At 42.2% G+C, this 57,671-nt stretch carries 52 protein-coding genes and 1 tRNA gene (2 of these 53 cut by a window edge); 21 read left to right on the top strand and 32 right to left on the bottom strand.

The genetic code is table 11. The features are described 5' to 3' along the window. From FB6_RS00830 to FB6_RS00815, 4 genes are all read right to left on the bottom strand, one after another. Positions 1 to 421 carry the beginning of a recombination directionality factor gene (locus FB6_RS00830; protein ID WP_174558184.1) on the bottom strand. The gene continues 470 nt to the left of window position 1, outside the view, so 421 of the gene's 891 nt are visible here — the first part of the coding sequence; its start codon is at positions 419 to 421; its stop codon lies beyond the left edge, outside the window. A gap of 147 nt (positions 422 to 568) precedes the next feature. Next, positions 569 to 1,648: a YqaJ viral recombinase family protein gene (locus tag FB6_RS00825; RefSeq protein WP_174558183.1), complete on the bottom strand. Its 1,080-nt coding sequence runs from the start codon at positions 1,646 to 1,648 to the stop codon at positions 569 to 571. A gap of 131 nt (positions 1,649 to 1,779) precedes the next feature. Beyond that, positions 1,780 to 2,814, bottom strand: a complete 1,035-nt coding sequence (locus FB6_RS00820) for a DUF932 domain-containing protein (RefSeq protein ID WP_174558182.1) — start codon at positions 2,812 to 2,814, stop codon at positions 1,780 to 1,782. Between the two features lie 54 nt (positions 2,815 to 2,868). After that, positions 2,869 to 3,195, bottom strand: coding sequence for a hypothetical protein (locus FB6_RS00815; protein WP_174558181.1), 327 nt, complete (start codon positions 3,193 to 3,195; stop codon positions 2,869 to 2,871). A 175-nt stretch (positions 3,196 to 3,370) separates the two neighbouring features. Between FB6_RS00815 and FB6_RS00810 the strand changes: the two genes are divergently transcribed. Next, positions 3,371 to 3,685 (top strand): hypothetical protein, encoded by a 315-nt coding sequence (locus FB6_RS00810; RefSeq protein WP_174558180.1) that lies wholly within the window; start codon positions 3,371 to 3,373, stop codon positions 3,683 to 3,685. 43 nt (positions 3,686 to 3,728) lie between these two features. Here the strand turns inward: FB6_RS00810 and FB6_RS00805 are convergent, their stop codons facing one another. The 3 genes from FB6_RS00805 to FB6_RS00795 form a co-directional block, all read right to left on the bottom strand. Next, entirely contained in the window at positions 3,729 to 4,655 is a 927-nt protein-coding gene (locus tag FB6_RS00805; RefSeq protein ID WP_174558179.1) for a hypothetical protein, read from the bottom strand. Between the two features lies 1 nt (position 4,656). Next, positions 4,657 to 6,009 (bottom strand): YagK/YfjJ domain-containing protein, encoded by a 1,353-nt coding sequence (locus FB6_RS00800; RefSeq protein WP_174558178.1) that lies wholly within the window; start codon positions 6,007 to 6,009, stop codon positions 4,657 to 4,659. 232 nt (positions 6,010 to 6,241) lie between these two features. Further along, the gene (locus FB6_RS00795) at positions 6,242 to 6,454 is read right to left on the bottom strand and encodes a helix-turn-helix transcriptional regulator (RefSeq protein WP_174558177.1); all 213 of its coding nucleotides are present in this window, start codon (positions 6,452 to 6,454) and stop codon (positions 6,242 to 6,244) included. Between the two features lie 110 nt (positions 6,455 to 6,564). Here FB6_RS00795 and FB6_RS00790 point away from each other — a divergent pair, with 110 nt between their 5' ends. Next, a complete protein-coding gene (locus tag FB6_RS00790) occupies positions 6,565 to 7,929 on the top strand; it encodes a hypothetical protein (protein WP_174558176.1) in 1,365 nt (454 codons plus the stop codon). Between the two features lie 464 nt (positions 7,930 to 8,393). Here the strand turns inward: FB6_RS00790 and FB6_RS00785 are convergent, their stop codons facing one another. Continuing rightward, positions 8,394 to 8,654: a hypothetical protein gene (locus FB6_RS00785; protein WP_174558175.1), complete on the bottom strand. Its 261-nt coding sequence runs from the start codon at positions 8,652 to 8,654 to the stop codon at positions 8,394 to 8,396. A gap of 63 nt (positions 8,655 to 8,717) precedes the next feature. Then, positions 8,718 to 8,909 (bottom strand): hypothetical protein, encoded by a 192-nt coding sequence (locus FB6_RS00780; RefSeq protein ID WP_174558174.1) that lies wholly within the window; start codon positions 8,907 to 8,909, stop codon positions 8,718 to 8,720. Positions 8,910 to 9,295: 386 nt separating this feature from the next. Between FB6_RS00780 and FB6_RS00775 the strand changes: the two genes are divergently transcribed. After that, complete coding sequence (locus FB6_RS00775; RefSeq protein ID WP_174558173.1) at positions 9,296 to 9,523, top strand: hypothetical protein; 228 nt, start codon at positions 9,296 to 9,298, stop codon at positions 9,521 to 9,523. A 138-nt stretch (positions 9,524 to 9,661) separates the two neighbouring features. Beyond that, positions 9,662 to 9,737: transfer RNA gene (locus tag FB6_RS00770), tRNA-Thr, on the top strand. Positions 9,738 to 9,828: 91 nt separating this feature from the next. On the opposite strand, the gene FB6_RS00765 is transcribed toward FB6_RS00770, so the two are convergent. The 3 genes from FB6_RS00765 to FB6_RS00755 all read right to left on the bottom strand — a co-directional run bounded on the left by FB6_RS00765 (position 9,829) and on the right by FB6_RS00755 (position 13,267). Continuing rightward, positions 9,829 to 10,650, bottom strand: coding sequence for an SAM-dependent methyltransferase (locus tag FB6_RS00765; protein ID WP_174558172.1), 822 nt, complete (start codon positions 10,648 to 10,650; stop codon positions 9,829 to 9,831). Between the two features lies 1 nt (position 10,651). Next, the gene (locus FB6_RS00760) at positions 10,652 to 11,950 is read right to left on the bottom strand and encodes an FAD-dependent oxidoreductase (RefSeq protein WP_217427313.1); all 1,299 of its coding nucleotides are present in this window, start codon (positions 11,948 to 11,950) and stop codon (positions 10,652 to 10,654) included. A gap of 429 nt (positions 11,951 to 12,379) precedes the next feature. Then, positions 12,380 to 13,267, bottom strand: a complete 888-nt coding sequence (locus FB6_RS00755) for a pirin family protein (RefSeq protein ID WP_174558171.1) — start codon at positions 13,265 to 13,267, stop codon at positions 12,380 to 12,382. A gap of 305 nt (positions 13,268 to 13,572) precedes the next feature. Here FB6_RS00755 and ycaC point away from each other — a divergent pair, with 305 nt between their 5' ends. Beyond that, on the top strand, positions 13,573 to 14,199 hold the full coding sequence (gene ycaC, locus FB6_RS00750) for an isochorismate family cysteine hydrolase YcaC (protein ID WP_174558170.1): 627 nt from the start codon (positions 13,573 to 13,575) through the stop codon (positions 14,197 to 14,199). A gap of 120 nt (positions 14,200 to 14,319) precedes the next feature. Further along, entirely contained in the window at positions 14,320 to 15,243 is a 924-nt protein-coding gene (locus tag FB6_RS00745; protein WP_174558169.1) for a LysR substrate-binding domain-containing protein, read from the top strand. A gap of 81 nt (positions 15,244 to 15,324) precedes the next feature. On the opposite strand, the gene ahpC is transcribed toward FB6_RS00745, so the two are convergent. Both ahpC and FB6_RS00735 read right to left on the bottom strand, forming a co-directional pair. Next, a complete protein-coding gene (gene ahpC, locus FB6_RS00740; RefSeq protein ID WP_174558168.1) occupies positions 15,325 to 15,888 on the bottom strand; it encodes an alkyl hydroperoxide reductase subunit C in 564 nt (187 codons plus the stop codon). 153 nt (positions 15,889 to 16,041) lie between these two features. Then, positions 16,042 to 16,680, bottom strand: coding sequence for a TetR/AcrR family transcriptional regulator (locus FB6_RS00735; protein WP_174558167.1), 639 nt, complete (start codon positions 16,678 to 16,680; stop codon positions 16,042 to 16,044). A gap of 137 nt (positions 16,681 to 16,817) precedes the next feature. Between FB6_RS00735 and FB6_RS00730 the strand changes: the two genes are divergently transcribed. After that, positions 16,818 to 17,294: a hotdog fold domain-containing protein gene (locus FB6_RS00730; protein ID WP_174558166.1), complete on the top strand. Its 477-nt coding sequence runs from the start codon at positions 16,818 to 16,820 to the stop codon at positions 17,292 to 17,294. A gap of 77 nt (positions 17,295 to 17,371) precedes the next feature. On the opposite strand, the gene ssb is transcribed toward FB6_RS00730, so the two are convergent. The 3 genes from ssb to FB6_RS00715 all read right to left on the bottom strand — a co-directional run bounded on the left by ssb (position 17,372) and on the right by FB6_RS00715 (position 20,614). Continuing rightward, positions 17,372 to 17,959, bottom strand: coding sequence for a single-stranded DNA-binding protein (gene ssb, locus FB6_RS00725; protein ID WP_174558165.1), 588 nt, complete (start codon positions 17,957 to 17,959; stop codon positions 17,372 to 17,374). A 51-nt stretch (positions 17,960 to 18,010) separates the two neighbouring features. Then, the gene (locus FB6_RS00720; protein WP_174558164.1) at positions 18,011 to 19,375 is read right to left on the bottom strand and encodes an MFS transporter; all 1,365 of its coding nucleotides are present in this window, start codon (positions 19,373 to 19,375) and stop codon (positions 18,011 to 18,013) included. A gap of 153 nt (positions 19,376 to 19,528) precedes the next feature. Further along, complete coding sequence (locus FB6_RS00715; RefSeq protein WP_174558163.1) at positions 19,529 to 20,614, bottom strand: DUF475 domain-containing protein; 1,086 nt, start codon at positions 20,612 to 20,614, stop codon at positions 19,529 to 19,531. 237 nt (positions 20,615 to 20,851) lie between these two features. Here FB6_RS00715 and tenA point away from each other — a divergent pair, with 237 nt between their 5' ends. Beyond that, positions 20,852 to 21,523 carry a thiaminase II gene (gene tenA / locus FB6_RS00710; protein WP_174558162.1) on the top strand — a complete coding sequence of 224 codons (672 nt, stop codon included), beginning with the start codon at positions 20,852 to 20,854 and terminating at the stop codon, positions 21,521 to 21,523. 317 nt (positions 21,524 to 21,840) lie between these two features. On the opposite strand, the gene FB6_RS00705 is transcribed toward tenA, so the two are convergent. Together FB6_RS00705 and FB6_RS00700 are read right to left on the bottom strand one after the other, a co-directional pair. Then, a complete protein-coding gene (locus tag FB6_RS00705) occupies positions 21,841 to 22,182 on the bottom strand; it encodes a GlpM family protein (RefSeq protein ID WP_174558161.1) in 342 nt (113 codons plus the stop codon). A 65-nt stretch (positions 22,183 to 22,247) separates the two neighbouring features. After that, positions 22,248 to 22,601, bottom strand: a complete 354-nt coding sequence (locus tag FB6_RS00700; RefSeq protein WP_174558245.1) for a DUF1304 domain-containing protein — start codon at positions 22,599 to 22,601, stop codon at positions 22,248 to 22,250. A 253-nt stretch (positions 22,602 to 22,854) separates the two neighbouring features. Between FB6_RS00700 and uvrA the strand changes: the two genes are divergently transcribed. Further along, positions 22,855 to 25,686 (top strand): excinuclease ABC subunit UvrA, encoded by a 2,832-nt coding sequence (gene uvrA / locus FB6_RS00695; protein WP_174558160.1) that lies wholly within the window; start codon positions 22,855 to 22,857, stop codon positions 25,684 to 25,686. A 136-nt stretch (positions 25,687 to 25,822) separates the two neighbouring features. Next, on the top strand, positions 25,823 to 26,665 hold the full coding sequence (locus FB6_RS00690; RefSeq protein ID WP_174558159.1) for an AbiJ-NTD4 domain-containing protein: 843 nt from the start codon (positions 25,823 to 25,825) through the stop codon (positions 26,663 to 26,665). Positions 26,666 to 26,684: 19 nt separating this feature from the next. On the opposite strand, the gene FB6_RS00685 is transcribed toward FB6_RS00690, so the two are convergent. Beyond that, positions 26,685 to 28,382 carry a GGDEF domain-containing protein gene (locus FB6_RS00685; protein ID WP_174558158.1) on the bottom strand — a complete coding sequence of 566 codons (1,698 nt, stop codon included), beginning with the start codon at positions 28,380 to 28,382 and terminating at the stop codon, positions 26,685 to 26,687. A gap of 1,298 nt (positions 28,383 to 29,680) precedes the next feature. Here FB6_RS00685 and omp33-36 point away from each other — a divergent pair. Next, entirely contained in the window at positions 29,681 to 30,625 is a 945-nt protein-coding gene (gene omp33-36, locus FB6_RS00680) for a porin Omp33-36 (protein WP_174558157.1), read from the top strand. Positions 30,626 to 30,672: 47 nt separating this feature from the next. On the opposite strand, the gene FB6_RS00675 is transcribed toward omp33-36, so the two are convergent. The 3 genes from FB6_RS00675 to FB6_RS00665 form a co-directional block, all read right to left on the bottom strand. Continuing rightward, complete coding sequence (locus FB6_RS00675; RefSeq protein WP_174558156.1) at positions 30,673 to 31,365, bottom strand: ion channel; 693 nt, start codon at positions 31,363 to 31,365, stop codon at positions 30,673 to 30,675. 292 nt (positions 31,366 to 31,657) lie between these two features. Continuing rightward, positions 31,658 to 33,373, bottom strand: coding sequence for a cation acetate symporter (locus tag FB6_RS00670; protein WP_174558155.1), 1,716 nt, complete (start codon positions 33,371 to 33,373; stop codon positions 31,658 to 31,660). Between the two features lies 1 nt (position 33,374). After that, on the bottom strand, positions 33,375 to 33,707 hold the full coding sequence (locus FB6_RS00665; RefSeq protein WP_174558154.1) for a DUF485 domain-containing protein: 333 nt from the start codon (positions 33,705 to 33,707) through the stop codon (positions 33,375 to 33,377). 183 nt (positions 33,708 to 33,890) lie between these two features. Between FB6_RS00665 and FB6_RS00660 the strand changes: the two genes are divergently transcribed. Together FB6_RS00660 and FB6_RS00655 are read left to right on the top strand one after the other, a co-directional pair. Further along, positions 33,891 to 37,382, top strand: coding sequence for a hybrid sensor histidine kinase/response regulator (locus FB6_RS00660; protein WP_174558153.1), 3,492 nt, complete (start codon positions 33,891 to 33,893; stop codon positions 37,380 to 37,382). Between the two features lie 416 nt (positions 37,383 to 37,798). After that, positions 37,799 to 38,563 (top strand): hypothetical protein, encoded by a 765-nt coding sequence (locus FB6_RS00655; RefSeq protein WP_174558152.1) that lies wholly within the window; start codon positions 37,799 to 37,801, stop codon positions 38,561 to 38,563. Between the two features lie 111 nt (positions 38,564 to 38,674). Here the strand turns inward: FB6_RS00655 and FB6_RS00650 are convergent, their stop codons facing one another. Then, positions 38,675 to 39,325 carry a response regulator gene (locus tag FB6_RS00650; RefSeq protein ID WP_174558244.1) on the bottom strand — a complete coding sequence of 217 codons (651 nt, stop codon included), beginning with the start codon at positions 39,323 to 39,325 and terminating at the stop codon, positions 38,675 to 38,677. Between the two features lie 376 nt (positions 39,326 to 39,701). On the opposite strand from FB6_RS00650, the gene msuE reads away from it, so the two are divergent. The 3 genes from msuE to FB6_RS00635 all read left to right on the top strand — a co-directional run bounded on the left by msuE (position 39,702) and on the right by FB6_RS00635 (position 43,174). Then, the gene (gene msuE / locus FB6_RS00645) at positions 39,702 to 40,433 is read left to right on the top strand and encodes an FMN reductase (protein WP_174558151.1); all 732 of its coding nucleotides are present in this window, start codon (positions 39,702 to 39,704) and stop codon (positions 40,431 to 40,433) included. A 30-nt stretch (positions 40,434 to 40,463) separates the two neighbouring features. Beyond that, positions 40,464 to 41,570, top strand: coding sequence for a dimethylsulfone monooxygenase SfnG (gene sfnG / locus FB6_RS00640; protein WP_174558150.1), 1,107 nt, complete (start codon positions 40,464 to 40,466; stop codon positions 41,568 to 41,570). 182 nt (positions 41,571 to 41,752) lie between these two features. Further along, positions 41,753 to 43,174, top strand: a complete 1,422-nt coding sequence (locus FB6_RS00635) for a cryptochrome/photolyase family protein (protein WP_174558149.1) — start codon at positions 41,753 to 41,755, stop codon at positions 43,172 to 43,174. A 393-nt stretch (positions 43,175 to 43,567) separates the two neighbouring features. Here the strand turns inward: FB6_RS00635 and FB6_RS00630 are convergent, their stop codons facing one another. Together FB6_RS00630 and acs are read right to left on the bottom strand one after the other, a co-directional pair. After that, on the bottom strand, positions 43,568 to 44,749 hold the full coding sequence (locus FB6_RS00630; protein WP_174558148.1) for an acyl-CoA dehydrogenase family protein: 1,182 nt from the start codon (positions 44,747 to 44,749) through the stop codon (positions 43,568 to 43,570). 131 nt (positions 44,750 to 44,880) lie between these two features. Then, positions 44,881 to 46,824, bottom strand: coding sequence for an acetate--CoA ligase (gene acs, locus FB6_RS00625; RefSeq protein WP_174558147.1), 1,944 nt, complete (start codon positions 46,822 to 46,824; stop codon positions 44,881 to 44,883). Positions 46,825 to 47,115: 291 nt separating this feature from the next. Between acs and FB6_RS00620 the strand changes: the two genes are divergently transcribed. After that, entirely contained in the window at positions 47,116 to 47,697 is a 582-nt protein-coding gene (locus tag FB6_RS00620) for a DUF805 domain-containing protein (protein ID WP_174558146.1), read from the top strand. A gap of 110 nt (positions 47,698 to 47,807) precedes the next feature. After that, positions 47,808 to 48,779 (top strand): mechanosensitive ion channel family protein, encoded by a 972-nt coding sequence (locus FB6_RS00615; RefSeq protein WP_174558145.1) that lies wholly within the window; start codon positions 47,808 to 47,810, stop codon positions 48,777 to 48,779. On the opposite strand, the gene FB6_RS00610 is transcribed toward FB6_RS00615, so the two are convergent. The 5 genes from FB6_RS00610 to prfB all read right to left on the bottom strand — a co-directional run bounded on the left by FB6_RS00610 (position 48,765) and on the right by prfB (position 53,901). Beyond that, on the bottom strand, positions 48,765 to 49,475 hold the full coding sequence (locus FB6_RS00610) for a 16S rRNA (uracil(1498)-N(3))-methyltransferase (protein ID WP_174558144.1): 711 nt from the start codon (positions 49,473 to 49,475) through the stop codon (positions 48,765 to 48,767). The two genes, FB6_RS00615 and FB6_RS00610, sit on opposite strands and share 15 nt — an antisense overlap. A gap of 203 nt (positions 49,476 to 49,678) precedes the next feature. Next, entirely contained in the window at positions 49,679 to 50,959 is a 1,281-nt protein-coding gene (locus FB6_RS00605) for a 3-deoxy-D-manno-octulosonic acid transferase (RefSeq protein ID WP_174558143.1), read from the bottom strand. Positions 50,960 to 51,222: 263 nt separating this feature from the next. After that, complete coding sequence (locus FB6_RS00600) at positions 51,223 to 52,305, bottom strand: alkene reductase (protein ID WP_174558142.1); 1,083 nt, start codon at positions 52,303 to 52,305, stop codon at positions 51,223 to 51,225. 44 nt (positions 52,306 to 52,349) lie between these two features. Next, the gene (locus tag FB6_RS00595; protein WP_174558141.1) at positions 52,350 to 52,649 is read right to left on the bottom strand and encodes an ArsR/SmtB family transcription factor; all 300 of its coding nucleotides are present in this window, start codon (positions 52,647 to 52,649) and stop codon (positions 52,350 to 52,352) included. Between the two features lie 156 nt (positions 52,650 to 52,805). Next, positions 52,806 to 53,901, bottom strand: a protein-coding gene (gene prfB, locus FB6_RS00590) for a peptide chain release factor 2 (protein WP_174558140.1) whose coding sequence is annotated in 2 segments (ribosomal slippage) — positions 52,806 to 53,828 and positions 53,830 to 53,901 — 1,095 coding nt in all. Because the reading frame shifts where the segments join, the coding sequence is not laid out codon by codon here. 181 nt (positions 53,902 to 54,082) lie between these two features. On the opposite strand from prfB, the gene FB6_RS16535 reads away from it, so the two are divergent. The 3 genes from FB6_RS16535 to FB6_RS00580 all read left to right on the top strand — a co-directional run bounded on the left by FB6_RS16535 (position 54,083) and on the right by FB6_RS00580 (position 56,016). After that, positions 54,083 to 54,391 (top strand): putative porin, encoded by a 309-nt coding sequence (locus tag FB6_RS16535; RefSeq protein WP_254592173.1) that lies wholly within the window; start codon positions 54,083 to 54,085, stop codon positions 54,389 to 54,391. Positions 54,392 to 54,411: 20 nt separating this feature from the next. Beyond that, on the top strand, positions 54,412 to 54,903 hold the full coding sequence (locus tag FB6_RS16530) for a porin (protein ID WP_254592172.1): 492 nt from the start codon (positions 54,412 to 54,414) through the stop codon (positions 54,901 to 54,903). Between the two features lie 324 nt (positions 54,904 to 55,227). Then, positions 55,228 to 56,016 carry a putative porin gene (locus tag FB6_RS00580; protein ID WP_174558139.1) on the top strand — a complete coding sequence of 263 codons (789 nt, stop codon included), beginning with the start codon at positions 55,228 to 55,230 and terminating at the stop codon, positions 56,014 to 56,016. Between the two features lie 73 nt (positions 56,017 to 56,089). Here the strand turns inward: FB6_RS00580 and recJ are convergent, their stop codons facing one another. Continuing rightward, on the bottom strand, positions 56,090 to 57,671 hold the 3' portion of the coding sequence (gene recJ, locus FB6_RS00575) for a single-stranded-DNA-specific exonuclease RecJ (RefSeq protein ID WP_174558138.1). 122 nt of this gene lie beyond the right edge of the window; only the last 1,582 of its 1,704 coding nucleotides appear in the window; its start codon lies off the right edge, out of view; the stop codon is at positions 56,090 to 56,092.

Below are 57,671 nucleotides of genomic sequence, written 5' to 3'. Positions count from 1 at the left end.
GATTGACATGCAAACGACCATAAGGCTTGCAATGTCCGCCTTGTGCCAATGGACATAAATCTGGGGATGGACAGGGATGCTGCTCTACCCCTTGTGAGGTGATACGCTGACAAATCTGCCCATTACCGACACAAATCGGGCGTCCGGTCTGACGGTCAAACAAGGTATATTCAGCCCGAAGACTCAGTTCAGGATCGTTAAAGATCATACGGACTGGAATGCTGCGCAGTTTCTGATTCGCTGCCTGTTGACGTAACTGTTCATCAAGTGGATGTTTCACCCAGCCTTCCTTGTTCTGGATCTGGCTGGTGATGGTGAACTGGTCATCCTTTTCTGGTAGGCGTTTGCCATTCTTTTCAATGACACGGCCAATGCTGATCCGGCCTAAAACTGGTGGTGTAATAGCGAGACCTTTAATCATGTTGTTTTCCTTCTATTAATGGATATAGCAATGTTTTGAGTGAAGAGGCATAAAAAATCCCATGCACGAAGGCACAGGATCTTTGCAATAGCTACGATCAGAGGAACTGTATGATGAGTTATCTGAAACTACTTTTCTTAGCTTAGGCTAACGAGCATCAGCATAAATCTGGAAACGCCGTGTTCCAGCTCTGGTCATGGGGAACTGCTCCAGAAATTCCGGATGCAGTTTCAACAAAGCTTTACTGTCCAGACTGACACTATCCTTGGCTTTCTTCCAGATCACTGAACCTGTCGCGAAGGTTGCACGTTCAGCATCCTTCATCAAAGCCTGAATCTGGTGTTTCAGTTCATCAAAGTTTTGCTGGTGTTGCTCAATCTGATTTTTCTCCTCAATCAATTGATCGAATAACTGATTGGCTGACTCCAGCTGGCTCAGATCAGTTACGCTCAGTGGGGTCTGTTCAGGATAAAGTTGTTGCAAGGCTTGAGCGGCTGATTCACTAGCATCTACGGCTGGTGGGATGTCATTTTCGACACACGCCCAAAATGTACGTTCTGCATGGATGATCTGTTCAATCAACTGTTCATTACGGCTAACCTTGAAGATCTTGGTTTCCTGTCCACAGAGCAAGACACAGATATGCGCAGCCTGTTTTCCGGTCACCGCCAACTGATGCTGTACCTGACAGAGCACATATAAAGGAACGCCATCACGCCACAGCTTGGCACCATATTCCCCTGCGGTTTTACATTCCAGTATCTGCACTTCATCACTGCCGATCACGGCATAATCCAGATTGGCCAGCATAAAGGCCTTGTCTAGATCGGGATGCTGCAATACCGCATTGACTCGTCTGACTTTGTTGTTAGTCTGCATGCTGTAGTATTCAGCAACTAAAGGTTCAAGGTGCGTACCCCAATATAAAGGTGCATGTCCTGTGCTTTCGTCTTGAATGTTTTGCTGTACTCGACCGGTCTTTATCATCCACAGTTCCAGCATCGACATATACGGGTTGAGACCACAGGCAGCGGCAGCATCGCTACTACCAATGCCCTGCTTGCGCACTTCCAGCCATTGCTGATAATTCAGTTCTTTGGTGTTTGCCAGACGTTTCGCCGTATTAGAACGCAGTGGTTTAGTCGGCTGAGATCCTGATGCTAATGGCGGTTGTACTGGAAAAGTTGATGGCTGAGATGGGCTGGCTGATGTTGCTAGGCTATTCATGGTAAATCTCCAGATAAGTTGAATGCTGATTTTTGGGCATAAAAAAGCCACACCCCGCAGGATGTAGCTTTAATAGAGTGGTCTGGTTGTTCGGGTTGCGGTGATTAAAAGGGTTATGGGATAAGAGGTCTTCATGCAACCAAACGTAAGGCCTGCTCCAGTCCACGTTGCTTTAGACCAGCTCCTGCACCAAACCATGCAGAGTCCAGACGGTGATCCGTACTCATGGCGCGACGTTCATGATCGGCAAACTCGGTCATGGCACAGAGCAAACCATAAGCGGTGCCTTTGGCTGAAGACAGTTCTGCACCGCGTCCCTGACCATTAAACATGTCCATGACTTTATTCATGGCTCGTCCATTCGGTTCAGTTTTATTGCTAGCTTGATTCTGACTGGCCACGTTACGGTAGAACTGAATAATATTTTCTTCCTGATCCTGTACGGACATCGTGGTATTGTTAAACACGGCACCGAAGAATGCAGTGGCTTCACCTTGGGTCACTTTGCGCTGACTGAGCTGTTTCATTTCATACATGTGTTCATCCCATGCACGCACGGAAATGCCGAGTTGCTGTTTGACTTTTTCCGCATCGAATTTAGTACTGTGCGGGACTTTGACCACACCTGCACTACTGCTCTGTCCACGTAAGGCAATCGCCAGCGTGTTGTTACATACCACACGGATACTGGTGAACTGTGCTGTGGTTGCCAGGGTGCCATCACAGGCAGTTGCCAATAAGATGTAACCATTACTGACATCCTTGCCTTTCAGTGCTGTACTTTGTCCGGTACGTGCCAGAGCCCAGAATTTCTTGCCGCCTTTCAGTACTCCAGCTGTTTCCAGTTCAAAGCCGGATTGCTCGGTGAGATCCCGATAAAACTCCAGAATCTCTTTCGGCTGAACTTCCTGATAACGCTGACTAACCACGGATAAAGGGGCATGAGTATCGGAACGATACAGTACCCGTTGTTCTTCATAGGGCAGGATGATGCTTTGCCCACGTTCATTCTGTGCCATGTAGCTGACATCGGAAGATTCGATACGCCAGTCCATACCGGCTTGTTGCGCCCAGATTTCAATCGGTTGATTTGGGGTCAGTTGATTACCGAGTCCATGCCAAGGGGTATCACCGACATAGGCCATTTGTTCAAGTTGATGTGCCATAGTTGATTTCCTGTAAGAATTTGAATGTACTGGGGTAATGGATATTGCGGTTAATCAGTTGCGCATATTCGGGCTAAAGCTACGATCACAGTCGTTACAGTAGTATTCAGTTCGATAGACGATATGCGGTCTGGGTTGTGATTGCGGTTCATCATCCACCAGCAACATCCAGATTCCGCCGATCACTACACCTGCCAGTGCTCCAGCAATCGGTGGAATATTCAGAGTTTTCGACACACTGACGCCTAAAGCAGCCAACGCTGCCGGGGACATTAGGGATGCCGTTTGTGAGGTAGAGGTTTGCGTACTGGGTAAATGTCGTGGTGATTCGATCACACTGATGTCATTGGATTGACAGTAAGGGCATCGCAGCAGAGACATATGACTGCTCCTAGAAATAAAAAGGCCTGTTGGGGAAAGCAGGCCAAAGATACATACGGGTTATGCATGCACATGATGGGATCAAGCATGCTTCTCACACTGTTAATATGTATTTGTTTTTATTTAGTTTTAGGTATAATTCAAATATTATTTTAACTCAACGAAAAAACTTGATATGGCAAATTTATCTATTGCAATCAATCATTATTTCCAAACCCTGCCTCGGTCTACACAAGAGATAACTTATTTTTTAAACCTTTTTACACCTGCTGTACAATTACAATTCATCAGCGCAATTTATCATGGCCGCGATCATTTACACTCTTCTCACTTAAGAACCGATCAACCAATAACGAGAGAAAATGCATCACATATTTTATTAAATGAATATGTTGCAATCATTTTTGACAAAGGTACAAACATTGAGTCCTACTTAAAGAAATTTACTGAATGTGCTCAAAATTCAAGCTTTGATATCAATTTTCTATAAAAATACTTGGTCGAGATGCACTAAGAATCTCGACCAAAATTATTTAAATGTTACCGGTATAGGTCTTCCATCGATATGAAATACTTTTACTTTCATACCGATAAATCTTCAGCGGCTCATTGAAAAGTTCAATCTGCTTTCGCCAAAAACTACGCATGTCATTATAGGCAAAATAACAATGCACATCTAAAGGCTGATGTTGAACTTCATTGGTATATCCGTTTGCTAAACATGCTCCTTTCCATTCACCCACAATAAAATCTGAATATTTAAGTTCATTACCAATGACATAAATTAATGCTTGCACAGAATAAATTCCATTCAGGGACTTAACAATGCGCCAGTCGACATCATAAAGCTTGCTCGCCAATTCAGTTGATTGATGTAAACGCTCCAACCATTTACGAGCCATTTTTATCAACTTTAATTCATAATCAGAAATTGATAAAACTTGTGCTGGATGTACAAAGATGCAGGGTAAATCCACAAATATGCAGTTCATCTGCTTATGTTTATCCAAACAACGTTTAAACACTGCCTTTTGAGTTTTTATACTTTCTGAAATTGGTTCAATAAAAGTCGAATACTCCAGTGCAATACGTCGTTTCAGAAATTTACATTTAAATTGGTCATGAATAGCATCAGCATTTACCAGACAGTAATTTAAATTACTGTAATGAGAAAATCCTACCGAATCACATATCTCATTCCAATAAGGATTTAATTGAAATGCAGCTAAAGTTATACGATGATGATGTAGCCACGGCAAGAAACCTAAGAAAGCTAGATACTCATGATCCAAACACTTTGGCGCACGTTTATCCCTTACCAATATCTGACCCTTTTCAATTCGGCTGGCACTTTTTACATTTTTAGCAAAATTAAAATTTGCTTGGGTATCCAACATGAACGGAAGTACCGGTGCCTGCTGTATAGCTTGGGCTTGAGGAATTGCAGCATAATGTGTCATTTTATACGCCCTCCTGCTTAGCATTCACGACAGGTCTACCCATTTTTTTAGAAAAATCGTCAGCGACATTTGTACCAAATACACGAGTAAAATAGGCTTTTTTACTGCTTAATTGCCGTTCTTTTTCCTCATCTTCCATCACTCGCTTATGTACAATAAACTGATCTCTTTTAGTAATATATCGAATGGTTTCAATTAGAATTCGATATTTGTCTTGATCATTACGCTGTAGTGTACCAATACCAATCTCTGCATATTTTCCATTATGCGCATCAAGATTGCAGTTATGATAAGCACCCTCACTACCAACCACTTTTTTCCAAATTTCACCAATCTGCTGTGCCAACTTAATATCCTGTGAATGCTCACGACCATCCAGAAAGAAAAAACAGTGGTAGTGATAACCTGTTTTTTCAGCAAACTCTAATTTCCAGATGTACCCCAATACATGCAAATTTTGGGTACGCTTTATATAACGAAGGCATGTACGTAAATCTTCTTTAACTTGGGCAAGGCTCGGATCTTGTATTTTCCCATAGCGAAAATCGACACGTATAACCACGATTCTTGAATGGTTAGCAAGTACTGCATCTACACATTTCATCGCCATTTTTTGCTGATATCGTGAACGATCACTACGTTTCTTTTGCTGATACTTAAATGCTTGTTCTTGAGTGAGCTGATACACACGCTCAATAACTTGATTCATCAATTCAGCAAAGATAATAAATATCTGTGTTCCATCTGAACTTTTCACAGCAAAAAGATCATTTGGAGAGTTAAAAAATGAATGCAAATCTCTATGATCACATTGGCCTAGAATTTCATTAAAGGCCTGCACAACAATTTTATTATGCTCACAATCGTATTTTTCTAGTGGCCCAAAGCCTTGTCCAATCACATTCTTTAGTAATGCAATTAGGGTCTTATCAACTACGCCATAATTATTCCCAGCTTTTCGGAGAATATTGTTTGGATGTAATTCTTTATAAGCCTGTACCAGTTGCTTCTCTATTATTCTTTTAACTAACGCTATCCGAGCAAATATTTTCTCAGCTTCAGGATTTTTTCGAATCACATAATGCTCATATTCTTCATCGAATTCTGTTAAATAATCCAAAACCAACGAACTTGTATGCTGATCATCTGTTGCTTTTAAACATTCATCATACATCGGATTGAGCAATGACAATTGCTGTTCTGGTGTTGCTGTAATCTGAATTGATCGATCTGCTGGATCAGTGTCAACTATTTCAGTAGTTGGATTGAGAAATGGTTCAGGTACTAGTGTTAAGTACTCACTGGGTAAAGTATTGATATGGTTATTACTCATAACATAGGGTGATTGATTCATGATAATGGACTCATCAGTAATGCATCACATTCAAGCTCGTGCCTACTTGTCATATTAAATATCTATATAATTTAATTAGTTATGATTAATATCTAACATATTAATCGTATAAGTTACACAAATAGCCGAATGCAGATCACACCATAAACCCATAGTATAGAAACACGGGACTTACGGTGTAATCGTGGTAATAGGTTAGTTTTGGGTGTGTCAAGTTATCGCGCTGATCGCATCAACTTTTTCTGGAATTTAACCAGTCAATAATGTCCTGCTCGAACCAACCAATAGCCGATAAACTCAGCTTTATAGGTCGAGGAAATGAAGCATCATAACGGTTCGATTTGGGGTTGATTTTCTCGTAGATGGTTGATCGACCTATACCGCATAACTCAAGTACTTGCTTGAGGCGAAGGATCTGATTTGTTTTGATTTCTGTAGTCTGCATTGTTTACTCCGATTTAAAACATGTGTGGATGTCTTTGAATGTAAATGTGCAGTAAAATCGCCAGAAACTTCAGAAAAACAAGTTTCCGAATTGTTAAGTAGTGTAATCAAATGAGTAAAACCGTAGTCTTTGACCATGTCATATATCGAATTGCCCACCCTGTTATGCAAAAACTAGTCAATCAAGCTAGACAAGCTAAAGAATTTCAGGCGGATTTTCCTCATCTCTACGAGTATATAAAACAAGTCAAAATACAAATATATATGAGATTAATTGAACAGCTCACAATCAAATATCAAGAAAAGACCAATCTTTCTGCAGAAAATATAAGGAGAAATGTTGAAAAAATTATTATTGATCGGAAATTACTCAATCATATCTTAGGGTACTGTCAAACTCATGGGCTTTATTTAGCAGATGAATACTTAATTCATGATCTATTACAACACTATGAGGTAAAGAAAATTTTTGACGATTCTTATAATTTTTTCTGGGAACAAATCCATGAGTACAAACAACTAACTGATGACCAATTTTTACTATCTGATTTTTTACCTGTTTATTTAAAAAAAAATAATTATTACTTACCTAATCTTTTCCCTAACTGGGACGTTGAAGAACTTTTTTTAGATTATTTAAAAATTTTGCTTCACTATAAAAAATTTAACAATGAAATAATCGAGGATAATCATCCAACATATGAAGATGCCCAACAAACCTTATGTAGCTTATTTAAATACGACTCACCGTTACCTGCATACAACAAATCTTTTATTGATGCTTCATCTTATGACCTACAAGCAACCTCGCCAGAGTACCTAAATTTAAATATTCACTTAGATGAAGACCCAAACAATTTACCATCACTCATAAGTGACTTCTTACATCATTTGAATGCCAGAAAAGTCGATCGCCAACGAAAAGGCTTTAATACCTCAATGCCTATTAATGAAGATCAATTTAAAAAAATATATCATTTACAAACTCAAATTGATGTAGTTGTGAATGCATCATCATACCTAAAAAGACCTGATACTATTCTAACGGCTCTTATCAGCTTAATTTATTATGACCAAATTTTTAAACGTAAAATTTTGGAAGGCGATCCATTACGATATCAACGCTTTAATTATTTAAAAGCAATCATTGATAATACAGAGGTAGAAATTCCAAACTGGGTAAAAGAAACAGTTAATTTTGATGCTATTCAAGACATGCCTAACTGGATTAATAGAAAGAATGATTTCAATCTGTCTCATCTCATGGAAAAGTTACGAGAGTTAGTTCAAACCCGTGATGATTTCAAAATTAGTACTATCCCCCAAAATACCGCCACGGAAAAAATTGAAAGCATTTTTTGCTCTTACGATGGTATTGCCGAGCACCACAAAATTAGTAAAGATAGCTTAAAAAAAATTATTCCAGATACCCTGAAGGCACTTTCATCAAAATTGGAAACAATCATATCACTCTAAGGCTGCAAACATCTTAACAGACGGTGTTGATACGCCAATGCAGCAAGTTTATGGTTTTAAATCGCCTGTTAGCTTCTAAAGCATATGGACAAATTTATTTTTTTACAGTCTGCTAATAATTGTGAGCAAAGCGAACAAAGCAATTAGTAAAATATATACTTAAGAAGATAGCAATCTTTTCTAACTGATTTAAAAACTGTGTATATCCATGAAACCTACCGAATAGTTTTTTTACCAAGAAACCTACTGAATAATTTTTGCCAATTTTCTATAAAATAGAGTTGCGGGGGATGATTGGGGGATCGATCAAAAAAATATAAAATTTATTTATTTATTATCAATATCTTGAGTGAAAAATATGATTCCCTCTTTCGCCAAATTTTCAAGAACTGCAATCCAAAGCAGTGCATAAAAACAATTTGGCTTCAAATTCATAATGAAACCTTGTTAAAAAAACAGATTTTTTATTTCTCTTCAAAATATTTTTTACAACCTTCAAAAAACTGTTCATTGAAATTCATGGATGGATCATCTTTATCATCATCACATTGGTCTACAGACTTTAAGTGATCATGTGCATAGCGATAACCATAATATTGTTCGGTACCCTCCTGAAAACCACCAAATGCTGGAGTTTTCATGGACTGATAATACATCCATCCAGCAATCACGATAATGATCAGCACCACCACAACACCAATCATTTTGACCTGTTTGGTTAGCATCTTATTCACCTCCTCTACTCTGCTGACCATTCCCTCAGACAAACACCTAGATCGACATACTTGCTATTTCTGTTGTCGCAATGGGTTTTCAGGTTGCTCATGAGGTTTCTTTTGTGGGTTGCCTGCGTCAATATGCTGATTAGGTTGATCCGGCTGGGGATTGGGTGGATTGGGATGTTTCTGCTGATCAGGCTGTTGAATGACTGGAACGGGTTGTTTTTGCTGGTCTGGCTGTTGATTATCTGATTCAGTCATGTTCATGTGTATCCTATGCATTACCCTGAATGACTTGTTCTACCACATCGTTAATCTACGCCTTAAATCCCATCATCCAACTACAGCTGTGTTTCAATTTCCATCATTGTAACTGTGAATTTTCTAGATAATTGATCTGCCATGCCCCTCATGTCCGCCACTTCACATTAGTTACCAAAAACCTTCAAAGGCCGATCTTTCATTAACATACGGTATAAATGGCACAATTACTGCACATTCTTCTTTAGAGTTCTGGGGCTAAAAAAACTATTGAAATATGATCATATAAATGCAATATTTCCATGATAACAATCATATAACAGAGCCTTGAATCGAACGAAAAAAAGCACATTGAACACATAGAAAACTGCTATTCGGGAGTGAATATGAATACCAGCAATAATTATGTCAAACAAATCAAGAATGCTAAACGTGGCGGTTATACTCCAACACTTGCGAAGGATATTAATAAACATAAAATTCAAAAGGCAATTCGACTTATTGAACAATGGCGAAAGCTCGCCAACGAACTGAAACCGCAAATGCAAATTGATATGGCTCTCACCTTGGAAGAATGTGCTCAAGATCTGGATCACATTTTAAGGAGTAAATAATTTTCTAAATTGAAAAGCATTTATTTAATTGACCAGATGGCCTGGAAAAATTAACGTCTCAAAATCAGGTCATCGCTTTCAATCGGTCATTTTTTGGCTTGCGTTTTCAATAAAATTCGCTATTATTCTCTGCACGTTGCCGGCATAGCTCAGTTGGTAGAGCAACTGACTTGTAATCAGTAGGTCCACAGTTCGAATCCGTGTGCCGGCACCATTTTATACTTAGCCTCGCTTTTTAGTGAGGCTTTGTTGTTTTTAGGCTTCTACTTTCTAAAACAATAATCAAATTGAGCTGTTTCTACGCGTTATGATTTTTTCGCACTGATCTGCACATAATTGACCAACCCATCCAGATAAAGCTGCTGACAGAGCTTTGCAGTCATGCGAATTTTAAAGGTATCCAGTCCGATGCCTTGCTTTGGCAATTGCTGAAAATATTGAGAAAAGCCATGCAGCACCGGTTCAGATAAATCCCGGATGTCGATCTCGCTAAAACCATACATCTCTAAAGTCTGTTTACATGCTGCTGCCGTCAGCAGGTTATCCAGCTTTACATCAGCCAACTTTAATAGCCACTGGTACTTCTGCTTTTGAAGTGCATTTAACGTGTGCCATTTTTCAGACAAAATTAAATCATGAAAACCCAATCTGCCTTTTGAATTTAAAACGCTGCTGATCGAATCGAGGAATGAATTTAAATTGGAGTGATAAGCCGCATCAATACACAGCACCACATCAATGCCCTGAGTAAACGGAAGCTGTTTTAAATTTAAAAAAGAGTGCTGATAAATCGCAGCAATGTGCGGAAAATGGGTCTGAATTTGGCGTACGCAATTAGCTTGTAATTCTACTGCTTCTATATGCCGAACCTGATAGTGCTGTTGCCAATACATCAGACTTGCTCCCTGCCCGCAGCCCAAATCCAGCAAGCGGTCATTTGAGCTTAAAGCAACAGCTTGTGCCAATTGATCGGCCAACTGGCGACAAGCCTGAGGATAGGAAGCTGTTGCAGCATCCCAATAGCCCAAATTACTCCAAGCAAGTGCAGCATCATCTCCCAGCTGTTTCGCATTAATCGCATATTTATGCTGTGGAAACTGCTGACGAATCGCTTGGAGCCATTTCATATTAGTAGCCGAGTTGGGGAGCAACCTCAACTTTAGGATTTAATCCCACAAACGGCAATGGGGCTTTGAAAATTTCGGCAATATGCATCGCTGAAGTGACAGCAGACTCTAGAATAGGCAAACCTTCACACGACCATGAACCACAATAAAAGACTTTACGATTGAGATCTTTATGACGTTGTTGTAACTCTTTGTTTAAAGCTACGGTCTGTGAATCCACTACGGCACGGGTAAGTGTCACACTGGAAATGATTTTTTTAGGATCAATCTCGGTCACTGGCTGCCAGGTCTGGAATACTGGTGTTTTACCCACCAGACTTGGTTCGACCGAATTCAGCCACACGGTAAATTGTTGACGGGTAAATTTACGGTCCATCATATAACTGAGTACTGCCCAATCTTTACGTTTTGGCGGCATCACGGTTTGATCAGTATGAATCACTAGCTGACCTTGCTCAAACTTGAATTTCTTCAATAGCGCAATATCATCAGCAAATTGTTCATTATCCAGGAACTTTTCAATCTTATTGGTTGGTGTAGCGACAATCACACGATCAAAAATGCGTTCCTCACCGTCAGCATTTTTAACCAATACACCATTGTCCTGTTCTTTAATTTGAGTGATAGCAGAACCATTGCGAATATCAATGCCTTCAATCAGCTTGTCTACCAAGGCAGGTGTACCGCCCTGTAAACGTAACAGCGCATCGCCATTGGTTAATTGACGCAAGAACAGCAATAGCGGTTTTGCTGGCCATTCACCAATGGTTTTAGGATTACAGGTACAAATAGTGTACAACACAGGCATCACTGCACCATGCCAAAAAACTTCTTCAATATCATTGCTATTGATAAATTCAGCCAACGTAATCTCTTGATCTTTCGACTTGAAGAATTTGGCAATCGCTGTTTTCAGCTGCAGCATGCCTTTCACCAGTCGCCAACCGTATTGCTGGAGGCCTTTACGGTTATTAATAATCGGAAAATTACCAATGCGGCTGCGCGAGGTGGTGAGCCAGGTTTCTGTGCGGTCTTCAAATAACCAGCTACATGCCATATAGGTACGGACAGGAAAAGTTTGGATACCCAGATGAGTTGCCAAACTCAAGGTGTTTTTCCACAAATGAGGGTTCATGACACGCAAGGGAGCATCAATCAGACCACCTTCGAATTCTATGCTATGACTGTCCATACCACGACCCGGTAAGGCTTCAAAAATTGTAATGCTATGTCCTGCATCTTTGAGCATTCTTGCGGTAGCCAGCCCCGCCATGCCACTACCAATAACTGCAATATCCAAAATTATTATCCGTCAGTTACACATAAGATTACTGAAATTATGAACCAAGCATACGAAAAAGGCGGTATTAAAATATTCCAGAATGTGTCTTTTTAACAAAACTCATCAACATGAAGACAAAGTAGAAATTTACCCTTATTTATACATTAAAAAATCAAAAACTTTTAAACAAAATAATTATTGTTTTTCAAACATAAACTATAAAAATCCTTTAAAAAAAAATGATCTATATTAACCATTTTTATAACAAACGTTTTACAGTCAACTGAAATAACATTATTATACGCCACATAATAAATGAATAATATCTTCACATTTTAATCATCAACTAAGATGCCAATAGGCCAATAGTAAAAAATCCAGTTCGCAAAAAAGCCCCTCAATTTTCAGGGGCTTCTTCTTTTTGATGCCGGGATTTAAAGATCAGTATTAGGCTGTGACGGGTATTTCACCAAACTTACCGCTATTAAAATCATTAAATGCTTGAATGATTTCATCTTTGCTATTCATCACAAAAGGGCCATAACCTTGAATCGGCTCATTCAGCGGCTGTCCGGTGAGCACCAAAAATTTACTGTCCTGAAGCGCTTCAAGCTGAATCTCCGCTTCACCATCTTTGGCAAACATGACAATCGAGCTGTCCTGTACATGCTGGGCACCATTCAACTGCATTTCACCGGCCAAGACCACCACCAGTACAGTGTGATCAACAGGCACATGCAGATGATGAACATGCTCGGCTTTTAACTCGCCATCCCAGACATTGACCGGACTATGCGTAGTCGCCGGACCGACCTGTTCGGCATGATCCGCTATATAACGACCGGCAATCACCCGGATATAGCCGGCATCATCTTCAAGTTCAATCACAGGAATATCCTGTGCGGCAATGGCTTGATATTTAGGTGCAGTCATTTTGTCGGCGGCAGGCAAATTCACCCACAGCTGTACCATTTCAAACAGACCACCACTTTTAGCAAACTCTGGTGAATGAAACTCTTCATGCACCAAACCCGCCCCTGCTGTCATCCATTGCACATCGCCGGTTTTAATGGTTCCACCACCGCCGGCAGAGTCTTTATGCGTCACTTCACCTTTATAGGCCAGAGTGACTGTTTCAAAACCACGGTGCGGATGGGAACCGACCCCATGCTGCTGGGTCGTTGGGCTAAAGTGATAAGGTGCGGCATAATCCAGCAGCAAAAACGGGCTAATGGCCTGTCCCAGACGGTCATAGGAAAACAGGTTTTTCACCGGAAAGCCATCGCCAACCCAATGCATATTTTGGTTGCGGTAAACGCCAATAATTTTTTTCATCTCAAACTCCTATCTCTAGGAAATAATATGTGCCTATCTTAGATTTTTTAAAGATGTGAACCTAGCCATGCGGCAATATACTGCGTCTCAAGAATAGGATAGTTGGATTTTTATCAGCAAAATTAATACAAAAAGTCATTTAATTCACATAAATCCATTTATTGTCCTATATATATGATGATTAATCCTAATCTATGGGCTTCACCCTCTGCTCATCGCTCATTACCATAAAAACAGATCGGAGCTTATATGACTGATTTGAACTGAATATCTCATACTTCTTCATACACCATAGGAATAGAAAAATGGGTAAACCATATGTTCGTTTAGACAAAGATAACGCAGCAGTTTTATTGGTGGATCATCAAACAGGACTGCTTTCACTGGTTCGTGATATTGATCCTGACAAATTCAAAAACAATGTCTTGGCTCTGGCTGCAGCGGCTAAATACTTTAATCTTCCTACTATTTTAACCACCAGTTTTGAACAGGGCCCAAATGGTCCGTTGGTGCCAGAACTGAAAGAAATGTTTCCTGAAGCGCCTTATATTGCCCGTCCGGGTCAAATCAATGCCTGGGACAATGAAGACTTTGTCAAAGCGGTCAAAGCCACCGGTAAAAAACAGTTGATTATTGCCGGGGTAGTGACTGAAGTCTGTGTGGCTTTCCCTGCGCTTTCTGCGCTTGAAGAAGACTTTGAAGTCTTTGTGATTACCGATGCTTCCGGTACCTTTAACCACTTAACCCGTGATTCTGCATGGGATCGTATGTCAAATGCTGGCGCACAATTGATGACCTGGTTTGGGGCTGCATGTGAATTGCACCGTGACTGGCGCAATGACATTGAAGGATTGGGAACCTTGTTCTCCAATCATATTCCTGATTATCGCAACCTGATTAATAGCTACAATCAGAACAGCACTCAAAAATAAGATTTTTTCTTTTAAGAAAAGCGGTCTTAGGATCGCTTCTTTTATCTTACCCACTCTCCGTTATCTGGCTGATTTTCAGCTAGAATAAAGATTCTTTAATCCTGTTTTTGAGAATGATGTATGCATTCATTTGATGATTATTATTACTTTTTCCTGGTGGTGAAACACGGTGGATTTAGTGCAGCAAGTGAAGTCAGCAATATCACCAAATCAAAACTCAGCCGACGCATTTTAGATCTGGAAAGCCAGTTTAATGTCAGCCTGATTCAACGTTCTACCCGCCATTTTAAAGTGACGCCATTGGGTCAAGAATTTTATGAGCAATGTTGCAAAGTCATTGATCAGGTCGAATGTGCCAATAGCGTTTTACTGAAACAGAAAAGTGAACCACAAGGCTTGATCAAGATCAGCTGTCCTGCCGTGATGATGCATTTTCAAATTCGCAGCTTATTGAATCAGTTTTTAAAAGATTATCCCAAAGTCCAGATTGAACTAGAGCTGACCAGTCGCCGGGTCGATCTGATCCATGATGATATCGATTTGGCCATTCGCACCAACTTCCAGGCCAATGAAGATTCCAGTCTAATCGTCCGTGATGTGATTAAAACCACCCATTGTCTGGTGGCCAGTCCGGAACTGTTACAAGGACGACAGATTCAGCACTTTACCGAATTACATGAATTTCCGAGTATTGTTCTAGGCACGCAAAAATCACAATATTATTGGCATTTACACAATCGCGAGCATGAGGAAGTGATTGATATTCCCCTGCAACCACGGATTAAAAGTAATGATCTGGCTGGTGTTTACTATGCGGTACGCGATGGTTTGGGCATTGCAGATTTACCTTATTTGGCGGTTGAACAAGATCTTCAACAAGGTAAATTAATACATGTGTTACCTGAATGGTGCTCAAACTTAGGAACGGTACAACTGGTCTATGCATCCCGCAAAGGCCAACGCCTAGTGATGGAAAAATTGATTGATTATCTGGTCGAAGGTTTAAGGAACTTAGCCACGGATCATCATGGTTATACCATTTAATGACTAATCGCAGATAAAAAAATCCAGAACTGAAGTTCTGGATTTTTTATGGAAGAGCGGGAAAAATCGCTCTACTTTAGCTTAGATTTTACCAATCAAATCAATTGACGGCGCAAGGGTAGCATCACCTTCTTTCCATTTTGCCGGACAAACTTCACCTGGGTGTGCATGAACATATTGTGCTGCTTTAACCTTACGTAGCAGTTCCTGAGCATCACGACCAATACCACCGGCATTGATTTCGATAATCTGGATTTTACCTTCTGGGTCAATCACAAACGTACCACGGTCTGCCAGACCATCAGCTTCAATTAACACTTCAAAGTTTTTTGCTAAAGTCCAGGTTGGATCGCCAACCATTGGGTACTGGATTTTTTTGATTTCTTCAGAAGAATCGTGCCAAGCTTTATGGGTAAAGTGAGTGTCAGTAGACACTGAATAAATCTCTACACCCATTTTTTGGAATTCAGCATAGTTATCCGCTAAATCGCCTAATTCTGTTGGACATACAAAGGTAAAATCTGCAGGATAGAAGAAAACCACCGACCATTTGCCCATCATGTCTTTTTCAGAGACTTCAATGAATTGGCCATCTTTATATGCGGTTGCGTTGAATGGTTTTACTGCAGTATTAATTAAACTCATGAACTATTCCTCTAACTCGTTTCTGGAAGTGCTTATCTTGTGAAACTAGAATACGAAAGTTTTCAAAATAGGTAAAACCGTACTTTTTCATAAAAATTATCGGATTTTTAGATTTATTATTTTTATTAAATTGAGCTTTTTAATCGAAGTAAGCTATTCCGCGATCATCAACGACTTATTCAAATTGAGAGCTTGCCAAGCCGCTGCAGCCAGTTGCACTTTGTATTGTGAAGGCAATGTCTTCACTTTTCCCGATAACCAGGCACGACAGTAACTTTCTGTTGCCCCCATGACCAGGGACAGCATCAGTTCTTTAGGCAAATGTTCCAGCAGCTGTTTTTCAGGTTGCTCTGCAAGCCAGGCCTGCAGTGCTTTATTTCGCTGGATATTTTGCTGATTTAGCTCCGCCTGAAAGCTGCCCTGACGCATATTAAAATTCGCAGCATATAAAAAGCGCGCAAAGTCTGGATAGCGCTCTACCCAATCTATATATGCCCAAAGAATTTTCTGTATACCATCTTGCAAAGACACCGCATGTTGTAAAACCTGCATACGTCCATCGTACTGATCTTGAAGTGCAGCCAAATACAGAGCAGCGACTAAACCATCTTTATTCTTAAAATGATGATAGATCGCCCCAACACTCGCTTCTGCCCGATCGCGCACCATTTCAATAGTTGTTGCTTCTATACCCTGTTCTAAAAAGCACTGCATTGCTGCCAGCAGGATTTCCCGTTTCAGTTCTGCACGACGACCGTTATAGATTCGTTCCAGTAATTCCCTATTGGACATATTGAGCTTCCTATTTGTTGCCTACATCATAAAAACAATGCTGACCATTTTAAAGAGCAAGCACGTCATTCTTGCCATTAACAGAATAATATTCTGTATTAGAATTTTATTCTGCAATTCAACACAGGATATAAGCCATGAGTCAGGCATTAAAAATATGGAACACCCTCACCAATAAACCGGCAGGTAAATGGACATTTTCGAAAATGCTCTGCTTAAAAGCCCCCTACTTCAGCAGTATTTCTCCAATATTTGATGAATTAAAACCAAACTATTGTGAGCTGCATATAAAAAAACAGCGTGCCGTGCTGAATCATATCGGTACAGTGCATGCTATTGCCATGTGTAATATGGCTGAGTTGGCTGGTGGTACCATGACTGAAGTCAGCGTCCCCAATACACATCGCTGGATTCCTAAAGGCATGACCGTCGAATATTTAAAAAAAGCCAGCACAGATTTAACCGCTGTGGCTACACCGGCAAATCCTGATTTTGTATGGAATGAAGGCAGTGAATATCTAGTCCGTGTTGAAGTCAAAGACACGGCTCAGGATGTTGTGTTCCGTGCCATCATTACCATGTGGGTTTCTGCCAAGAAACAAGGATTAAAGTAAAATCACTGATCAATCACTCATAAAAAAACCCTCCACAATGGGAGGGTTTTGAAAATGATTTTCTATTTTAATTGAAATTAAAATGGTAGATCATCATCTAGATCTGCCGGTGCAGCTGCTGCTGGTGCAGGCTGTTGTTTTGGCGCAAAACCACCCGGGTTGTTGTTGCCATAACTATTGCCCTGATTGTTCTGGTTGTTGTTATAACCGCCCTGATTGCCATAACCGCCTTGGTTATTATTATTGTTATAACCACCACCTTGGTTATTTTGGTTATTGAAACGAGGTTGGTTATAACCTCCGTTGTCAGCACCCTGTTCGCCCTGTTGACGGTTGTTGTCAAGCATTTGCATTTGTTCACCACGAATTTCTGTAGTGTAACGCTCTTGACCGCTTTGATCTGTCCACTGACGCGTACGCAATGAACCTTCGATATAAACTTTAGAACCCTTACGTAGATATTGCTGTGCAATTTCACCTAAGCGGTTATGCAACACAATACGATGCCATTCAGTTTGCTCTTTACGCTCACCGGTATTTTTATCAGTCCACGAATCACTCGTAGCGATTGAAAACTGGGTAAGAGAACCACCATTTGGAAAAGTTTTTGTTTCAGGATCTTTACCTAAAGTACCAACTAAAATGACCTTATTTACACCACGCATCAGACGTATACTTCCTATTTGTTTCTATGTTTTACTTTATAAGAGTTATGCTTAAATGGCTACCTCTTTACCCAACAACTGCGTTAAATCTTGTCGCGCAGCTTCATCTATAAGCTGTTTATCAATTTTAACATAAGCAAATTGCTGGTCGGACATCACCACAACCTCTTCAATACCACGAATCGCTAAAAGTTGAGAAGTCCATTCATCCGTTTGTTTTGTCTCTGGTAAAGACAATACTAATGATGAAAGATAGCGTGGCTGCGCCAGACCAAAGCTGATCAATAACCAGATCACAGAAATCACCGCCAAGATGCTCCATCCCATAGAGGTATTATTTAGTAACAAGAGTTGACCACCAATCATGCCCCCAAAAAATGCCCCTAAAAACTGGCTACTGGAATTGATACCCATAGCGGTCGCTTTAGACTGGATGGGCGCAGATTTGGATAACCACGAAGGCAGCAGAGCTTCCATGACGTTAAAGGCAATAAAGAATAATCCTAAGCCTGCCAATAAAATATATTTCGATTCATAACCAAAAATCAGTACCAGTAAGCCCAAAACAATGCCGCCAATAGCAGTCAGGAAAATGCCGCGCATTTTGCGATATTTTTCCGCCAGAATAATACTTGGAAAGGCAAAAAACAGGCTAATGACGAGCAAGGGCAAATACACCAGACCATGACTGGATAAGGGAATACCCGCAAACTGAATCAGCTGCGATGGCATATACACAAACATCGCGGTCAACAACAGATGCAAGGCAAAAATGGACACATGCAGACGATTTAGATCGCCCATTTTCAAGACCTGTTTTAGCTGTGCAGCATAGCCTTGTTGGTAATTTTTATGATGACGTGTGACCTTCGGAACAAATAACAACATCGAAATGGCAGCCAAGCCCATAATGGTGGTGACCCAGAACAGTCCTGAAATTCCCACCAGACTGGTCAGCCAAGGCCCCAGACTGAAAGCGACCATAAAGGACACCCCAATACTCATGCCCATCACGGCCATAGCCTTGCTACGCTGTTCTTCACGGGTGACATCGGCTAAAAGTGCCATCACCACCGCAGAAACAGCACCACCACCAGCAATGGCACGACCTACTATCACGCCATAAATACTCTCAGACATTGCCGCAACGGCGCCGCCTAATGCAAACAGTAATAAACCGATAATCACCAAAGGCTTACGGCTAAAACGGTCAGCCAGTAAGCTAAATGGAATCTGTAAAATGGCCTGAGTAAGACCATATACCCCGACAGCCAAGCCAATCAGCACTGGGGTTGCCCCTTGATATGACTGTCCTGCCACAGAAAATACAGGAATAATCATGAACAAGCCCAACATACGCAGTGCAAAAATACTGCTTAAGGCAAAGGTTGAACGGCGTTCTAAAGCATTCATCATATCAATAAGTTTGGGTCTGGCTGTGAGTTGAATTTCTATCGGCTATCCTACAACATTCATGTTATGGATGTTAATTTATTCCAGAATGAGCCACCATAAAAAAGGACGCATTTTTATGCGCCCCCTATTGTAACCATTTTTCTTAAAAAACGATTAACCGATCCGTTCTTGACGTTTCGTATATTGAATAGAAGCAATCACTGCCCAGACAATAAAGGCCACACCAATTAAACCGGTGACCACTTCCGGGACATGCACACCTGTACCACTAGCAAGCATAATCAAGGCTAAGGCACCAATGGCGTAATGCGCACCGTGTTCAAGGTAAATATAGGCATCCAAAGTACCTTTTTCTACCAAATAAATGGTCATCGAACGCACGAACATGGCACCAATTGCCAGACCCAGCATAATGATCACCACATCTGAAGTAATGGCAAAAGCACCAATCACACCATCAAAACTGAAGGATGCATCAAGAACTTCCAGATAAATAAAGCCACCAATACCCGCTTTAATTACCCCGGTGGCTGCACCACTGGCATCATGACCCACGGCATTGCCGTCTTCATCAATTTCAGGTTCGCCGCCCAGCATGTGACTAAGCACCTGAACACCAATGTAAATCACAATTCCCCAAATACCGGCCATAGTGACCGCCAGACGCATCGCCTCGTCGACATTGGCTGCCATGATCAACAAGCCAATTAAAGCCAGAAAGACGGACATTGCCGGTACATTGGCCAAATTGGATAAACGTGCTTCCAGCCATCTAAACCAATGGGTATCTTTTTCACTATCCAGAAAGAAATTCAAGAATACTAATAACAGGAATGCACCACCAAATGCTGCAATTTCAGCATGATGGGCAATCAAACGTTCTGAATAATTTTTAGGATCGTTCAGCGCCATATTCACCACTTCCATCATGCCCATGTCGGCAGTCACCGCCACAATCACGATTGGGAAGATTAAACGCATACCAAATACGGCAACAATGATACCGACGGTTAAGAAAATCATTTTCCAGAAATGATCCCAACCGCGCAGCACCGAGGCATTAACGACTGCATTATCGAAAGAGAGCGACACTTCCATGACTGCTAAAATGGCAGTAATGGTCAATGCCGTGAACATGGTCTTTAACCCTGCTTCTGGGCCATGGGTAAAACCCCAGTATGCAGATATAGCCAGACACACGATCGTAAAAATGATTGAGAAACCAAAATGTTTCATCATGATAGATCGACCTATAGACAGATATTTATATCGAGTGAATTCGGTAAAACTTAAAAAGAGAGCTTAAGATTTTATGGGCCCAATTATGACGACTTTTTGCTATTAAGCCAAAGTTCTTCGTATGATTTTTTTGAATAGATTTCCACGATTGCGGTGATTAGATATCTTCACCTGTAGACTCTTGTTATAGTGCCGTGCTCTACAGATTGTCGTTTGATGCTTTTTTAGGAATATGAAATGCGCTTTACTCAAGAGTTATGGCAACGCAACCTGGCTTTATATGGAAAAACCTTGGCTTTGCCATTTAATCAGGAACTTGCACAAGGCACATTAAACAAGGATGTGTTTAGCCATTATGTCATTCAGGATGCACATTATTTATTGGCCTATGGGCGTGCGCTGGCCGTATGTGCAGCAAAAGCCTTTAGCGCTGAAGACGTGATTCAGTTTGCCGATGCCGCCAAGATTGCCATTGTAGTGGAACGCAGTCTGCATGATGACTTTATGCAAGCATTTGAGATTACTAAAGAAGAATTCAGAACTACCCCACTGACCTTGGCTTGTCATCATTACACTTCATTTTTAACTGCCACCGCCTGGTCAGAAAGCTATCCTGTGGTATTGGCTGCTTTATTACCCTGTTTCTGGATTTATGCCGAAGTGGGTAAGGCCATTGTAAACAATTCCATTGCAAATAATCCTTATCAGGCCTGGATTGATACCTATGCCGGTGAAGACTTTAATTTAGCAGTCAGTCAGGTGATTGCCACGGTGGATAAAATCGCAGCCCGTTGTGATGCCGATACTTTAGAAAAAATGCATCATGCCTATACGACGGCAGCCAAACTGGAATGGCTGTTCTGGGATAGTGCTTATGATCAACGACAATGGTTGGGTTTGGATGAATAGCCTTACTTTCATCATTCATTTTTCAATCACGAAAAGTTCCTCATAAAGCCAAAATAAAAGAGAAATTGAGCAGATATTGGATTCGCGAGTGTGGCATGGATGCCACACGTTTCCCATCACGACAAGGACGTCGTGTATGGGAAACAAAAGGTTTTTGGCTACTTTTGGCCTTTCAAAAGTAGCAATATTGCCTACGCAAAGGCATCAAAATTGAATCCATCAAATGATGGCAGTGCTAATAAAAAAAATCTAATATTGAATATTTTGTGATTTACATAAACTATCTAATTAAAATTTATAAAATTAGTTATTTGCTTTTAATTTTGAAACAACTGCCAGCCATAAATCAGCCCTGCCGCAGCCACAATCCAGCAAACCATCGCCACACCCAAACACGACCACATAGACATCTTTGTTGCCAGTACATAAACCATCAACAAATACATCGCATAAGGAATTAAAGACCATAAACCAAACAGGGCTGTTTTCTGTAAGGCCTCGGCTCCCTGCTGCTGCGACACAATCACATGTGCAATCAAGGCAAACGTCGGAAAAAGGGGCACCAGACCGGCAATATAAAAAGCTTTACTCTTGGAAAGAAGGGAAATAATCAGTACAACCGCTGCCCCTAAAACACATTTCAAAAATAAAGACAGCATGCCTACTTATTTCCTATAAATCTCTTGATTAAGTTGCATAGTCTACGCTGCAAAACCGCTTTTGCTTAGACTAAATTTACGACCACTAACGCAATCAATGCAGGCAGCGCCTGGATATACAAAATCTTGCGACTTGCGGTGAAGGCCCCATAAATACCGGCCACCAGTACGCAGGCCAAAAAGAAATTCGCCAGTGCTGTGGCATAGGCAGCGGGAGCAAACAGTGACCAAATCAGTCCTGCGGCCAGGAAACCATTATATAAGCCCTGATTTTGCGCCAGCACCTTGGTAAGTTTTGCCTTTTCAGCCGTATTGCCAAAAGCTTTCATGCCCACAGGCTTATCCCAAAGAAACATCTCCAGAATTAAAAAATAAAGATGTAAAACAGCAATCAAGGCCACCAAAATTTTCCCAATAATCATGTGATTTTCCTTTTTTATTTTGAAGTATCTTATCTGGTATTCACTCAAGCGTTATACAATGATCTGACCTTTCAGTTCAGCTGGATTGATGCGAGTTGAGCTATTTATTCACTAAAAGAACATCTATCGTTTTTAACATATATAAATTTGACCGTCACAGTCTGACGTTTAATTTTATTTAAATACAGCTTGAACATTTTTCATGCGCTATCATATATAACCTTCTATTTGTACATTACCGAGATGTTTTATGAGCCAAAGCCACATCCGTATTCGAGGCGCACGTACCCATAACTTAAAAAATGTGTCACTCGATATTCCACGCGACAAATTCGTGGTCATTACGGGACTCTCAGGCTCTGGTAAATCTTCCCTTGCCTTTGATACCTTATATGCCGAAGGTCAGCGTCGCTATGTAGAATCGCTGTCTGCCTATGCGCGTCAGTTCTTGTCACAAATGGAAAAACCTGAAGTCGACTCGATTGAAGGTTTAAGCCCCGCCATTGCCATCGAGCAGAAATCGACCAGCCATAACCCGCGCTCAACTGTGGGAACAATCACGGAAATTTACGACTATTTACGTCTCTTATATGCCCGTGTCGGCACACCCTATTGTCCAGAGCATGACTTGCCAATGGTGGCACAAACCGTATCGGAAATGGTTGATGCGGTAAAAGGTCTGGAAGAAGGTACTGCTTTAATGCTACTTGCACCGGTGGTGCGTGAGCGTAAGGGTGAATACAGCAACCTGTTTGAACAACTGCAAAGTCAGGGTTTTGTCCGCGCCCGTGTAGATGGTGAAATTGTTGAAATTGACACACCGCCCGAACTGGATAAAAAGAAAAAACATACCATTGAAGTGGTGGTCGACCGTTTTAAAGTTCGCGATGATCTGGGCAACCGCATTGCCGAATCCTTTGAAACCGCGCTACGTTTAGGTGGTGATATTGCGATTTTGGCCTGGATGAAGGGCGAGCAACCGGAACGGGTGTTCTCTGCCAAGCACTCCTGTCCGGAATGTGATCGTGCCGTCGCGGAACTGGAACCGCGTCTGTTTTCATTTAATAACCCCTTTGGCGCCTGCCCGGTCTGTGATGGGCTGGGAACACGTAGCCATTTCAGTGCTGACAAACTGATTCCAAACAATGAAGTTTCAATTAGTCAGGGCGCGATTCGCGGTTGGGACAGACAGCGTCCTTATTACTACAGCATGATTGAAAAAGTCGCAGCCCATTTTGGCTTTTCTCTAGATACGCCGTGGAATGAACTGGATGCCGATACCAAAAAGAAATTCCTTTACGGTACAGGCAAAGAAAAAGTCGATTTAAGTTATATCGATGAACGCGGTCGCAAGCATAACCGGGTGCAACCTTTTGAAGGGATCTTGCCACATCTGGAACGTCGTTACCGTGAAACTGAATCGAATTATGTACGTGATGACCTGGCCCAGTATCTGTCCAATGCGGCCTGTGATGCCTGTGGCGGTTCACGTCTGAATGAAATTTCCCGTAATGTCCGGGTCAAAGACAAAACCATTGCGCAAATTACTAAAATGTCGATTGGTGATGCGGAAAGTTACTATCAGGATCTCAATCTTGAAGGCGCCAAAGGTGAAATTGCCGACAAGATTTTCAAGGAAATTCGGGAACGTCTGCACTTTCTGGTATCCGTCGGTTTGAATTATCTCAGCTTGTCTCGCTCTGCCGAAACCCTGTCTGGCGGTGAAGCACAGCGCATCCGTTTGGCTTCGCAAATTGGTGCCGGCTTGATGGGCGTGATGTACGTACTGGATGAACCTTCGATTGGTCTGCATCAACGTGATAATGACCGCCTGCTTGAAACGCTGGTGCGTTTACGTGATTTGGGGAATACCGTTTTAGTGGTTGAGCATGATGAGGATGCGATTCGTGCCGCCGACCATATTATTGATATTGGTCCGGGTGCCGGTGTGCATGGCGGTCATGTGATTGCCGAAGGTACTTATGATGAGCTGGCGGACAATGAAAACTCGCTCACCGGTCAATATCTTTCAGGCAAATTAAAAATTGAGGTTCCAAAAGTCCGCACTCAACCGCCAAAACCGGAAGAGCAAATCAAGCTGATGGGTGCTGCCGGTCATAACTTGCAGAATGTTGATTTAACTATTCCTTTGGGTGTGATGACCTGTGTCACTGGGGTTTCTGGTTCAGGTAAATCGACCCTGATTAACCGGACCTTATTACCGTTGGCCGCAACACAGTTGAACGGTGCAACCACCTTAACCGCAGAAAAATTTGATTCGATTGATGGCTTACAGTTCCTCGATAAAGTCGTGGATATTGACCAAAGCCCGATTGGACGTACCCCGCGTTCTAACCCTGCCACTTATACCGGTTTGTTCACGCCAATTCGTGAATTGTTCGCGCAAACGCCGGAAGCCAAGGCACGTGGTTATGCTGCCGGTCGTTTCTCATTTAACGTGAAAGGTGGTCGTTGTGAAGCCTGTGAAGGTGATGGCATGATTAAAGTCGCCATGCACTTCTTGCCGGATATGTATGTGCCTTGTGATGCCTGCCATGGTAAGCGTTATAACCGTGAAACTCTGGAAGTGGGTTATAAAGGCAAAAATATTTCTGACGTACTGGAAATGACCGTTGAAGATGCCATGCATTTCTTTGATGCCATTCCTGTGATTCACCGCCGTCTGGAAACCTTAAATCAGGTAGGTCTGGGTTACATCCGTTTGGGTCAATCTGCGACTACCCTTTCTGGGGGTGAAGCACAGCGTGTGAAACTGGCGCGTGAGTTGGCAAAACGCGATACAGGTAAAACCCTGTACGTACTGGATGAACCTACAACTGGTTTGCATTTCCATGATATTGCTAAGCTGCTCGATATTCTGCATGAGCTACGTAACAAGGGTAATACCATTGTGGTGATTGAGCATAATCTGGATGTGATTAAAACTGCCGACTGGGTGATTGACCTGGGTCCTGAAGGCGGTGCAGGTGGCGGTATGATTATTGCCGAAGGTACACCAGAGCAAGTGGCGAAGAATAAAGTGTCACATACAGCGAAGTTCTTGAAGCCATTGTTGAAATAATTTATTAAATCCTCCCCAACCCTCCTTTTTCAAAGGAGGGAACTTTCCATATTTGCTATGAGGTTTCCCCTCTTTTTAAAGAGGGGTTAGGGGAGATTAAAAAGTAAAATAGAAAATTAAATTTATTGGGGAAATAATGCGCTTTTCAGAAAAATACGGATATAAACCTGTTCGGGAAGTGATTCTAAAAGAAAAAACAAGTGATGAGCTATTAAATAAGATTTGGAATATCATTACCTTATATATTTTTAATAAATATGAAAAATCATCCAATAGTATTGAGATTGGCTTATTAAACAACAGTAATCTAAATAACTTTTTTGGTAGCTTATATCACTATCAAAAAAAACGTATTGATCAAATGCCAATCTACATCATTGAAGCAATTGATGAATTAGATGTCATATTTTTTAATGAATATGAATGGTATGAAATTTATGATTTCTTGGAGTTTTGTTTAGATGCATACCCATTTCAAGACATAAAAAATCATTTTATAGCTGAAATTAATAGAATACTTGAAGAAGAAAATACGGCTTATCGTATTATTGAAAATAAAGTAATTGAAATTACCTCAGAGCAAGAAATCCAATCCATAGAAGAAGCATTAGCCAATACCAACCCATATTCGGGTGTCCAACAACACCTCAACCAAGCTCTAAAACTCATGTCAGATCGTCAAAATCCTGACTATCGAAATTCAATTAAAGAATCTATCAGTGCTGTTGAATCAATTTGCAAAATAATCACAAACGATGAAAAAGCAACTTTAGGAAAAGCTTTAAAAATTGTTGAAGATAAATTCGGACTACATCCTGCTTTAAAAGGTAGTTTAAGCCAACTGTATGGCTATACTTCTGATGGTGACGGTATTCGCCATGCAATGCTAGAAGAATCAAATTTAACTTATATCGACGCAAAATTTATGCTGGTTGCATGTACTAACTTTATTAATTATTTGATTGAGAAAACTAAATAAATAGACGAGGATCTTTGCATCACCCCGCTACTTTATTCTTGCCATTTTCCTTAGCCTGAAATAAAGACCTATCCGCTTTTTCCAGCAATCCCATCCAGGATGCAGCCCCAATGGCTACACCGGCACTGACAGAAATCTGAATATTTTCATTGATCTCGGCAATATAAAAATCAGAACGACCAATATCTTGCAAAATTTTATTCGCAACCACCAACGCATCCTGAGAATTTACATCATCAATCAGGACCAAAAACTCATCACCACCATAACGTACAAGCAAGTCCGAAGTACGCACATTAAACTGTAATTTTTCTGCCACCAGTCTAATCACTTCATCACCAACTATATGCCCGAAACTATCATTCACCTGTTTGAAGTCATCAATATCAAAAATAATCAGACCGGTTTGAGTAAAACCTTCCGGTTTCTTTTCCACATACTGGATATATTCATCCAAAGCCAGACGGTTCGAGACACCGGTTAAATTATCTGTATTAGCTACATTTCTAAGCTGAAATTCCAGAGCATCACGTTGCTTCAACACCTGTTTTAGTTTTTTAATTGCGCCCATTAACGTTTCAGGATCATCAGATAAAGGTCCATACTCTGCAACTTGATGTTGAGCCAAACTCAAAATAGCATTTCTGGCTTTAATTAAAGGCTTAATCACTCCGTTACGTGCATAAATCATGGTAAAAATTGCGGTAATCAAACAGATTAATGCAACCATGAGCGTCAGGATGAATTGTTGCTGTGCCTGCCTTTTCTCGCTTTGAGCGACCCGAACGCTATAATCCAGAATATAAGTTTGCAGATTAACCACGGTTGCAAATTTATCAACCATAACTCCGGTTAATTGCGTTCCAGTTAAAGAATAAGCTTGATCATGTAAACTCTGATTAATTAAGGCTGTAACTGTTGGAATACCTTTGTCCAAAAACTGCGTTTTAACCTGTTCATGCAAAGCCAGATATTCAGGGGTTTTGCCCTGTTCAGGCTGTATGGTATTGACCACCCCCCATAAGTATTTTGCCTGATGCTGTGTTTGTAAGGATCGAGCCAGATTATCCTCAGGTATTTTTTCATTAAAGGCAACGGCCGCCATAATATTTGAAGCAACCCGTCCTGCCTGATCGCGTAAATCTGCCAGAATTAAAATCAAGGTGTAGTATTCAGAAACATCGGTCCCTTTTCCTTCCGAATGTTCCAGTACATTTTTTAAAATAAAGCGACAACTATCCCAAGCACCAAACATTTGCTTAATAGCATGATCCAGTTGTGATGAATGCCGTTCCGACCTGTTTAAAGCAGCATAAGCATCTACTGCTTGCCGACCTTGCTGTAAACTTACTATCAACTGGGAAGATAATTGCTGTGCCTGAACAGGAAAACCTGCCTTATTTAAAATGCGTATAGTCTGTTCAATTTGCGCATCCACTTCTTGACGATAACTTTGCAGTTTTTGCTTATTTGCAGCAAATTCATCCGCATTACTCGACATGACATTATTGGCAGGTGCTCTTTCACGCGAAATTTTATTGGCAAGGTCAGCAACTGCGCGAAGTGCTGAAATTTCAGTTAAGGCCCGATCAGCTTTTTGATAGATTTGATAACTGCTGACAATTAAAGGAACAGAAAGAAACAGTAGGGAAACAATGATGATCAGCATCGACAATAACAGTCGTTGACGAATATGTTCTGAACTTAACTTATACATAGATTAAGTACGCTCCGCACCAAACAGCTGACCAACCATGATTGAGAACTATATTCAGGATACAATTGTATATATTACATGATGATAATATAAAAAGAGTTAAAATTTAATCGAAAATTTAACCAATAATTCAATTTCATCAACCATTTATCTTTTTTATGTGTTCAAAATTTTGATTTTTGTTGCGCTAAATTTTTATCCTACAAAATGAACCTAAGGCAGCAATATAGGTCCAGTCATACTGAATAAATTTATTTACCTGCTATAGCATCAAATATTTTAAGATTTAGCGAGCCATGAGCAAACGATCAAGTTGAAACAAGCCCAAAATCAAGAAAATATTTACAAGTGCTACAATTAAGTGCATAATGCACCGCATTAGGGCATTTCAAACATATTCCTCAGCAGATTTTTTTGATTTACCCCGAGATTTTGGCGAAAAAACCTCAATTTTCTAAGAAAATTGGGGTTTTTTATTTTTTAGATTGAAAAATAATTGATATAACCACAAAAAAAGCACCGTATTGGTGCGTTAAATTTTATAATCAATAACTGTGCTCTTTCTTTTAAATCTTGCAGGAATTCATTGCTTTGATTTGGTTTATTAAACTTCACATTACTTTTACAACATCATAAATATGCATTGCTCTCTTTTGATTTTTTCAGAGCATGATTATTTTAAGGCAAAAAAAACCCAACCTTGGGGAAAGTTGGGCATATAAAACAAAAACTTGTTTATGGAGAATCAGATCATCATCACATTATTTCAATGTAGTATGAATTGATAGAAACATTATGATAAAAACAAATAGATAAGTAAAGCCTATTAAAGCAGTATGATTTAAAACCAGTCACAATACTTTAACCATTATGTGAACTAGCAATCAAAAAACAGTTGAAAATGATTGTTTTTTAAGCACAAATTATGTATTTTTTACAAATTTTATCCTATAAATCTAAGAAATACTAAAAATGCGATAATTCGATCACACTACAATCGCACATATAAATTGATTTTTACAATAAATATATACTTAATAATCTATTTTTACATTGTAAAAAATAGGCTTATTTCATCCTTTTGTCAAAAACCAAGCTCTAAGAATGCTCATATTCAATTGTTCTCAAAAAAGTTTTTTAGGTTGACACTGAATAACTCATTTGAATATTTTTTAACCACATACAAGATTTAGAGTAAAAGCTCAATAATATAATGTTCTTTTAGTTCATTGACTTAATGTTTTGTTACAATACAATGCTCACTGTTTAATCCATTTTTAACAAAACTGGTAACTATTATGAAAAAACTCGGTTTAGCCACTGCTTTATTATTAGCCATGACCGGTGCTCAAGCGTATCAAGTAGAAGTTCAAGGTCAAGCTGAATACTTTGATGACTCTTTCAATAACAATAACTACACTGGCGCTGTACAAGGTACTTATTACTTTAAAGATGTTGATTCTTCTAAAGGCCCATTGGCTGAAGCAGCTTTCTTAAACCAAGCTTCTAACGTATCTGCAGCATACAATTTTGGTCAATATACAGCAGATGTTAAAGTTCCTGCTTTGAATGTTAGTGAAGAAGTTGAAGCTCAACAGCACTCTTACGGTGTTAAAGCTGAAACATATATCCCGACTAAATTTGTTCCTGTATATGCAAGTGCATCTTACAATCATTCAAAAACTGATGCTAAAAACAACTTTACAGCATCAAACCCATACGGCAATGCCAATGTTGCTAAACTTGGTGATGGCAATGGCGACCGTTATGCTTTAGAACTTGGTGCTGTTATTGCTCCGAACTTCTTGGTTGCTGTTGGTTATACTAGCGTTGCAGACCAATTTGCTTTCGATACTTTTAACACTTTAAGCAACAATAGCGTAGTTTCAGCTTTAGAAACTGGTACGATTGGTGATGACCAAGATGCAATTACTGCACGTACTAAATATGTAGGCGCTATTGATAACACCAATATGTCTATTGGTTTCGAAGCTGGTCTTGTGTATGGTGAAGATACACTATATCAATTAAAATCAGACCTTTACTTTACTCCTAAGTTAAGTGCTGGTGTTTCTTACACAGAATCTAGCTTTGCTCAAACTCCAAGCACTGCATGGGGTGTGAACGTAAATTACTTCGTTACTCCTGCAATTGCAGTAGGTGCTAACTACGTAAATGCGAATGCTGAAAATTCTAGCCGTGACACTCAAGTTGCTGGTGTAAATGCTAAATTCCGCTTCTAATTCATTTAGAAACTGAATTCCAAAAAGGACGCTTTATGCGTCCTTTTTTAGTCTTTATCTTTCAGATGGTTGGGCAAATGGGCAATGTATTGCAAGGCAATTAAGCGTGACACAATCAGCGCCAAATACATGACACCACAAAACATTTGTAATAATGCCAATACCCGTGCGGGCGCACTGATCGGAATCAGATCCGATAAGCCTGTTGCGGACTGCAAACTAAAACTCAAGAACAATAAATCAAGCCAGCTTTGTAAACCACTCACATTGGGATTTTGAAAACTGTATGGCACCAATAACTGGCATACGTTATATAAGAATGCAAAACCCCAAGCCAGTAGCGTAAAGACAGCTCCCGCAGCAAACAGTTCATCTCGGGTTAAATAGCGGTCTTCAAACATATAACGCAATAAGCCATAGGCTGCACTGAAATAAGCTGCTGCTTCAAAGCCATGTGCAATCACCTGAATCCATGGATTTTCTATTCCTAATAAAATCAGTGAAGAAAAAATTACAGCACCACCAACAAAGCTTAAACCCAAAATGGTAAACATCGGCGTTTGCCGGATCACTTTGGCGATCACCAACAAAACCAGAACACCCATTAACCAAGTAAGGGTCCGGTAAGGCGTACTGTAATTTACGGCAACAGACAAAATCAAAATAATGAATTGTAATAAAAGTAGCCAGGCTGAAGGCAATAAACGAAATACCTTCCATACTTCAATAATCGACCGCATTGACTGCTCCAAAATACTGTCATTTTTATTGCTGAATTTATTCAGCATTTTTTGTTACTTTGAATCAACTTAGCATGAATATTTAAACCTGTAAGATAAACATTTGTATAAAAATGCTCGGTGCTTCTGCTCCTTTACACTATTTATTATTAATCACAGCACATCCCATCATTCCTGAAAAGGATAAAAATAAGATGGTGTTCACCCAAGCTCTGCGTTGTAACCCTGCTAATCTCACTTTCTTAGGTCATAAAAAAAGCCCCTGACGGGGCTTTTTTAAAGTTGGCATATCTTAGTGATCAGATGCGCCAGAGATACCAATACCTGTTTGTGAACGTACAAACTGTGCATCAAATGCTTTGCGTTCTGCTTGTGCACGTGCAGAGTTATCCGTTACAGAGAACAACCAGCAGCATAGGAACGATAATGGCATTGCAAAGATTGCAGGACCGTTAAATGGGTTAATTGGTGTTTCTGAAATCTGCAAAGTATCTACCCAAACTGCTTTAGACAGGATAATGAGTGTCACTGCAGTGACTAGACCAACCACACCACCAATCACCGCGCCACGAGTCGTCAAGCCTTTCCAGAACATTGAAAGAACAAGCACTGGGAAGTTTGCACAACATGCCACAGAGAATGCCAAACCAACCATGAAGGCTACGTTTTGTTTCTCGAACAAAATACCCAAAATCATGGCAAAGATTGCAAGGCCTAAAGTCGCAATTTTTGACATACGTAATTCAGATTCAGGCGTTGTTTGACCTTTCTTGAATACGTTGGCATACAAGTCATGTGAAATTGCAGATGCACCTGAGAGTGTCAAACCAGCTACTACCGCAAGAATCGTTGCGAATGCTACAGCTGAAATGAAGCCCATGAACAGGTCACCGCCAACAGCATCAGACAAGTGAACTGCGGCCATGTTGTTACCGCCTACAAGCTCTAGCTTGCCAGTCACTGCCATTTTCGCTACATCAATGAATTGCGGGTTGTTCGATACATATAGAATCGCACCAAAACCAATGATGAAAGTCAAAAGATAGAAGTAACCAATGAAACCGGTCGCCACAACTACAGACTTACGTGCTTCTTTTGCATCTTTTACGGTAAAGAAACGCATCAAGATGTGAGGTAAACCTGCTGTACCAAACATTAATGCCAGACCAAGAGAAATAGCATCAATCGGGTTTGCCGCCAATTTACCTGGCCCCATGATGTTAGTCGCTTCTGACAAGCTGATTTCATGAACTTTAGAGAACACCTGAATCGATTGTTCAAACATGTTGGTGAAGCTGAAGCCTACGCCTTTCATAACCATGAATGCCATGAAGGTCGCGCCACTCAGCAACATCACCGCTTTGATGATCTGTACCCAAGTTGTTGCCAACATTCCACCGAAAATCACGTAAGCCATCATCAGAAGGCCCACAATCACTACAGCGATGTTGTAGTTCAAGCCGAATAGCAGTTTGATCAGCTGACCTGCACCGACCATTTGTGCAATCAGGTAGAAGGCAACTACGACCAGTGAACTGCATGCTGCCAAAGTACGTACCGGTTTTTCTGCCAGACGGAATGAAACAACGTCTGATAGGTTAAATTTACCCAGGTTACGTAAACGCTCAGCGACCAGGAACAATACGATCGGCCAACCTACCATGAAGCCTAATGAGTACAATAGCCCGTCAAAACCAGAGCTAAAGACCATCGCAGAAATACCCAGAAACGATGCAGCTGACATATAGTCACCGGCAATCGCCAAACCATTTTGGAAGCCAGAAATACCGCCACCAGCAGTATAGAAGTCTTTGGTACTAGTGGTCTGTTTCGCTGCCCATTTGGTAATCAGCAAGGTGAAGCCCACAAAAATTGCGAACATGATAATGGCATGCCAGTTAGTCGCCTGCTGTTCAGCAGCACCTAAATCCGGGCTGGCCATAGCCATACCTGACATCAGCAGCGTAGAAGCAGCCACTGCTTGCGCTTTCAATGAATTCCATTTCATCTTATGAATGTCCTTTTTCTTGAGTAATTGCTTCGACTTCACGCATTGCTTCTTCATTCAATGGATCAAGCTTATTGTTCGCGATATACGAATAAACACCACATAAAATGAAAGACAAGACAATGATCCCCAAGCCCAATGGCATACCAATTGTGGTCACACCGCCACTCACGGAACTCATCAAGAATTCTTTGTTATAACCCACCAAAAGCATGAAACCGACATATACAATCAGCATGATGATTGTTAATGTCCAGCTTAATCTGCTTTTTCGGCTTACCATTTCCTTAAATTTTGGATTCTGTAGAATGCGTTCTACCTGTGCTTCATCCATAACCTACTCCTGTATGCGCCCAACCATGGGTGCTATTTTTTAATTCGAATTATTTCGTTGTCTAACTTAACAATCTTGTTGGGTTGTTGTAATTACTACTTTGGTCGTTAAATTTTGATCAATTAAAGCGGTGAGATTATTAGATAGGTTATCATTACGACATAGTTTTACACTGTAGGCAATATGAATAGTTGGCTCATCATCGGGGTACTTGCCCTTTATATCGCATTACTTTTTATCTGTGCATTTTTTGGTGAAAAACACGCAAGTCGATTAAGCACCCGTGGCCGGATGTTACTGTTCAGTTTAACGCTGGGCGTATATTGTTCGTCGTGGACATTCTACGGTGCGACCGGTGCAGCCGTTCGCGAAGGCATTATCTTTCTGCCGATTTACCTAGGTCCGTTAATTTTTGTGGGTGTAGGTTATGATATATGGCGTCGTCTAGGACGAGTTCGTCAACATCATGCCATTTCATCCATTGCGGATTTTGTAGCTGCCCGTTATGGCAAGAGTGGGCCTTTGGCATCTCTCGTTACGATTCTTGCCGTGATTGCCATTATTCCTTATTTAGCCTTGCAGCTGCGTGCGATTGCTTTAAGTGCCGCAGTCATTCTGCAAGAAAATAATGGTATACAGGGCACCACCAATAGCGTGCTGTTTTTAACCGGAATTTTGGCCATTTTGGCCATGATTTTTGGTACCCGACAAATTGCCAATACCGAACAGCATGGCGGTTTAATGCTCGCTGTGGCTTTTGAATCCTTTGTCAAATTATTCGCCCTACTCTGTGTAGCCTTATTTTTTGTGTTTGATGCGCCAGATAATCTGGTACAAATTTCCAGTGATGTTGTAGAAACCTTTAAACAGGTTCAACTGTTTGGTGTTCCGGAGACCTTTTGGATCCAAACCTTACTTGCAGCTTTGGCAATTATTTGCCTGCCACGGCAATTCCATGTCGCTGTCGTTGAGCTACGTGATGAGAAACATATTCGAGGTGCACGTCGCTGGTTTGCCACTTATCTGATTCTGACCACGATTGCCATTATTCCGATCGCCAGCTGGGCACTACATGCTGCACCGCACTTTTTAGCTATCCCTGATGTCGCTGTACTGTCACTCCCCCTCAGCTATGATCAAGAGTGGTTAACCCTATTAGCATTCCTGGGTGGTTTTTCTGCATCTACCGGCATGCTGTTGGTGTCTTCAGTGGCCTTGTCGATCATGTTGAGTAACGACCTGATCATGCCAGCTTTATGGCGTAGCGGTATACTTTCACGCCACGACAAGCGTTTACCTCTGGTGCTGAAATTTACCCGTCGCGTCTGTATTTTAGCGGTCATGTTACTGGGTTTTTTATTCTTCCATTTCTTTAATGACATAGATCAGCTTTCAGTATTTGGTTTATTGGCCTTCAGTGCAGTGGCGCAATTTTCACCTGCTTTAATTGGTGGACTATATTGGCGCGGTGGAAGTAAACAAGGTGTGTATGCTGGTCTGATCGCCGGCTTTGCCATGTGGGCTTATACCCTGTTGCTGCCTACAGTACTACGCAGTCTGCCTGTTGAATACAGCCACTTTACCCAGCAATTCCTGCTTGCCGGTCCAATGGGGATTAACTGGCTACGCCCAGAAGCCCTGTTTGGTTTTCAATCTTTTGCCCCTTTAACCCATGGGGTCACTTGGGCATTAGGTTTAAATATCATTCTTTATGTGTGGGTGTCACGTATATTCCGCCCGAGTATTGCCGAGCAAATTCAGGCTGAAAGTTTCTTTTATTATGAAACCAAGCCTTTGCCTACACATAGCACTTCAAGTGAAATCAATTACTCCCACCAAGACGTGGCTCGTTTGAAAGTCGGTGATTTAATTACTCTGGCTAAACGCATTACCGGTGAAGGGGCAGCAACCCAAGCTTTTCGCCAGTTCTGTGCGCAAAATAATGTGATATTGAATGAAAATAGCAATGCCAATGGCATGTGGTGGCGTTTCACTGAACAATACCTTGCCGGAACGATTGGCGCTGCTTCCGCTCGTACCCTGCTGACTACGGCCATGGTCAATAACGGCCTGGCACTGGGTCAGGTCGCCAACATTCTGGATCAGGCTTCGCAATGGCAGCGCTTTAACCAGAACCTGATCATGACCATGATTGACCATATGACCCAAGGGGTCAGTGTGGTGGATGAAAACATGTGTCTGGTGGCCTGGAACAATCAATACCTGAAACTGTTTGATTATCCTAAAGATATTGTCTATGTCGGCTGTCCGATTTCAGACCTGATCCGTTATAACGCCGAGCGCGGTGAATGTGGCCCAGGTTCGGTCGAAGAACACGTGCGCAAACGAATTCACTGGATGACCATGGGCAGCGCGCATGAATTTGAACGGATTCGTAAAGATGGCCGGGTCATTCAGATGCGTGGTAACCCGATTGAAGGTGGTGGTTTTGTCACGACTTTTGCCGACATTACCGCCTTCCGTGAAAATGAAGCGGTACTGGAAGCCCGGGTGCAAGATCGGACCCAGCAGCTGGCCGATGCACTTTCAGAGCAGCAACTGGCACGCGAACAAGCTGACCGTGCCAATATGTCGAAAAGCCGATTTATTGCCGCAGCCAGCCACGACTTATTACAACCAATGCATGCCGCGCGTTTGTTCAGTACCGCTTTAGAGCAAAGCGTGCAGTCGGACGAAGACCGCAAGACCTTGCAACAGCTGGATCGTGCCTTGCATGGGGCCGAAAGTATGCTGTCCGCCCTGCTGGATATTGCCCGTCTGGAAGGAGGCACTATTCAGCCAAAACGCCAGCCTTATCCATTGCATGACTTATTAAGTGATTTGGAACTGCAATTTAAATCGATTGCAGCACAACGCGGCATTCGCTTCAGTGTGCATGACGCACAGTTCTGGATTGATACCGATCCGCAGTGGATTCGCCGGATTATTCAGAACTTTGTGAGTAATGCCCTGCGCTATACCGCCAAAGGTCGTGTCATTGTGGGTGTATTGCGCTCGGCAGAAAAACCTCAGCACATCCGGATTGGGGTCTGGGATACCGGTCCGGGGATTGCCGAAGAACAGCGTATAAAGCTGTTTCAGGAGTTTGAGCGCTGTGGTCATACCTCACCTTGGGGCGAGCAAGGTCTGGGACTGGGCTTGGCCATTGTACAGCGCATGACCAGCCTGCTGGACTACCCGGTGCATGTCTATTCAGAATATGGCAAGGGGTCTTGCTTCATGATTGAAGTGCCGATTGTAGAAGCTCCTAAAGTGGTGGCCGCCCCTGTGCAAGCCACGCCACTGAAGAGCAAGGCCTATAAAATTTTATGTCTGGACAATGATGAAACCATTTTGGAAGGCATGTCGACCTTGCTGACCAAATGGGGCTATCAAGTGTTTAAGGCGACTGAACCGGAACAGGCGCTCGAACTCATCCAGCAAGAAAATATTCAAGTCTGGTTAGTCGATCAGCATCTGAATAACAACAAGATTGGTCTGGATTTCATTCTGGAAAATCGTCAGGAGCAGGTTCCTGTGGCGCTCATTACTGCGGATTCCGATCCTGAATTGCCACAGCATTTAAAAGAACTGAACATTGTGCTGCTGAAAAAACCGCTAAAACCAGCCTCACTTCGTTCCTGGTTATCGGGCTTAAAAATCTCCAATTCTTAAGTTTACGATAAACCGTCAAGCGCCCATTTCAAACTTTTGAAATGGGCGCTTTGATGTCTAAATTCAGTATTTTTTAAGCTCATTAGCAATTTATTTTTTACTTTAGGCAAAACTGCTCAAAAAGTAGATTTTTTGAGCAGTCATGATTGACCAAAAATTTCAATCTGGCATTTGCTATGGCAAAGATCATCAAAATTTAAATATACACTTGTATACTTAGTTACAATTTTATAATTAATTAATTTTAAATGTGTTTTTATGCAAAAAAATCCATTCTACAACTTTAGTCGTATACCGTTCATCTAGGGTCTCGCGCATATATAAGAACCAGAAAAGATCAGTTTTTATATTCTAAAAGTCCATTAAAACATGACGCTGAGGAAACTGATCATCCTACCCAATACAGGAGTTTAAAGATGAACATTTCTGAAGCTATAAGCCAAGATCTAGATCAATCACAACAGTTTTACCGACAATACGGCAGCAATGCGCTTTTGCCTGAAATTCAATGGACTGAATTATTTAACAGTAAATTGAATGACACCCATATTCAGGCGTTAAATACCTTATATCAAAGTGCTGTACCCCTTGCCTTGCAGGTATTTGCTGAACTGAATTTCGATGTATTCACTCCCGCAGCCTATAAGCCACAAGGTTTAGGTCTGTTTGATCGACTTGCAGAGCAGGAAGACAAACTCATTCAGGCTTTAGAGGCCGAATCTCGTGACTTGAATGATGAAGTCCGTCATCAAATCTGGAGCATGCTGTTACGTGGCGGTGCCGTGCTGGTGTTTAAAGCATGGCTTGGAAAAGTCAAAACTGACGATCATGTTCTGGATACTACCCAATTTGACGAATTGTCTGATCTGCTGTTTATTAAAACCCCACCGCTAGAACTGGCCAAACATTTGAGTGTTAATCCACATGCCAATGAAGATCATATTTTCTTGATGTACGGCAATGATGTCTATCTGGACCGTTTTAACAGCCTGGAAACAGCAGCGTTATTTGTCGATTTAGGCGTCTATGATGCAGCCTTCTTGAGTTTACGTGATGACAGTGTGGCTGAATATCTCAAAGAAAAGCACTATGTGTCACAGGAACAGATTGATGATCTGCAATGTGCACTCAATCCCTTGTTTTGCACCGACCTGACGCCGAAACAAAGCTGTGTTGCTTAATCCAGTCATTCAGATACTCTCGTTTTAAACTATCGCTGATCTAAAAATTTGGCATAAAAAAAAGGCACTTTCATCAAGTGCCTTTTTCATTCACCGCTATATGCAAAGCGATTACATTTTCTTGTCTTCAATATTCAGGGCACTGATGGCCAACACCGCCTGAGTACGGTTCTGTACATTCAGTTTACGGAAAATAGCAGTGACATGTGCCTTAATGGTCGCTTCAGATACATCCAGCTCATAAGCAATCTGTTTGTTCAGCAAACCTTCCGCCACCATCATCAAGACTCGGAATTGTTGCGGTGTCAGCGACTGGATACGCTCTGCCAGTGCAGTTTCATCTGCCGCACGCGGATCAAAATTCATATTGGCCGGCAAGTTTGGCGGTAACCAGATCTCCCCTTCCAGCACCTGACGAATTGCCTCACCAATATGGCTAGGATGCGCAGATTTTGGAATATAGCCCATTGCACCATGAGCAATCGCACGTTGAATAATCGAGACTTCTTCATGTGCAGAAACCACGATAATCGGAATCGATGGATATTGTGCACGGACATGGACTAAAGCAGAAAAACCAGAAGCTCCCGGTAAATTAAGATCCAGTAATACCAGATCCGGTTCCGGTCCATTGTCTAAGCGTTCATAAAACTCATTTACTGCAGCTGTTTCATGAATTTGAGCTTGCGGTAAGCTATAACGAACAGCCTGAATCAAGGCATGACGAAATAGCGGATGATCATCAACGATTAAAATATTCATAAGCGACATGAAAGATCTTGTGCACATTAAGGGCTATTCTAACCACACAACTGCTATTAAGGATATGCAATCAATGACTTTTTTCGCCTTATCACCCATTATTTTTCCAAAAAATCCTTTTTTTTAAGGTTTTTCTAAAAATCATCGAATCTAATCATATTTTGATATAAATTTTATCGTGCAGCTAAAAATACTTATTAATAATCAATATAAACTTAAAAATCAAAATATTAATTAATATAAACGTGCATTTTAAGACCATTTTTTTTTATATCTTAAAATCAGATAACTTTTCTTTATATGTTTATTTTACAGAATATGCCAACTGTTGATTAATAAACACATTCCGAGATTTTATGTTTTAGGTTGTTTGAAAATGTCTATTCTAAATGCACAAAAACCATTAAATATTGTGGCTGTATCTGGTGGCTTAAATAATCCATCTAAAACCGAAGCACTGGTTCAGGAAATTCTGAATGAACTGGGTGAAGCCACTCCGATTAATGTCCATTTTATTAAATTCAGTGAAATTGGACATTTGCTTGGTGGTGCAATTTACCGTAACCAACTGCCACAGCGCGTACAGGATGACCTTGCAGCTGTTGAAGCAGCAGATGCGCTGATTGTAGGTACACCGGTTTATCGCGCTTCATTTACCGGCCTGTTCAAACACTTCTTCGACTTTGTTGAACAAACTGCACTGGTAGACGTACCTGTATTGCTTGCAGCATCTGGTGGTAGTGAACGTCATGCCTTGGTGCTCGAACACCAGTTGCGCCCTTTATTCAGCTTCTTTCAGGCGCAAACTTTACCGATTGGCGTATATGCAACTGACAAAGACTTTACCCCTGAATACACCATTCACAGCGAATTGCTGCGCGACCGCATCACTTTAGCTGTTGCACGTGCGCTGCCTATTCTGGAGTGGGCACCAGCAAAAGGCCAACGTGCAGAAGTGGTAAAAGAAAAAACTCAACAAGCCAATCAAAATTTGGGCATCAACAAACAGATCGAACAAGAGGAAGTTTTACCATCCGCTGCTGTGCCGAATCTGGATGCAGCTGAATCACGTCTGCATCACAACAAAGCCAAGCCACAAGTCGCTTAAAAACAATCTCAGCATTCAGAGGGTTTTCACATGTCACAACAAGATAAAAAGATAACTTTTGCGTACTGGGTACCTAATGTCAGCGGCGGCTTGGTCGTGAGCAATATTGAACAGCGCACAGACTGGAGTTATGAATATAACGTCCGTCTGGCGCAAGCTGCCGAAAAAAGCGGTTTCGATTATGCCCTAACCCAGATCCGCTTTACTGCAGGTTATAATGCAGAAAATCAGCATGAATCGGTCAGTTTTAGTCATGGCATCCTGGCGAAAACAGAGCGTTTGAAAGTGATTGCAGCAATCTTGCCGGGTCCATGGAAACCTGCACTGGCTGCCAAGCAATTGGCTACCATTGATCATCTGACGCAGGGTCGTATTGCCATTAATGTGGTCAGTGGCTGGTTTCGTGGCGAATTCGATGCCATTGGTGAAGAATGGCCAGAGCACGATCAGCGTTATGCACGTTCGGAAGAATTCATTCGCAGCTTAAAAGGCGTCTGGACACAGGATAATTTCAGTTTTGATGGTAAATACTATCAGTTCAAGGATTACACCCTGTCGCCTAAACCGCTACAAAAGCCGCATATTGAAATCTTTCAGGGTGGTAGCTCACGCGCTGCACGTGATATGGCTTCTCGCGTGTCTGACTGGTACTTTACCAATGGCAATACGCCTGAAGAAATTAAGAAACAGATTGATGACATTCGTGAAAAAGCCAAGGCCAATAACCATCAGGTTAAAATCGGAGTAAATGCTTTTATCATCGCCCGTGACACGGAAGAAGAAGCCAAAGCCGTACTACAGGAAATTATTGATAAAGCCAATATTCAGGCCGTAAATTCCTTTGGTGATGCGACCCGTGAAGCAGGTGCAGCAACAGCAGAAGGTGAAGGTAACTGGGCGAAATCGACCTTTGAAGATCTGGTGCAGTATAACGACGGCTTCAAAACCAACCTGATTGGTACTCCACAGCAAATTGCTGAACGCATTGTTGCGCTGAAAGCAGTCGGCGTCGACTTGATTCTGTCAGGCTTTTTACACTTTATTGAAGAAGTGGAATATTTTGGACAAAAAGTGTTGCCATTGGTTCGTGTGCTAGAAGCTGAGCAACAACCGCTTGTGCAGGCTAAATCTGCATAAGTTTAATCACCAGGCTTAGCAGCCAAATAACATCATCACGGAATCTCCAACTTTCCCTCAAGGCTCGGCTTGAGGGATTTTTTATGTCCAAATCGGCTCCTAAAGGTTCAAAACTAGGTTTAAACCGTGTTATTCCTTAGAATAATGATAAATATAATGGCCTAAAGAGCTTTTCAATTCTCATGCAACTGATTTGGTTTCGACAAGATTTAAGAATTCATGACCATACTGCGCTTTGGCAGGCAACACAGGCCGGTCCCTGTATTGCTTTGGCAATCCGATCTCCCGCACAGTCGGCCTTACATCAGGATGCCCAAATCAAAAATGAGTTTTATCTCAGACGATTACAGCAACTCAAATTAGAACTTCAAAGCTACAATATTCCCCTGATTGTGCAAGAAGTACCCCTCTGGAAAGATATTCCAGCAATACTGCTCCAGCTCGCGCAACAACTGAATATTGATGCCCTGCATGCCAATATTGAAGTGGGCGTCAATGAATTAAGCCGAGATCTGCATGTTCAAACGCTACTCGAAAAAAATGGCATCGTCTTCAATCTCTATCATGACCGTACGCTGTTTCCGCTGGTCACAATTCGCAATCAATCCGGGCAACCCTATCAGGTGTTTAGCGCCTTCAAGAAAAAATGCTATGAGCACTTAAGTCTCAGCCTGCCTCAGTGCTATCCTCCTATTCAGGCACAAGCGCCGTTACCACCGCATGATTTATGGGATTCCGCTTCGGTTGATGGTCCCATAGCAGACTCCAGCCTTTTCGCCGATGCCGCCAGTCTCGCCTGGTCGGTCAATGAAGCTGAGGTTTTAGGGTTACTGGATGATTTTATTGAACATCAGGTTCAGTATTATCATCAGGAAAGGGACTTCCCTGCTTTGGACAGCACCAGCCGATTATCGCCCTATTTGAATATCGGCATGCTTTCCATCCGCCAATCGCTACAAGCCCTGTTCCGTGCCCAGCAAGGACATTTTCATATTGAACATCCGGGTCAACAAACCTGGCTGGACGAGCTGTTGTGGCGCGAGTTTTATCTGCATACTTTGTTTGATTTTCCCAAACTTTCAAAGCATGCCCCGTTTAAAGACTCGACCCGCAACATTCCGTGGCGTGATGCGCCTGAAGACTTGGCTGCCTGGCAACAGGGTGAAACCGGAATTCCGATTGTGGATGCCGGCATGCGCCAGATGCTTGCCACTGGCTGGATGCATAACCGGGTGCGCATGATCACCGCGATGTTTCTGAGTAAAAACCTGCTGATTGACTGGCGGCTGGGCGAAGCATGGTTTATGCAACATTTAATTGATGGAGATTTGGCGGCCAATAACGGTGGCTGGCAATGGTGTGCATCTACCGGGATGGATGCTGTGCCCTATTTCCGTATTTTCAATCCGATTAGTCAATCGCAAAAATTTGATCATGATGGCAATTATATTCGCCAGTGGGTGCCTGAACTGGCTCATCTGGATGCCAAAACCATCCATGAACCCTATGCCAAAAACCCCGACCTTCGGCTCGATTATCCTAAACCGATTGTCGATTTAAAATCTTCCCGGGTTCGGGCGATTGAAGCATTTAAAAACAGTTAACTCACATTCGATGTGTTTCATAAATCAAAAATGTTCAATATCAGATTTTTAAATCAGCACTGCCTCATTCAAGGGATTGCATTTTGATACCTTCGTGTAGGCAATACTGCTACTTTTGAAAGGTCAAAATGAGGATCTCAAAATATATTTTGAGTCCGCAAGAAAAACCTTTTGTTTCCCATACACGACATCCTGAGCCAGTTTTAAGCACTGCTTTAAAATGCAGCGCAAGGGATGTAAAACGTGTGGCATCCATGCCACACTCATAAATTCAATATCTTCTAAAATCTATTTTTGATTTTGGGATTACGAACAACTTGTAGTGATTGGAAAATTATTTTTTAAAAACCCTATTAAAAAGCCTTCATATCGAAGGCTTTTTGCTGTTCTACATCAAGAATAAAAACTCGGGTCCGATACTTTCCCAGTCAGCAGCCATTCCCCAACTTCCTGATATTTATAATCAATTGGGTCATGCAAGGTCTGGGTGCGGACATTGCGCCAGAAACGGTCCAGATTCAGCTTGGCTGTGGTGGCACGTGCCCCCATCACCTGAAAAATATTCTGGGTGATAAAGAGCGAACTGTTAGTGGCGGCAATTTTTGCTGTAGCAATGGCGATACTCACTTCACCGCGTTGCTCAGCGCTTAAGTCTTCGCCTATATTCCAGGCTTGTTGCAAAGTCTCGACCGCTTTATGAGCCAGTAAACGTACCCCTTCCAGCTGCACATAAAACTCGGCAAAGTGCTTTTGCGTGAACGGATCATGCACGGCATCTTCCGCCAAAGATTTTGACCAGGCTTTCTGACTTTGCACCGTTTGTCTGGCAGTTTCAAACGCCCCTTCTGCCACCCCCAAAAATATATGCACAAAAATCAGTTGGGCAATCAGCGGACGTAAACTCGAATAAGGCGTACTGAGCGGCCCCGGATTGAGCAGTAATTCATGATGCTGAATTTTCACCTGCTCAAAATGACTGGTTCCACTGTCGGTCTGGCGCTGTCCCATATTGTTCCAGTCACCTAAAAAACTGACCCCATCACGAGTACTGGGAATCACTCCAATCAGTAATTTTCCTGCATCGTTATAACCAGAACAGAGTAAAACATCTGAATCCATCGAGCCGGAACAGAAACTTTTATCACCATGAAAGATATATTCGCTTTCCGAAATCTGTTCTGCCGTGGTCCGGCGGTCTAAGGGATTTAAGGTATTGCCCCAAAACAGATTTTCTTTGGCCGTTTGTTCAAACCAAGGAGCATATTGCTCAGCTTGGGCAAACAGCTGTACGGTCGCAATCAGTAAATGATGAAAGCCATAGACATGCGCCAGTGAACTGTCGACCTGAGCAATCGTCTGAATAGTCTGGAACACCGTTTTCCAGTCTGCACCTTGTCCGCCATATTGCTGGGGAATCGAGAGTCCCAACAAGCCACTTTGACGGATGAGATCCCGTTCATGTTTGGGGTTGCCGCCTTGTTTATCGCGTTCAGCCGCCGTGGTTGCAAACTGTGCGGCCAGTTGCCGGGCAATCTGTAAGGGGTTTGAATTTAGCTGTGAAGATGAAGCATTCATAATCATCTCTATATTGTTTTACGGCTTTAGCTTAGCAGATGAAGTTTTTGATCTTTATCTTAATGCCTGCAGTACTTATAGCTAAAATAAAAATACCACCTGAAAGGCTCAGGTGGTATTCAAAATATAACTTACTTACTTGATCGCACAGTTTCGATTAACACGTCTACTACTTGAGGATCGGCCAGGGTGGAAGTATCGCCCAGACTATCCAGCTCATTGGCGGCAATTTTTCTTAAAATACGGCGCATGATTTTGCCAGAACGGGTTTTAGGTAAAGCAGGCGCCCAATGCAAGGCATCCGGCGTCGCAACTGGACCCAACACTTTACGCACCCAATTGACCAGTTCTTTGCGCAGCTCTTCGGATTCTTCAAAATCGGCCTGCAAGGTCACGAATGCACAAATGCCCTGTCCCTTAATATCATGCGGCATGCCCACCACAGCGGCTTCAGCCACATGTTCATGCGCCACTAAGGCACTTTCCACTTCTGCCGTTCCCAAACGGTGACCCGATACATTCAGCACATCATCGACACGTCCGGTAATCCAGTAATAGCCGTCTTTATCACGACGGGCACCATCTCCAGTGAAATAAGTCCCCGGATAGGTCGAGAAATAAGCTTCAATAAATCGCGCCGGATCGCCCCAGATGGTTCGCATCTGACCCGGCCAGGAATCCTTGATAATCAGATTGCCTTCTGCTTCGCCTTCAAGTTCTTTGCCTTCGGCATCCACAATGGCCGGTTGAATCCCAAACAACGGTCGGGTCGCGGAACCCGGTTTTAAATCCGTCGCACCGGGTAAAGGTGAAATCAGGATGCCGCCAGTTTCAGTTTGCCACCAGGTATCGACAATCGGACAACGGCTTTCTCCAACGACGGTGTAATACCAGTTCCATGCTTCCGGATTAATCGGTTCACCAACGGAACCAATCAGACGCAGACTGCTGCGGTCGCTTTCCCGCACAAAGGCATCGCCTTCGCGCATCATGGCCCGAATGGCCGTTGGTGCCGTATAAAGAATGGTGACATTGTGCTTATCGACAATATGACCGGTACGCGCCCAGGTCGGATATTGTGGTACGCCTTCAAACATCACCGTAGTGGTGCCATTCGAGAGTGGGCCATACAGCACATAGGAATGCCCGGTAATCCAGCCTACATCTGCGGTACACCAGAACACATCATCCTGTTTGATATCAAACACTTCACGGAAAGTGGAGTTCACATAAGTGAGATAGCCGCCCGTAGTATGTAACACCCCTTTCGGCTTGCCAGTCGATCCAGAGGTATACAGAATAAATAGCGGATCTTCCGCATTCATCGGCTCCGGCGGACAGATTTCATTCACCGACATGATTTCCATGTGATACCACAGGTCACGCCCTTCTTTCAGTTCAATCGGGTTACCGGTGCGATGTACCACAATCACATTTTGAACCGATTCAGTGCCTTTAATCTTTAGGGCCTCATCCACGTTTTCTTTCAGTGGAATCGGTTTACCCCCGCGCATACCGGAATCGGCGGTAATCACGATTTTAGCCTGACTGTCTTCAATCCGGCTGGCCAGTGAATCCGGCGAAAAACCGCCAAATACCACACAGTGCACTGCACCAATCCGTGCACAAGCCAACATGGAAATAGCGGCTTCGGAGATCATAGGCATATACAGCACCACACGATCACCTTTTTTAATGCCATTTTTCTTGAGCACATTGGCAAAACGACAGACTTCGTCATGCAACTCTTTAAAAGAAATAATTTTATGTCGTGAAGGATGATCTCCTTCCCAAATAATCGCCGGTTTATGCGGATGTTCTTTTAAATGTCGATCCAGACAGTTGGCACTCAGGTTCAATTGTCCATCTGCAAACCATTCAATTTTAAAATTTTCTTTGTCAAAGCTGGTATTTTTGACTTGAGTAAATGGTTTGATCCAGTCCAGCTTTTTGGCCTGTTCTGCCCAGTATTCATCAGGCTGCTCGATGGATTTCTGATAACGCTCGAAATATTCAGACTCGACAGTACGAGCGGTTTTTTTAAATTCTTCTGGTACAGGATAGATCTCATTCATAAATTACTTCCTTGCTCTTCTTCATCTCATCACGAGATGCTATGCCACGTTATAGGTTTTATTGACTGCATATCTACAGTATGACGGTGGTTTTTTAACCACAACAATCATGCTTTGGTCGTAGTTTATTTATACAATTTAAAACACAGACCCCCTGATCATATTCAACAAAAAAAATTGCCTGATTGGTATCTGATCTGTTTATTTAATCTTATAATTTAAACACAAGATGTCATTTTAACTTGGCAAAATACAATATTTTCTTACCCAAATCTGAACCGGAAAAAGCGTATGAACCCGCAAGACTCCTCCCCCTTTTTTTCCCGCAACCAGCCGGCTAAAGCAGATAATCCCTTATCTCCAGATGGTCGTTTTGGTCGTCTGAGTTCAATTGGCTGGTATGGTTTTGTGCATTTGATCGCTTTCTTTGCCACCATTGCCATGAGTCTGGCTATGGGCATCTTTAATATCAATACATTGTCTATGGACAATCAGTTCGTCAACACCCTGACCGGAATCGCAGGACTGGGCTTTGTGGTGATTCTGGTTTTGTATCTGTATTTCTTAATGGTCATTACCGTCCGCCGCTTACATGACATGAACCGCAGCGGCTGGCTGATGCTGTTATTTCTGGTTCCCTTGCTGAATGTATTTATGGGTTTTTATCTGCTTTTGGGTTCAGGAACCCGGGGCATCAATAACTATGGCCTGCCACGTGAAACCCCAGTCTGGGAAAAAATCCTGGCTTGGTTCATCATTCTAATTACAGTGTTAAGTTTCTTGGCATCCAGCAGTATCATTTCTTATATGATGGGTACAGGTGAATTAGAAACACCGCAAGAAGTGGTACAAAAAGGTACACAGTATTTTTAATACCTACTGACATTTTTTGACAAAACGACAGTGAATACTACGTTTTATTGGTTAAATTTATGTTCAGTTTCAGGCAAAATATCGGGCAATAATGAATATTCGGAAAATCTGTGGCTGAACAACAAAATGCCTTGAGTGAAGTGACTCAAGGTACTTCACATCTATTGCAAGAAGCTGGTGAAAAAACCGCTCAAACTGTGCTTGAACATACAGAAAAGTATAACGATGCTTACTCGACCATTGATAAATTTGTTGATGGTTTCTGGGAGCGTTTGCCGTATATCTGCATTGCACTGATCGTTTTCACTGTATTTCTTTTACTGTCTAAGTTATTTAGATTTTTTGTACGTAAAGCAATTGCAGACCGCTCCTACTCCAAACAGAATCTGGTTCTGGTACTGAACCGTGTCGGTAGTTCTGCCATTATGTTCTTCGGTTTTCTGATTGCCATGGTCATTGCCATCCCGGGTTTTACCCCAGGTCAGCTCATGAGTGCCTTAGGGATTGGTTCGGTTGCCATCGGTTTTGCGTTCAAGGATATTTTCCAGAACTTACTCTCCGGGATTCTGATTTTACTGGGCGAACCGTTCAAGATTGGCGATGACATTATTGTGTCGGGTATGGAAGGTACAGTTGAAGATATTCAGATTCGTGCAACCTTCTTACGTTCGCCCGATGGTCGTCGTATTGTGATTCCCAATGCAACGGTTTATACCAGCGCAGTAACAGTCAATACAGCTTATCAACGTCGTCGTTGTGAGTTTGTAGTCGGCATTGGTTATGAAGATGACATTCAAAAAGCCAAAAATATCGTGATGACGATTTTAGACAAAGACCCAACCATTCTGAGTCAGCCCGGCTTTACCGTGAACGTGAATGCACTGGCAGACTTCTCTGTCAACCTGAATGTGCGTTGGTGGGTCGATACCACTGAAACCACGACAGCAAACTCAATCAGTGAAGTTCAGGAACATGTAATTCAGGCCTTTAATAAACACGGTATTTCTATTCCTTACCCTGTTCAGGAAGTGAAAGTATATCGTGGCGATCAGGCGGAAACTGAAACTTCAGCCGCTAAATAAGCGCCCCAGCACATAAGGAATGACAGTTTCTGTGCGGATAATACGGTTGCCTAGGCTCACAGCCTGGCAGCCGTTTTTTATGAGTAAATCCACTTCATAGGGAATAAAGCCCCCTTCAGGGCCAATGATAATCGTGCAACCATGCACAATCCCCGCAGGCATACTTTGCTCCACATAAGGATGAGCTACATAGGCAGGATGCTCAGTGCTGATCAAACCGGGCAAGACATCTTCGACAAAAGGCTTGAAGCGTTTATACATTTCAATCTGTGGTGCCTGCGTATCTCCCGCCTGTTCCAGGCCCAGTGCCACATAATGATCCAGCTGTTGTAAAAAGGGCGTCTGCCAATAGCTTTTGTCCACCCGATAGCTATGCAGCAAAATGATTTTTTCCACGCCTAAAGTTACGGCATCCATGATCAAACGCCGTAACACTTTTGGACGTGGCATGGCCACAATTAAAGTCACCGGCAGTTTTGCAGGAACCTTTTCTTCTTGGAGGGGTTTGATTTTTATGGTCTGTTCGGTCATCTCTACAATTTCAGTGAGATAACGTCTTCCCTCACGAATACCGACTTTCAAACTGTCTCCGACTTTGACATCCACATGGGTCTGTAAATGTTCAACTTGTCGTGTGTTGCTGATGGTCCAAATTTCGGATTGAGTTTGACTGGAATCAAGAAGGACGATATTCATAATCTTCTGCTAAAGAATCATTCAACATATTAGGATACGCGGAAGGCGACAGGGATGTCGCCCGCTGATCTGTACAGCATGGATGCTCTATCAGATCAGCAAAGTATTTTTGCTACTTTTGATCCCTCAAAAGTAGCGATTGCCTACAAATCAGCATTGAAACTTTTCTGTCAAAATGAGGCCGTATAGTGCATTTGAAATATTTAAATATACTGATCAATAACAGCAATATGTTTCTGCAAGGAACCTGAATTCTTCTGCATAATCACTTTCGCATTTTGACTGATCTCGGCAGCCATTTCCGGTTCATCTAAACATTGCATCAAAAGCTCTGCCACTTGCGTAACATCTGGACCCACCAACAAGGCCTTGGCATCTATAAACTCATCGACAATACTTTGGAAATTAAAATAATTGGGACCAATCACGGTCGGCACATCCAAAGCCATCGGCTCTAAAATATTGTGTCCACCCCCCGGCTGATTCAGCGAGCCACCGACAAAGCAGGCATCCGATAAGGCATACCACAACCACATCTCTCCCATCGAGTCGGCTAAATACACCTGCGTATCGGCTTGAATGGTTTGACCCAGACTGCGACGCTGAGTAGTTAAGTTTAAGCGTTGTGCCGCTTGAAACACTTCATCAAAACGTTCCGGATGACGGGGTACCACTATCACCGCTATTTCCGGGTGTTGCTCTAAATAAGGCTTTAGTGCACCCAATAATTGTTGTTCTTCAGGCGCATGGCTACTGGCAATGGTGATGATTTGACGCTGCGCTAAATTCCAGTCCTGCTTGAACTGCTGGGCTTGCTGGACAAACTGTTCCGGGGCATGAATATCAAACTTGATACTGCCGACCACTTGGGTTACAGACGCTACAGCCCCTAATGCAATAAAGCGTTGGGCTGTGGCCGTATCCTGTGCCAGCAGTTGCTTTAGACCCTTTAACATCGGTCGGGTCAGACTTGGAACTTTTCCATACCCGTTTGCAGATTTTTCCGAAAGTCGGGCATTCACCAGCAGGCAAGGTACATTGGATTTTTGTGCTTGATCAATCAGGTTCGGCCACAGTTCCGTTTCGACCAAAACTAGCATTTTCGGTTGATACTGATGAAAAAAGGCCGCAACCAGAGATTTCTGGTCTGCTGGCAAATACACGGCCTGAAACAAATGCTCATAAGGCGCTTTTAGAAACAGGGATTTGGCGCGTGCCTGACCGGTTTTGGTGGTATTTGTGACTAAAACCGGATGACCCAATTTTAAATAGTGTTCAATTAAGGGCTGGGCAGCATTGGTTTCTCCGACCGATACCACATGGAACCAGATCGTGTGCTGATTTTTTACAGCTTGAAAGGGACCAAAGCGTTCAAGGCTTTCCTGTTGATATGCCTGTACATTTTGCGCACGTTTTTTTATTCGCCATTGATACAATGGTTTGACGATGGCAAGTACTGCGTTATACCAAAAAGGAGTAGCCAAACAAAATGCCCCAAAATAGATTCGATCGGCAAATATAACAGAGCTAGATTCAGTTGTTAAAGTTTATTCGTGAACGATTTGTTGTTGAAATAAAAGCAAGTCACCCAAAAATCGATGACCATAACATGGATGTCATCGTAAGACTGCGAGATCAAGACATCTGGCAGATGACGATTTTTCCAATTTTCCGCATAGCATACTTTTAACTTTTTAAATCAAAAATCAGGCTGTACTCATCGGTTTGGAGCACAGCCTGCATACGATTACGCAGTGACTTCAGCAGAACTTTCTTCTAAAGTTGGATAATCAATATAGCCTTCAGCGACTTGCGAGCCAATCATGGTTTCCAGTACCAATTCATTCAAAGGTGCATCTGCCAACAAGCGTTCATAAAGATCCGGATTTGCAATATAGGCCTTACCAAAAGACACTGCATCGGCTTGACCCGATTGCAATAAATCCATTGCATCCTCACGGCTCAAACGCATATTGGCAATATAAGGCACACCGCCTGAGCGCTGTTTCATATAGTCGCTGATGCTGTCCTCAGCCAGATATTCACGGGTAAAGAAGAAAGCAATCTTACGTTTACCCAGCTCCTCCAGTACATAACCAAAGGTTTCTTTAGGATTGGCATCCCCCATATCATGTTCATCGCCACGCGGTGCCAGATGCACACCCACACGACCTGCACCCCAGACTTCAATCAGCGCATCCACCACTTCTAATAAGAAACGGGCACGGTTTTCAACGGATCCGCCGTATTCATCTTCACGCAAATTTGTTTTGCTTTGCAAGAACTGGTCAATCAGATAACCATTCGCCGCATGCAATTCCACACCGTCAAAACCCGCGGCTTTGGCGCGAATCGCCGCCTGTTTATATTGCTCGGTAATGGCTTGAATTTCTGATATTTTCAGTGGACGTGGCACCACATATTCACGTTTTGGACGCAACAAACTGACATAACCCGCCTGCTGTACGGCACTAGCCGAAACCGGAGTTTCACCCTCCAGCAAATCCGGATGCGAAACCCGACCCACATGCCATAACTGCGCAACAATCAGACCGTCTTTGGCATGCACGGCCTCAGTGACCTGCTTCCAGCCTTGTGTTTGTGCGTCTGTGAATAATCCTGGCGTATTTAAGTAGCCATTGGCTTCTTCAGAAATCACTGTTGCTTCGGAAATGATTAAACCGCTACTTGCACGCTGTGCGTAGTATTCAGCCATCATGGGTGTAGGAACACGGTCAGCCGTTGCACGACTGCGTGTCAGGGGAGCCATGATCACACGATTTTTAAGTTTTAAATCGCCCATTGACAAGGGGGTAGAGAATTCAGCCATATTCTGCCTCTTCACTCAGGCTGTAAATTACTTCATATTTTGATTTACAGTGAGTTTTTTAGATAATCAATATATTGCTGAATCAGAGCTTCATTGCGGGAAAAATACGACCATTGACCATATTTTTCCGCCTGAATTAAACCTGCCTGCTGTAAAACGGACAAATGATTTGACATGGTCGATTGTGAGACCTGACCGAGTTTCTCGATATTACCTGCACACACACCACGATTAAAGCCCCCGCACTGCTCTTCTGACAAGAACTGTTCAGGATTTTTCAGCCATTCCAAAATTTGACGCCGGGTCGGATTGGCTAAGGCTTTAAAAATTAAATCGATATCCATAGTTCAGACACGTTGAATTAAACATTAAAAAATGAATGAAAAAGCTCTATTCAGCATGTTGAATCTAATATATCGTATTTTTTCGATTTTAATATCGATTATTTTAGATATATTTTCAAAATACCCACAGAGCTTTGTTTTTAAAAAAAATTTAAATTAAAGACCTTGCTTTAAGCTGGCTTCAATAAATTTATCCAGATCACCGTCTAGCACTGCACCGGTGTTGGAACTTTCCACACTGGTACGCAAGTCCTTAATCCGTGAATCATCTAGTACATAGGAACGAATCTGGCTGCCCCAACCGATATCGGACTTGGTATCTTCCAGTGCCTTCGCCGCATCATTACGTTTTTGCATTTCAAGTTCGTACAATTTTGCACGTAACTGTTTCCAGGCATGGTCACGGTTGGCGTGTTGCGAACGCTGGTTCTGACAGGCCACGACAATACCGGTCGGTGCGTGCGTTAAACGTACCGCAGAATCGGTTTTGTTAATGTGCTGACCACCGGCACCGGATGCACGGTAAGTATCGGTACGGACATCTGCCGGGTTGATGTCAATTTCAATGTTGTCATCGACTTCAGGCGATACAAACACCGCAGAGAACGACGTATGACGACGATTCCCCGAGTCAAACGGAGACTTACGCACTAAACGGTGAACGCCTGATTCGGTACGCAACCAACCATAGGCATATTCACCTTCTACACGAATCGTTGCCGATTTAATCCCGGCCACATCACCGTCTGATTCTTCCATCACTTCGGCTTTAAAACCGTGACGTTCAATCCAACGCAAGTACATACGAAGCAGCATAGACGCCCAGTCCTGTGCCTCTGTACCGCCTGAACCAGCCTGAATTTCCACATAACATGGATTTGGATCCATTGGATTACTGAACATACGGCGGAATTCAAGTTTAGCCAGTTCAGCTTCGGCAGAATCGAGTTCGCCTTGTACATCCACCAGCAAACTTTCATCATCGGCTTCTACAGCAAGATCAAGCATCGCCTGTGCATCATCTAACTGTGTCGCCAAACCTTCTAAAACATTAATAACGTTTTCAAGCTCACCTTTTTCCTTGGCCATAGCTTGCGCACGGCTTTGGTCATTCCAGATCGCCGGATCTTCCAGTTCACGAAGAACCTCTTCTAAACGCTCTTTTTTCAGATCGTAGTCAAAGATACCCCCGTAGTGTCAGACCACGGTCGTTTAAGTCTTTTAATTGGTTTAGATAAGGATTAATTTCCACGTGAATGTCTCTCAATCAGAATATTGGCTTAAATAGCCAGCAATTATAACACAGTGCAGCGATGCAGTTTTAGAGGGCAATGCGCTAATAAGCGTTGACTAAAATGGCTTTTTTATCAACAATGTGCATGCTTTTTAAACATTATTACAATTTTCTTACAACAATAAGCTTTGGGGTTTTTATGAAACGCACACTTTTGGCACTCGGTCTTGCTGCAATTGCATCTTCAAGTTTTGCTTATAATGCGCAACTTGATGGGGGCTTCACCTATATCGATGTAAACAATAATAATGTCGATACTGTGACGCTTACAGAAATACAGGGCACCTTCTATTTCAACCCAGTGGCAACAAAAAATACACCCTTAAATGAAGCCGCATTCTTGGGCCATAACAGCAATGCTTACCTTGGCTATAATTACATATTTACCGAAAGTCCGGACTTTCAAATTCTAGGTAGAACATTGCAAGCTGAGGGTCGCACGCACTGACTGGTGGAATCGAATACTTTGTGGAACAATTTTATTTCAATGCTGAACTTGGCTTTGACCAATCCAATGTAGAAACCAAAGTAAATGGCTTTAAAGTTTCAGATGAAGATGATGATCGCACCAATTATAAAGCCCTAGTCGGTTTTATGCCTTTATCCAACCTGCTACTGGCTGCAGGTATTGACGGTTATCAAGGGGATCAGGATGATGACAATAGCTTTGCAGTCCGGGCTAAATATGTCGCACCGATGGGCCAAGGTCAATTTTTAAACTTGGAAGCGGACGGTAGCTTTGGTGATATCGATGACGTGACTATTGGCGCGGACTATTATTTTGACCAGGCGTTTAGCTTAGGGGCTGCTTATAACATTCAGGATGATGGCAAAGATGATGTGAATTTCTTCTCGATTCGTTCTAAATATTTCATTAATTCTAATTTTGCATTGGGTGGTGAAGTCGGTTTTGGTGATGATGTTCAGTCCTTCAACATTAACGCAAGCTATCGTTTCTAAATAAAAGAAAAGTACTGAAAATCGTCGATAAAAAGCACTCTTTGCTAAGGGTGTTTTTTTATTTTTAACTTATTAGTATGTTACAAAATACTTAATTTTTTATTAAAAATTCATCTAAATCCATAAACAATCCACAATTTTAATAAAACAAAACATTAAAATAAATTATTAATATTCAGTAATTTATAAAAAACAAATTACATAATCTTACGCTGGACACATTTCTGTAACCTGAGACAGGTTGACCAAATTTCATTTTACTCTAGACTAAAAGTTGTAACAAAAAATGTATTATTTTTAACCATAATTTGAGGGGAAGTATCCATGAAAAAATTAGCCATTGCTTCAGCACTTCTTTCTGCTTTAGCAGTCACAGGTACAGCAAACGCATACCAAGCCGAAGTTGGTGCATCAGCTTCTTATATCGATCCTGATAATGGTGGTTCAGGTAGTGCTTTGGGTGTAGATGGTACTTATTACTTCAACCCGGTTCAAACGCGTAATGCTCCACTTGCAGAAGCAGCATTCCTTGACCGTGCCAGCAACGTCAATGCTCACGCAACATTTGCTGACCGTGGTGATGTAGATGACAATACCTATGGTGTAGGTGCTGAATTCTATATTCCAAACTCAGATTTCTATTTAGGTGGTGATGTCAGCCGTAACAACACTGAATACCGTGATGTACTGGGTCAAAAACATGACTTTGATACCACTTATTATTCAGCTGAAGTCGGTTACCTTCCAGCACCGGGCTTGTTAATTGCCGCTGGTGTAAAAGGTTATGACAACGACAAAGATGATGGTGTAGATCCAACTGTTCGTGCTAAATACGTTACTCAGTTAGCGAATGGTAAAGACATCAACCTGGAAGCAGGTGCATCATTTGGTGATCTTGATGAATACAATCTTGCTGCCGACTACTTCATTGATAAAACAGTCAGCGTGGGTGCAGATTACTACAACAACGATTTGACTGACCAAAGCGAATTCGGCATTAATGCGCGTAAATTCTTTACTCCGCAAGTCAGCCTTGAAGGTCGTGTAGGTTTTGGTGAAGTCGGTAACAACGATTACAATTCATTCGGTGTCGCTGGTAAATACCGCTTCTAATCAAGCCGAGTATTACTCCACAAAAAAACCGCTCAACTGAGCGGTTTTTTTCTTTAGGGCTACTTACAATCCCCTATTGTTCCAGATAGAGAATCCGCAGCTGTAAACTGACATTGCCATTAAATTCATTTTTATCGATTTCATAGACCAGTCGCACCTTGTCCTGCATGGCATCAAATTCAAATTTTTCTTTGGCATTAAATGCAATGGCTTCCACAATTTGACCATTATCCAAAGCCAAACGCAGCTTTAAATGAATTTCCTTAAGCCAGCGGTAATCCAGCACTTTGAACACCCCTTCAAAAATGGGCGATGGAAACTTTTGTCCCCATGGGGTTAAATTCTGCAGAAAATCCACGGTTGCGATTTGAAAATGAGCTGTTGGCAATTCTCCATCGGTCCATAAGGTGGCATAAAACAGCGACTCATCCATGTTCGAAATCAGTTGTTCAAAAGCCAGTTTAAATTCATCAAAATGCTGTTTCTGAATGGTCAAACCTGCCGCTGCAGCATGTCCGCCAAAATGACTGACCAAATGCGGATGCTGTTCCGCAATCAGTTCAATGGCATCACGAATATGCACACCTTCTATGGAACGAGCCGAACCTTTAATATGAATGCCATCTTCATCTGGGGCAAAAACAATACTCGGACGATGAAACTGCTCTTTCAGACGACCAGCGACAATCCCAATCACACCTTGATGCCAATGCGGTTCAAACAGAATCAAGGCGGCAGGCAGATGTTCCTGATCCAGTTCCAGTCGCGCCAGTTCGGAGAGCGCCTCCTGCTTCATCTGGCTTTCCACCTGACGGCGTTCGATATTCAGCTGATTCAATTGTTGAGCCAAAGGATAAGCAGTTTGCAGATCTGCCGCCAGCAGACATTCAATGCCAATATCCATGGTTTCCATCCGTCCGGCCGCATTAATCCGGGGACCTAGCACAAACCCCAAGTCTTGTGCCTTGAGCTGAGCCGGCTCACGTCCTGCAATATCCAATAAGGCACTGATCCCGGCACGGCACTGGTTTTGCTGAATCCGTTTCACACCCGCATCCACCAAAATTCGGTTGTTATAATCCAGACTGGCGACATCGGCATAAGTGCCTAAGGCCACCAGATCGAGATACTGAGCGACCTTCGCACTTGATTTGCCCAATTTGGCCCGATAGCTCGACAGATTGGCCAGCAAATAAAATGCCACGCCTACTCCGGCCAAGGCCTTACTTGGAAATTCACAGCCCAACTGATTGGGATTGACCACCGCTTCCGCAGGCGGAGTGGCTTTGGTGGTAAGGTGATGATCAGTAATAATCACCTGCATACCATGCGCTTGCGCCTGTTCAACCCCAGCATGACTGGAAATCCCGTTATCTACTGTAATCAGCAGATCTGGCTGATAGGTGGTAAAAGCCAAATCGGCGATGGCCGGAGTTAAGCCATAGCCATATTTAAAACGGTCAGGCACCAGATAGTCGACTTGGGCGCCCATATCTCTCAGCGCCAGCACCATGAGTGTTGTACTGGTTGCACCATCTGCATCATAGTCCCCAACAATCACGATTTTCTTGTGCTGATCAATCGCCTGATCCATCAGCTCAATCGCCTGCTGCAAACCTTTCATGCTCGGCGCGAGCAGATGTTTGAGTTTCAGC

This window comes from Acinetobacter bouvetii (genome assembly GCF_902753875.1).
GTDB classification, from domain to species: domain Bacteria; phylum Pseudomonadota; class Gammaproteobacteria; order Pseudomonadales; family Moraxellaceae; genus Acinetobacter; species Acinetobacter bouvetii_A.
This window is presented reverse-complemented; position numbering and strand designations above follow the sequence as displayed.

Excerpts from the sequence above, each read along its gene's own strand:
- FB6_RS00825 (WP_174558183.1), bottom strand. The coding sequence starts at position 1,648 with ATGAATAGCCTAGCAACATCAGCCAGCCCATCTCAGCCATCAACTTTT.
- FB6_RS00820 (WP_174558182.1), bottom strand. The coding sequence starts at position 2,814 with ATGGCACATCAACTTGAACAAATGGCCTATGTCGGTGATACCCCTTGG.
- FB6_RS00815 (WP_174558181.1), bottom strand. The coding sequence starts at position 3,195 with ATGTCTCTGCTGCGATGCCCTTACTGTCAATCCAATGACATCAGTGTG.
- FB6_RS00810 (WP_174558180.1), top strand. The coding sequence starts at position 3,371 with ATGGCAAATTTATCTATTGCAATCAATCATTATTTCCAAACCCTGCCT.
- FB6_RS00805 (WP_174558179.1), bottom strand. The coding sequence starts at position 4,655 with ATGACACATTATGCTGCAATTCCTCAAGCCCAAGCTATACAGCAGGCA.
- FB6_RS00800 (WP_174558178.1), bottom strand. The coding sequence starts at position 6,009 with ATGAATCAATCACCCTATGTTATGAGTAATAACCATATCAATACTTTA.
- FB6_RS00795 (WP_174558177.1), bottom strand. The coding sequence starts at position 6,454 with ATGCAGACTACAGAAATCAAAACAAATCAGATCCTTCGCCTCAAGCAA.
- FB6_RS00790 (WP_174558176.1), top strand. The coding sequence starts at position 6,565 with ATGAGTAAAACCGTAGTCTTTGACCATGTCATATATCGAATTGCCCAC.
- FB6_RS00785 (WP_174558175.1), bottom strand. The coding sequence starts at position 8,654 with ATGCTAACCAAACAGGTCAAAATGATTGGTGTTGTGGTGGTGCTGATC.
- FB6_RS00780 (WP_174558174.1), bottom strand. The coding sequence starts at position 8,909 with ATGACTGAATCAGATAATCAACAGCCAGACCAGCAAAAACAACCCGTT.
- FB6_RS00775 (WP_174558173.1), top strand. The coding sequence starts at position 9,296 with ATGAATACCAGCAATAATTATGTCAAACAAATCAAGAATGCTAAACGT.
- FB6_RS00765 (WP_174558172.1), bottom strand. The coding sequence starts at position 10,650 with ATGAAATGGCTCCAAGCGATTCGTCAGCAGTTTCCACAGCATAAATAT.
- FB6_RS00755 (WP_174558171.1), bottom strand. The coding sequence starts at position 13,267 with ATGAAAAAAATTATTGGCGTTTACCGCAACCAAAATATGCATTGGGTT.
- ycaC (WP_174558170.1), top strand. The coding sequence starts at position 13,573 with ATGGGTAAACCATATGTTCGTTTAGACAAAGATAACGCAGCAGTTTTA.
- FB6_RS00745 (WP_174558169.1), top strand. The coding sequence starts at position 14,320 with ATGCATTCATTTGATGATTATTATTACTTTTTCCTGGTGGTGAAACAC.
- ahpC (WP_174558168.1), bottom strand. The coding sequence starts at position 15,888 with ATGAGTTTAATTAATACTGCAGTAAAACCATTCAACGCAACCGCATAT.
- FB6_RS00735 (WP_174558167.1), bottom strand. The coding sequence starts at position 16,680 with ATGTCCAATAGGGAATTACTGGAACGAATCTATAACGGTCGTCGTGCA.
- FB6_RS00730 (WP_174558166.1), top strand. The coding sequence starts at position 16,818 with ATGAGTCAGGCATTAAAAATATGGAACACCCTCACCAATAAACCGGCA.
- ssb (WP_174558165.1), bottom strand. The coding sequence starts at position 17,959 with ATGCGTGGTGTAAATAAGGTCATTTTAGTTGGTACTTTAGGTAAAGAT.
- FB6_RS00720 (WP_174558164.1), bottom strand. The coding sequence starts at position 19,375 with ATGATGAATGCTTTAGAACGCCGTTCAACCTTTGCCTTAAGCAGTATT.
- FB6_RS00715 (WP_174558163.1), bottom strand. The coding sequence starts at position 20,614 with ATGATGAAACATTTTGGTTTCTCAATCATTTTTACGATCGTGTGTCTG.
- tenA (WP_174558162.1), top strand. The coding sequence starts at position 20,852 with ATGCGCTTTACTCAAGAGTTATGGCAACGCAACCTGGCTTTATATGGA.
- FB6_RS00705 (WP_174558161.1), bottom strand. The coding sequence starts at position 22,182 with ATGCTGTCTTTATTTTTGAAATGTGTTTTAGGGGCAGCGGTTGTACTG.
- uvrA (WP_174558160.1), top strand. The coding sequence starts at position 22,855 with ATGAGCCAAAGCCACATCCGTATTCGAGGCGCACGTACCCATAACTTA.
- FB6_RS00690 (WP_174558159.1), top strand. The coding sequence starts at position 25,823 with ATGCGCTTTTCAGAAAAATACGGATATAAACCTGTTCGGGAAGTGATT.
- FB6_RS00685 (WP_174558158.1), bottom strand. The coding sequence starts at position 28,382 with ATGTATAAGTTAAGTTCAGAACATATTCGTCAACGACTGTTATTGTCG.
- omp33-36 (WP_174558157.1), top strand. The coding sequence starts at position 29,681 with ATGAAAAAACTCGGTTTAGCCACTGCTTTATTATTAGCCATGACCGGT.
- FB6_RS00675 (WP_174558156.1), bottom strand. The coding sequence starts at position 31,365 with ATGCGGTCGATTATTGAAGTATGGAAGGTATTTCGTTTATTGCCTTCA.
- FB6_RS00670 (WP_174558155.1), bottom strand. The coding sequence starts at position 33,373 with ATGAAATGGAATTCATTGAAAGCGCAAGCAGTGGCTGCTTCTACGCTG.
- FB6_RS00665 (WP_174558154.1), bottom strand. The coding sequence starts at position 33,707 with ATGGATGAAGCACAGGTAGAACGCATTCTACAGAATCCAAAATTTAAG.
- FB6_RS00660 (WP_174558153.1), top strand. The coding sequence starts at position 33,891 with ATGAATAGTTGGCTCATCATCGGGGTACTTGCCCTTTATATCGCATTA.
- FB6_RS00655 (WP_174558152.1), top strand. The coding sequence starts at position 37,799 with ATGAACATTTCTGAAGCTATAAGCCAAGATCTAGATCAATCACAACAG.
- FB6_RS00650 (WP_174558244.1), bottom strand. The coding sequence starts at position 39,325 with ATGAATATTTTAATCGTTGATGATCATCCGCTATTTCGTCATGCCTTG.
- msuE (WP_174558151.1), top strand. The coding sequence starts at position 39,702 with ATGTCTATTCTAAATGCACAAAAACCATTAAATATTGTGGCTGTATCT.
- sfnG (WP_174558150.1), top strand. The coding sequence starts at position 40,464 with ATGTCACAACAAGATAAAAAGATAACTTTTGCGTACTGGGTACCTAAT.
- FB6_RS00635 (WP_174558149.1), top strand. The coding sequence starts at position 41,753 with ATGCAACTGATTTGGTTTCGACAAGATTTAAGAATTCATGACCATACT.
- FB6_RS00630 (WP_174558148.1), bottom strand. The coding sequence starts at position 44,749 with ATGAATGCTTCATCTTCACAGCTAAATTCAAACCCCTTACAGATTGCC.
- acs (WP_174558147.1), bottom strand. The coding sequence starts at position 46,824 with ATGAATGAGATCTATCCTGTACCAGAAGAATTTAAAAAAACCGCTCGT.
- FB6_RS00620 (WP_174558146.1), top strand. The coding sequence starts at position 47,116 with ATGAACCCGCAAGACTCCTCCCCCTTTTTTTCCCGCAACCAGCCGGCT.
- FB6_RS00610 (WP_174558144.1), bottom strand. The coding sequence starts at position 49,475 with ATGAATATCGTCCTTCTTGATTCCAGTCAAACTCAATCCGAAATTTGG.
- FB6_RS00600 (WP_174558142.1), bottom strand. The coding sequence starts at position 52,305 with ATGGCTGAATTCTCTACCCCCTTGTCAATGGGCGATTTAAAACTTAAA.
- FB6_RS00595 (WP_174558141.1), bottom strand. The coding sequence starts at position 52,649 with ATGGATATCGATTTAATTTTTAAAGCCTTAGCCAATCCGACCCGGCGT.
- FB6_RS16535 (WP_254592173.1), top strand. The coding sequence starts at position 54,083 with ATGAAACGCACACTTTTGGCACTCGGTCTTGCTGCAATTGCATCTTCA.
- FB6_RS00580 (WP_174558139.1), top strand. The coding sequence starts at position 55,228 with ATGAAAAAATTAGCCATTGCTTCAGCACTTCTTTCTGCTTTAGCAGTC.